This window comes from Selenomonas sp. FC4001 (assembly GCF_000701565.1).
Classification (GTDB): Bacteria; Bacillota; Negativicutes; order Selenomonadales; family Selenomonadaceae; genus Selenomonas_A; species Selenomonas_A ruminantium_B.
Window position 1 is genome coordinate 114388 of the sequence record NZ_JNJF01000011.1, and the last position, 42474, is coordinate 156861.

The window sequence follows — 42474 nt, forward strand, 5'->3', positions numbered from 1 at the left end:
AAATCAGCAGGAGAATGCCAGCGGTGAACAGGGGGGTGACCCTGCCACCCACAATGGGCAGGGCGGCCCTATAAGCACGCCCACCGTGCAGAATGTCAGCGATACGCTGGCAATTGTGGAGCAGGGATTGGCTGTACGCCGTCAGTCCCTTACGGCCTTGAAGGAAGAACTGAGCCAGCGTCAGCAGGCACTGGGGATTCCTGCCGTATCCCTGCCGGGCGGTACTACGCCGGCAATTTGGCCGGCTAGAGGTGTTGTGAGCTCGCCTTACGGCCTGCGCTGGAATGGCTCGGATTTCCATCCCGGTATCGACATTGCCAATGATATGGGCACGCCCATCATTGCTACGGCAGATGGTGTTGTGCGAGTAGCTGGCTGGAATGATGGCGGCTACGGCAACATGGTGGATATTGACCATGGCAATGGCATTATGACCCGTTACGGCCATGCTATGCAGGTAGCAGTTACTGCCGGTCAGTATGTACATCGCGGCCAGGTCATCGCCTATATGGGCAGTACCGGTTTTTCTACTGGCCCTCATGTTCATTATGAAGTGCGGATTAACGGGCAGGCCGTGAACCCTGCAGCTTACCTCCATTAAAAGTATTATGTATACTTACATGGGGAAGCAGAGGAGAAAAACAGCCTTTGTATTCTTGTATACCGTAAAAAAATACATAACATAACAAATGCATTATATTATCGAAAGTCCTATGCACATTGTTGCATAGGGCTTTTTTATTGCCTTCATTGGTATAACAAATCTGTAACAATGTAAATATACGGCTTTATAAAAAATACATAAATATGAATAAATATACAAAAATGTAGGCTTAGCACGGCTTTTTATTGGGGGTTATGCCAATCATAAATGCATAAAATTCGGCTTTTGAGTTATTGACACAGGTTTACAAAGTTTTTATAATGTAAATTACGTTGTAATAAAAATACATCAAGTATGGACAATGGTATAATATTTTGTATACATTCGCAAAGGAGCGACAGTTATGTGCAGAATTGGTTCGATTAAGAGCAAGGTGCCTATCCAGCCATCCAAGGCTTTGCATTTGATGCTGCCTCAGCAGGAAGGCCATGATAATTCGGGCTTTGCCATGGTTATGCAGGATCTTTATGGTATATTCTCCGATTATAAAGATAAGCCATTGCTTTCTCTGGCTTGCACGCAGCGCGGCGCACAGTTGGTCGAGGACTATATGGATGCGCATAACTTTGTGCCGCTGGCCGAGTGGATTCCGGTGCCGGACAAGCGTCCGGGGCTCGATATCAAGGCTATGCCTTACTATATCTTCCGCAACTATGATTATCCGGAAGAAGCCGGGCATATGACCAAGGAAGAAAAGGAAAATCTTCTGCTCGATACGCGTTTGGCTCTGCGCAAAATCCTCACGGAGAACAATGCCGGTTTTGTGTATTCTTTCTGGCCGGATGTGCTGACGCTGAAGGAAATCGGCGACCCTGCGGATATTGCTACCTATTTCCATCTTTGGGATGACAATGGCTGCCTCGTGGCTAAATCCATCGTGGCGCAGTGCCGTCAGAATACCAACTATGATATTGTACGCTATGCCGCACATCCGTTCTTCCTGCAGGGTTATACGCTCTGCGCTAACGGCGAAAATACCTTCTATACGAAGAACAAGGAATTTCAGTCTTCCCTGCACCGCGGCTATATCGGTTTTGAATCCGATTCCCAGTGCTTCCTAAATACCCTGCACTATGTGCACCATGAACTCAAATGGCCGCTGACCTATTATAAGCATGTCATTACGCCGCTGCCCTTTGAGGAATGCGAACAGCGTGAAGATAAGGATGTGCTGGTCGCTATTCGCCAGTCCCTGGCCAACTTGGAAATCAACGGGCCGAATACGGTTATCGGCGTGTTGCCGGACTGCCGCATGATTACCTGCTGTGATTCTAAGAAGCTGCGCCCGGTAGTGGTGGGGCGTGATGAAAACATGGTGGCGATTTCTTCGGAGGTCTGCGGTATCAATGAAATCATGCCGAACCGTGACCAGTCGCAGGATATTTATCCCAATGAACGTGAGATTGTCGTGATTGACAATGACCTGGAGGTACAGAGATGGAAGCAGTAAAAACACAGGATATCGGCGTCAATGACCTGCCGTGGAAAATCGAATATCACGCAGAGCGCTGTACCATGTGCGGCAGCTGCGTGGCTGGCTGCTCCTTCAAGGCCATTAAGGTAGAGGTGCAGAAACAGTCGCTGACGGTATCGGAAGGCAGCCAGCCAGAACCGAAACATACGCATATCGCCAGACCAATCATCAAGCAGGTGGCCAGCCTGACGGATTTCTGCCGTGGCTGTGGCATGTGTGAAAAGATTTGCCCGAATAATGCCATCCGTCCGGTGCGCAATGCAGATACCCGCAAGACCCTGCTCTCGAAGGATAACGGCCCCATCAAGCGGGGCGGCCGTACCAACCTCAACGCTCAGCGTACGCTGGACAGCATTGTGGTGGGCCGCATCTCCCAGATGACGGACCCGTCTTTGGACGCTGCCCGCCATACCTTCGATATCCGCGCTCCGTTTGGGCGGGTACTGCCGGCTAAAGACCTGCCCTTTGAAATCAAGGATGGCAAATTGGTGCAAAAAGCCAAGACGCCGCCTGTGGATTGGATTTATCCGTTGATTTTCTCCGATATGTCCATCGGTGCACTGTCCACCCGTGCTTGGGAAGCTGTGGCTCTGGCTGTCGGCTATCTCAATGAGAAATGCGGCCTGCCGGTGCGCATGAGCTCCGGTGAAGGCGGTATGCCGGTTAAACTTTTGGAATCGGATTATCTCAAATACTTCATTATCCAGATTGCGTCCGGTCATTTTGGCTGGAACCGCATCATCAAGGCGATGCCGCATATGGTTACAGACCCGGCAGGTATTCTCATTAAAATCGGTCAGGGGGCAAAACCCGGTGATGGCGGCCTCCTGCCCAGCGCGAAAGTGGCGGAACATGTACAGGCCATTCGTGGTGTGCCGAAGGCAACACTTGCTTCGCCGCCGAACCATCAGGGATTGTATTCTATTGAAGAATCGGTACAGAAAATGCACCTGTCCATGAATGCAGCGTTCGGTTTCCGTGTGCCGGTCGGTATCAAGTGCGCGGCTTCGGCTACTTCCGTATCCGTGTACAACAACCTCCTGCGTGACCCCTATAAGATTTGCGGCGGTTTCTTCCTCGACGGCATTCAGGGCGGTACCGGTGCAGCTAACGAGGTTTCCCTCGACCATACGGGCCATCCTGTCGTATCGAAGATTCGTGACTGCTATCTGGCCGCAGTCAAGCAGGGCCTGCAGGGGCAGATTCCTCTCTACGGCGGCGGCGGTATCGGCATGACCGGCAATGCGGCGGCGGATGCCTTCAAACTGATGTGCTTAGGCGCCAATGGCGTGTTCGTCGGCAAGGTACTCATTCAGCTCCTGGGCTGTGTCGGCAACGAGCAGGGCCGCTGCAACTCCTGTAATACGGGCAAATGCCCCATGGGCATCTGCACGCAGGACCCGCGCCTCGTGAAGCGTCTGGATATCGACAAGGGCGCGCAGAAGATTGTGGACTATGTATTGGCCTTCGACTCCGAGCTCAAAAAGCTCATGGCGCCTATCGGCAACAGCTCGCTGCCTATCGGTCGCAGCGATGCGCTGGTATCCACGGACAAGGCCGTGGCCGACCAGCTCGGCATTCAGTATGTATGTTAATAGGGGGATAGCGTAATGTTCAAGATTAATACCATGAAGGGACATGACCGTATGTCCACCCAGGACCTGCTGCTGGCTATTGAAGAAGCTGTACGGCAGGGCGAAACGGAATTTGAAGTAGCGGCTTCCGGCCAGCATGATATTGGTGGCCCTCTGTGGCATCCGGAAGGCAAGACGCTGCATTTCCATATCACCAATGCCGGTCAGCGCGCAGGCTCCATGTGTCTGCCGGGCACGGAAATCGTGGTGGAGGGGGCAACCTCTGCTGATGTGGGCTGGCTTAATGCTGGCGGTATCATCACCGTCAAGGGCGATGCCGGTGATACGGCCGGCCATTGCTCTTCAGGCGGTAAAATCTTTATCGGCGGCCGTAGCGGTACCCGTACGGGTTCGCTGATGAAGCATGACCCGCTCTATGAGGAACCGGAGCTTTGGATTCTCAAGAACACAGGTTCTTTCTCCTTTGAGTTTATGGGCGGCGGCCGTGCTGTGGTCTGCGGTTATGACAGTGCAGAATTTGCGTCTGTACTCGGCGAACGTGCCTGTGTCGGCATGGTCGGCGGTGTTGTTTATGTCCGCGGCAATGTCGATGACTTCCCGGCGGATATCAAATGCCTGCCACTTGATGATGAGGATATTGCTTTCCTGCAGGGCGGTATGGATGACTTCCTGAACCATATCGAACGCAGTGAACTCAAAGGCGAACTTACCAACTGGCAGGAATGGCAGAAGCTCACGCCGCTGACCTTTGCAGAAAAGGCAGCCAAGGGCAACAACAAGCCTTCCATGCAGGCCTTCCGCATGAATGAATGGGTTAAGGGCGGTATATTCTCCGACGTTGCCCATGATGATTTTGCGGTGCATAATACGCTATCTACGGGGCTTTACCGTCTGCGTGTACCGAGCTGGGATAATGCCAAATTTGCGGCACCCTGTGAATTCAACTGCCCAACGGGCATTCCAACCCAGCGCCGCTTTGACTTGATTCGTCAGGGCAAGCTCGATGAAGCTTTCCAGCTGGAACTCGATTATACGCCGTTTCCTGGTTCGGTCTGCGGTTCTGTATGTCCGAACCCGTGTATGGATGGCTGTACCCGTGGCGGTATTGATGAGCCGATTCAGATTGGCGCTTTGGGCTATCGTTCGGCTTTCCTGCCGGTGGCAAAACCTTCCGTACAGACGGGCAAGAAAATCGCCGTTATCGGCGGCGGTGTAGCCGGTTTGTCTGTTGCTTGGCAGCTCGCGCGTAAGGGTCATAGCGTAACGGTCTATGATGAAGCGGAACATATCGGCGGCAAGCTGGAACAGGTTATTCCGCGCGGCCGACTGTCCCATGAACTCCTGGAAGCCGAACTCAAACGCATTGAAAGCGTCGGCGTAAAATTCGTATCCTCCTGCAAGGTAGATAAAGATAAATTTGCCCAGTTGCGCGGCGAACATGATGCGGTGGTTGTGGCAACGGGCGGTACGAAATCCCGCTTCTTCCCCTGGGAGGGGGCGGAACGGCTGACTATGGGGCTTGAATACCTCAAGGCCATCAATCGTGGTGAGCATCCGAAAACCGGCAAGCATGTGGTCGTTATCGGTGCCGGTAATTCCGGTATGGATACCTGCCGTGGGGCTTATGAAATGGGCGCAGAAACGGTAGTGGCGGTGGACGTACAGAAACCGGCAGCGTTCAAAGAGGAAATCGACTATGTAGAAGGTTTGGGCGGCAAGCTCGTCTGGCCGTTCTTCACCAATAAGATTACGGCTGAAGGTGTCTATGCTAATGACGGTACCTTCATTCCTGCCGACCAGGTTATCGTGTCCATCGGTGAAGAGCCGGTGCTCGACTTCCTGCCCGAAGACGAAGGCATTGAATTCTTCCGCAAGAGCTGGCTCGTGCCGAAGGCTGACCAGTCCATTGCCAAGGGCGTATTCACAGCCGGTGATACCATCAAGCCGGGCAGACTTACGGACGCCATCGGCAGCGGCCGTAAAGCGGCTTACTACGTTGACCAGTATGTGATGGGGCAGGAGGTTAAGCCTTTCCCGCAGAAGCAGCAGATTCCGGCGGGGAGACTCTCCAAGGCTTACTTTGACAAATGCCATCACTGCTTGCTCGGCGACCCCGTGGATGACCATGCACGCTGCGTCAGCTGCGGTACCTGCCGTGACTGTAAGATGTGTCTGGAATCCTGCCCGGAAAAAGCCATCACCCGCATCGAAAAAGCGGACGGCAGCTGGGAATACGTATCCGACCCCGATAAGTGCATCGGCTGCGGGATCTGTGCCGGTGTCTGCCCTTGTGGTGTCTGGAGCATAGAGGATAATCCGGAACCGATTAAGATGTATTCTACAGGTGCAAAAGCCTAAAATAAGATATTGTTTCACGTGAAACAAAAAGAGGATTGCTCATGGCGGGCAATCCTCTTTGTTTTCGCTATGTTTATTTAGCGCAAAAGCCTGCGCTGGTCAGGCCGTCGATGGTTTCAACGGCTTTGCCGTTTTGATAGTGCAAATCCGATACGAGTACCTTGCGAATATAGTGTTTCTGTTTCTGGCCTTTATCAAAGGTGAAGTAGCTGCTGGCCGAATGAATGACGAGGGGATTTCCTTTCGCATCCTGACCTAAGTACATCATCACATGACCGGGTTTGAATAGAAGTGCACCGACAGGTGCTTCTTTTACCTTGGCGAAACGTTGGGCTGTGGTGAGGCCGTCGAATTTCAGGCTCTGGGACATGGCCAGTTCCTGCTGGTCGGCATCGCGCGGAAGTTCAATGCCCATGCTGCGGTAGATGTCAGCGACAAAGGAGGAACAATCCACGCTGTCGTCCATACCGCCCCAGCCATATTCGTCACCAAGGAATTTCATGCTCTGACGGATAAAGTTGTTTGGAGTGCAGGGGAGGAAACCCTTGTGGACGCTGTCATCATCCGTAATTTTTACCGTTGCTTCGCTCAAGACGCCATTTACTTCTACGGGAACATAGGCCAGCCAGGTGTCATGCGCCTGCAGTTTATTCGAGGCCAGCGGGATAACGCTGCCCATTTGGAACAGTACCGTACAGGTGCCGCCTACGGAGACAACCTTTTTATTGGCGGTTACGACAAGAAAATCCTTGGAATTTACATAACGCTGCCAATGTTTGCGGTCTGTGATGGCCAAAGCGCTAAGGCTTACCCAGCCTGTATAATGGCGAGCCTGACAAAAGGCAAAGGCACCATCTTTACTCTTGTGCAGGATAATCACGGGTTCTGCCGGGTCGAGTGCTGTTGTCTGTAGATTGTCGTAGTGGAGACAGTTCACATCATCAAAGTAATTGTCAGCTGTGGGCAGCAGACGCATATTCGTGCGTTCTGTAATCAAAGCATATTCTCCGGTAATATTGCCCGTTAAGCCTTCAAGATTACAGTTAGCCTTTACTTGTTTGAAGTGCGCTGTAGGAACTTGTTTGCCGTTCGCACCATAAGCCTCGCCAGGTGTTTCTTCACCGCGGTAATCCTGTTGGGCGGCTAGTATCATTTCTTTTACCGCTGCAGCAGACTGGTGGATATTATAGGCTGCTAAATCCACCAGAGTTTTGCTTTTTTCCCGCATTGTGCGATTGAGGGTACTGATTTCCTGCTGGGTGAGCAAGACTTTGTCCCCATTGATGGTATGTTTTGTCCAATATGACGGTGTGGCGCGCTGGTCGGTAATGGCAATGGTATCTGCAGCAAATGTCGGAAGTGGTGAAAACATCATGGCACAAAGTCCAAGGCAACATCCGCTCACAGCAGTCAGAATTTTTCTTTTCATAGAGAGACTTCCTTTCCTAGCTTATAAGTGTTTATCCTATATATTCGCCATGATGTGGATATTATCCTACTGAAGTTTTGTTTCACGTGAAACATATGCAGGCATTTAATGTTGTCTGCTTATCCTCTTTTTGGCTGAGAATATCGAGTGAGTGGGGCAGACCAGGCGGCAAAGATGGCAGCCAACGCATTTTTTTCCGTCCCAAATAGGTTGGCGTTTTTCATTTAAGTGAATGGCTTGATGGCCGCCATCTGCACAGGAGATAACGCAGCGGCCGCAACCTAGACAAGTGTCGTGATTAAATTGGGGGAAAATAATGGTATCTCGTTCCAGTATATCAGTAGTCTCGCTTATGGAGTCGAGTGCCAGACCAGTAACATCTTTTACGGAATTAAAGCCTTTGGCATGGAGATAGTAGTTCAGGCCGGTTTTAAAATCCTCGATTATACGGTAGCCATATTGCATGACCGCTGTCGTGACTTGCAGGGAACTTGCGCCCAACAGCAAAAATTCCAAGCCGTCCCGCCAGGTTTCGATACCGCCCATGCCGCTGATATGTAAATTTTTCAGGTGAGGATTTTTGGCCAGTTCCGCGATAAAGCGCAAAGCGATGGGCTTTACGGCGTTGCCGCTGTAGCCACCCACAGCGGATTGTCCATGCACAGCAGGGCTGGAAATATAGGTATGGGGATTGACGTTCATGATGCTCTTGATGGTGTTGATGGCCGCAATGCCGTCTGCACCTCCTCGCAGGGCGGCTTCTGCCGCAGGACTCATTGTTGCAACATTGGGGGTGAGTTTTGCCAGAACCGGAATGGTCGTGGCTTTTTTTGCTGCTGCCGTGAAGCGTTCGACCAGTTCCGGTACCTGACCAATATCCGACCCCAGTCCTTCCTCCATCATATTCGGGCAGGAAAAATTCAGTTCGATGGCATCGGCACCGTTTTCCTGACAGGTATGGGCAAGTTCTCCCCATTCCGCTTCATTTTGCCCCATGATTGAGGCTAAAATGAATTTTGAGGGATATTTTTCTTTGAGGTGGCGGAAGATGGCCATGTTTTCTGGGACACTGTGGTCAGAGAGCTGTTCGATATTCTTAAAGCCAATCATACTGCCGTCAGCGCCATTAATGGAGGCAAAGCGGGGAGAGGCTTCGTGAATGTCCAAAGTGCAGATGGTCTTGAAGGCAGCACCCGCCCAGCCGGCTTCAAAGGCACGGGCGCACATATCATAGGTGCTGGCCACAACGGATGAGGACAGCAGAAAGGGATTTTCAAGCGGAATGCCGCAGAGATCTGTTTGCAGGGACGACTCGTCGCTAGGCTGGGGAATATCCAGATAAGGGGCAACATCTTCATGGAGACGGGTGATAAGCTCTTGTATAGGAACTTCCCCCGGACGCAGGCAGGCCTGTTGGCAGGGCGCTGGACAGTCGGCGCAGGGATTGCTCTCCGCCAGTCCGGCTGCAGCATAATCCTCATTGTTGAACCAAATATGGCGGAGAATTTTGTCAGGCTCTACTCCGTGGGGACAGGCACTGTCGCAGGGGGCATTATGGCAGAGCATACATTTTAGCATATCGCTGCGTCGGGTTATGCTGTGCAGTTTCATGACGATAATCCTCCTATTGGCATGTATTCACATCGTTGACGTAGATATTCGCCACGCTGTCCCAAAATGCCTGCAAGGCTTTGGGGCGGTATTTTTTCTGTGGTGCCGCGATAAAGATTTCCCGTTCCATCAGCGGATGATTTATGAGGTAGTAATTGAGGTTGTCATTGGGAGCGGCCATGCGGATAAGTGTGTCTGTGAGAAAGGTAGCCCCCAGGCCTGCGGCCGCCATGTGATAGGCCGTCATCAGCTGATTGAGGTAAAGGCGCACCGGGGGTTCGATGCCCACAGCCCGGAGCAGTCCTTTGGCCCGGCGGTTCATATCGTTGCCCCGGCTGAGCAGCAGAAAAGCGGTGTGGGCATAATGTTTGAGGTCAGCAGCGGGCGCACCGGGGGAAAGATGCCGGCCTGCAATGATATCCTGCCGGGAGTAGGCAAGTTCGGTGGCCCCTCTATCCATGCTCTTGGGGACAGCCAACATGATGCGGTCGGTAAAGAAGGTCAGGGATTCAAACTCCTTCGTATCGCATTCGCCACTGTCGATGACGAGGTCAATGGTGCCGTTTTTTAAGCCGGCGAATAGTTCCGCACTGCTGGATTCAACAACGGAAAGTTTTATCAAGGGATGTTTTTCGCTGAATTGCCGGATGAGTGTTGGCAGAAAGCAGGCGGTTACGAAATTAGTGCCGCCAATCACCAGGTTGCCGGTTTCCAGCTCAGCTAAGTCGGTTATATAACGATGAAGATTTTTCTGTATCTGGAAAATCTTTTCGGCGGCTTCAATATAGGCCTGACCTGCATCTGTGAGGCGCAGGGGAGAACGGGAGCGGTCGAATATTGGCATCCCGATTTCATTTTCTACTTTCTTAACGGCAGCGGATAGGGCCGGTTGGGTCATAAACAGCTTTTTGGCTGCTCCGGAAAAACTCTTTTCTTCATAGACCGTATAAACATAGTCCATGCCAGTCATAAGGTCTCACATCCTTATATATAAAAATATTTTATATCTTTTATATAGTTATAAGTATTTGCTTATATTTTATCCCAGTGTTATGCTTTAAGCAAGATGAACGTACGCAAATCTTCTTGAAGAAATACGAGGAGTGAGCAATATGAAAACAATCGGCATTATGGGCGGTATGGGGCCAATGGCTACCGTGGATTTGATGAAGAAAATCATTTTGGCTACACCAGCGAAGAATGACCAGGAACATATTCCCATGTTGGTGGATAACAACTCACAGGTTCCCGACCGCACCAAGGCGATTATGGGACAGGGGGCATCGCCGGCGCCGGAAATGGTGAAAAGCGCTAAACGGCTGATGATGGCTGGAGCGGATTTCATCATCATTGCCTGCAATACGGCGCATTATTTCCTGCCGGAAATCCTGCCGCAGATTACCATTCCTGTGCTTTCCATCATCGATGTGGCTGCTGCTAGTGTCAAAGAAAAGGGCTATCAGTCCGTTGGGGTGTTGGCTACTAGTGGTACTGTCCGCACGGGACTTTATCAGAGGACTTTGGAGGCAAACGGGATTAAATGCATCATGCCGGCTGTAGAAAAACAGCATTTGATTGATGATATGATTTACGATGGGGTCAAGTCCACAAATAAGGCTTATGATACGACAGCGGTTAGGGAGCTGCTGAAGGAAATGCAGGCGCAGGGCGCTGAGGCCTTTATTCTTGGCTGTACGGAAGTGCCTGTGGCTGTAGATATGTATGGGCTGGAGGGCACATTTATTGACTCCACTGACGAGCTGGCCAAGGCGGCTGTTAAATTTGCCAAGATGGAAGCTACGGATGGAACCATGATTGCATAATGTCGTCTATATGTTGCACGTGAAACAATCCCCTGCAAGCAGAGTCCTTGCAGGGGATTGTTCGTGTGTAAAATGTTGTAAGGGGGGTTAGCGGGCAAGTTTTTCAATAAGGGGGATTGCACCTTTTGCCATACCCGTACCGTCGTGGCCGACGCCAGGTACTGTAATCAGCTGCCAGTTAAACTTTAAGTCCAAACTGGTGGCTTTTTCTTGTGCATTTTTATAGAAGTTATGTCCGCGTTCCAAACGATTTTGACCTTGTGCATCTGCTTCGGGGGTTTTGCGCAGAGCTCCTGAACGAAGTGTATCATTTTCACCTAAGAGAATGACAACTGGTTTAGTAAAGGCATTACGGAAATCTTTCTTCGTCAGGTTCAGTCCTTTTATGCCATAGGAGTAAGGAATGCTTTCATCGGGCATGGTGTACCAGCCGGAGTTCGCCGCAATGATGAGGTCAGCAGAGGTGCCTTTGTTCAAGAGTACATAACGGTGGACGAGCTGGGCACCAGCAGAGTGGCCATAGATGATGACGCGGCTTTTCTTGGCATGCGCCTGTTTTTTGGTTTCTTTGATGATGTTATCGATTACCGGGAAAATCCACTGTTTTTGCGGCTGCACGTTTCCACCCGTGTTGTCATTGTCGATAACGTTGCCGAAGTTGTAATACCGTACGCCGGGGAATTTACTCTCGGTGAATTCCGGGCAGGCGATGAGGAAATTATGCTTTTCCGCATATTCCTTCCAGCCTTGGCAGTATTCTTCCGCATTGCGCTTCAGACCGTGAAAGACGACGACGATGGGGCGGCCATCTTGCCAGGCGGCTGGCTTGTAGGTATATACCTTTAGCGAATCGCTAGTGGCGCCAGCCGTTTCCGCCATGGAAAAGGCACTTAGACCGGTGGGGAGTGGCTGTTTTTGTGCATGGACATCGTGAGATGGCAAAAGGATACACGTTAATAGCAGCAACAACCCCATAAGTAGAGAACGACCTTTCATTAAAAGCACTCCTTTCAAGGGTGATATAAATAATCATATCCGCCTAACGGTAAGAATCTGTCAGTTAAGCTTCTTCCTGACCGTAGTTTGTACGGATATATTCCCAGAATTTATCGACCAGAGGCGGATGTTTTTCCTCCCGCCGTCTTACCATAGCGATATGCTTGTAAAAGGGCTCTGTTAAAGTGCGGGATACAACATCAGCATGGTGGTTGAAATAGGTCAAACCGCTTTCCGAAATCAGACTGACGCCTAATCCGGATTGGACAAGGTCAATGCGCTGGCCGGGCGTATTGCAGTAGGTAACGATATTCGGGGTGAAACCCGCTTTCTGGCAGGCTGCCATAAAGACATCATAGGAAACATTTTCAGCCGTAGGGAAGATAAAATTTTCGGTCTGCAAGTCCTTCAGGTTTATTTGTGCTTGACTCACCAGCGGATGGGCTGGGGGGAGAATAACCATAAAGGGTTCATGCTGTAAGGAGAGCAGTTCAAATTCTGCAGTGGACAATTCGTTGGGGACAGCCATAATGGCAATGTCTACTTCGTGATTGCCCAGCATGTGGCAGAGTTTTTTGCTCAGACAATTGGTCAGGGAAAATTGCATTTGCGGGGAGATTTCGGTATTGAATTTAGAAAATATATCGGTAAGGGGGAGTTTTCCAAGACCCGTAATCACGCCGACGTGCAAAGTGCCTTGATTGTCACGGGCATAGTGCTGCATTTGCAGCTCAAGATGATTGATATCGGCTATTATCTTTTGGGCATAGCGGTAAAATTCTTCACCAGCCGGGGTCAATGTAATGGGATGTGAAATGCGGTCAAGAAGTTTAACCCCTAAATCCTCTTCGAGTTTGTTTATTTGCTGCGATAGAGCAGACTGGGAGACAAAGAGTTGTTTCGCTGCTTTTGTAAAGTGGTGTGATTCTGCTACCGCCATAAAATACTGTATTTGCCGCAAGAGCATGACGCATCACCTTTCTGCGTTTTTTCGGTTTCGCCATCATTATATACTGCTTTGTCATATTTTGTCCAATTAGATTGACTAATAAATTTAGAAGTATTGCGAATTTTACATTTAGTCTAGCAAATATTATGATAATGGTGTGGCCATGACATTTTGTTTTATCCAATAATGTTTTACAGGAGGTAGTTGGTATGGAGCTGGAAAAACAGCACTATTTGGACGAACTGGCTGAACTCGTCAATATCGACAGTGTTTCCTCTGAGCCAGAAGGTGCCGGTAAGATTGCTGCTTTTATGAAGGGAAAGTATGAATCGCTCGGCTGGCTGGTCGAAGAAGTCAGGTTGTCACCGACCATTGCACCTTGTCTGCGAATTGTAAACAGAGAGACTGACCATTATGATGTATTGGTGCTGGCGCATATGGATACGGTATTTCCACTGGGAACGGCTGCTAAGCGCCCCTTTAGAGTAGAGGGAAACCGCGCTTATGGTCCTGGGGTAATCGATTGTAAGGCGGGTATGTTGAGCGGTTTTTATGCACTGGCAAATCTACAGGCGCGAGGCGCTCTGCAAGAAGCATCTATTTGTGTGTTTCTCAATAGTGACCACGAAGGCATAAGTTCAAGGTATTCGGCAGCGTATTCTACGGAATTAGCCAGAAAAAGCCGCTACGTTCTTGTCCTGGAAGCTGGTCGTGCCAATGGAAACCTGGTTCATAAACGCAAAGGAATTGCCAGGTACCATATCAATATCAAAGGGGTAGCTGCGCATGCAGGTGTGGATTATCAAGCAGGTAGAAATGCCGTTGAGGAATTAGCTCATTGGATTATTGCCCTGCAGTCGGCCACCAATCTTACCAAGGAGACTACGGTAAATGTAGGCAAGGTCTGGGGGGGGACTGGCATAAGTGCCGTACCGGGAGAAGCCGGTGCTGCAATTGATGTACGTTATTATGACAAGGCCGAAATAGAGCGTGTGTCTGGGGTTATGAATGCATTACATAATCAGCCGCATGTAGAGGGAACGGCAGCTACCGTGGAAGGTGGCATAACAAGACCGCCGATGCTTCCTACGGAAAAAACCATGGAGCTTTGCCGACGCATTGATGAAATAGGGCAGGAAATCGGGGTCGATTTTGGCTGGACTGCCAGCGGTGGCGGTTCTGATGGCAGTTTTTCCGCAGCTGAAGGAATCCCCACAATTGATGGTTTAGGGCCAGTGGGCGGTGGCGCCCATAGTGAGGGTGAGTATCTGGAAATCGATAGTATTATTCCCCGCTACGAATTGCTGTGCCGGATTATACAGCATATTGTCGGTTTACGGTAAAAGAGGAGGAGAGTTTATGTTAGCGTTGGCCTTGGCTCTGATAACTACTGTGATTGTGGCCTATATGATTCTAAAGAAGAAAAATGCCCAGACGGTGCTTTTTGCTGGCGGCATATTTCTGATGGCCATGACAATACTAATGGGGTATCCTTTGCTGGATGGCAAGAAAACAACAGGAATGGTCTGGTTTGATATCTTTAAGTTTATCGAGGATACTTTTAGCTCCCGCGCAGCTGGGATAGGTTTGCTCATTATGGCTGTGGGCGGCTTTGCTAAGTATATGGAGCATATCGGGGCAAGTCGTGTTTTGGTTCATTTATCTGCTAAACCGTTAAGTATGATGAAATCTCCGTATTTGCTTTTAGCGGTCAGCTATGTGGTAGGGCAGCTGCTGAATATCGTTATCCCCAGCGCGGCAGGCTTGTGTGTATTGCTGATGGCAACGCTTTATCCTGTACTGACCAGTTTGGGGGTCAGCCGTTTATCAGCGGCGGCGGTCATTGCCACAGCACCTTGTCTGGATTTAGGACCGGCATCTGGTACTGCTGTGTTTGCGGCGAAAACGGCCGGTTTGGACGTGGCGGATTATTTTGTTGGCGAGCAGATTCCCATAGCGGTGGTTACAATTTTCGCGATTGCCGTAGCGCATTTTTTGGTACAGCGCTGGTTTGACCGGAGGGATGGTGTAGAGGCGAAGTCGATGACGTTTGTGGCCGCTGAAAAGGACGATTCTCTGCCGCCTGCTATTTATGCGATTTTACCGCTGGTTCCCATAGCACTTGTGCTTGTTTTCAGCAAGCTGTGTATATCTACCATCAAGATGCCGGTGGTTACGGCGATGATTATCAGCATCGCGCTGGCCATGTTGTTTGAATTAGTCCGTACAAGGGACGTAAAGACTGTATTTGACAGCATTAAAGTTTTCTTTGATGGGATGGGAAAGATTTTTGCTACGGTCATTACCCTAATTGTTGCAGGTGAGACATTTGCCTATGGCTTGACGAAAATTGGGGCCGTGGATATGATTATCAGCGGTGCCCAGAGTTCTGGTTTCGGCGCAGCCGGAATAACCTTGGTGATGGTTCTGATTGTTACGGTATCTGCTGTCATTATGGGGTCAGGCAATGCTCCCTTTTATTCGTTCGGGGCATTGGTACCGGACATTGCTGCAAAAATGGCCATTTTGCCTGCCGCAATGATAACGCCCATGCAGATGGCGTCCAGTATTGCGCGCAGCGCTTCGCCAATTACTGCAGCGGTGGTTGCTGTAGCTGGGGTGGCTGATGTATCGCCGGTTGACGTAGTAAAAAGAACTGCAATTCCGATGTTGGTGGCCTTGGTTACCTCTTTTGTGATGTCTGTACTGGTGTAATTAATATTTTAGGATAAAGAGGAGTGCAGGTTATGAAAAAAACAGTTTTAGCCATGTTGTCAGCCAGTCTGGTAGTGGGAACGGCTGCGGGGGCCAGCGCTGCCGCAAATCCTTTTTCTGATGTGCCCGCAGAGCATTGGGCGTACGAGGCCATAGCGACACTGGCTGCTGACGGGGTTATCGAAGGTTATGGTGATGGCCGCTATCAAGGGGCACGCAATATCACCCGCTATGAAATGGCGCAGATGGTGGCTAAGGCCATGGCAAAAGAAACGGGCAATCCAGCTGACAAAGGCCTTGTGGATAAGCTGGCAGCTGAGTTTGCTGAGGAATTAAATAATTTTGGTGTGCGTGTGGCCAAGTTAGAGAGAAATGCTGATATGGTAAAGTGGTCTGGCGAAGTTCGATATACTTACACCAGTGAACGGACCGAGGACACCACGGGAAAAACGAAGGATTCCACCAAGGAGGCGCTTTTATTGCGTCTTGAACCTAAAGCACAGGTCAATAAGAATTGGAATGTGCATGCACGGCTAGATTCGAGCATTGATACAAAAAAAGATGACACGGGTGATGTGGAATTAAAGCGTTTGTGGGCGCAGGGAAATTATAAGAATTTCAATGTGAAGATAGGGCGTATTCCGGATGCGACAAGTTATGACAAGAATTTAATGTTCTTTACCCAATTATCCGGTGTAGAGGTTAATTTTGGGAATAAGGTTAAGGTGCAGGCTCGTGCAGGACGCATAAATAAGGCTAATCTGCGTTATGAACAAGCACTGAATCGAGCCACCAAGCGCAAAGCTTCTGAAGATGTAGCATCTATACAAAGTTTGGCCGTAACGGTTAATCCGGGAAAGCTTTCATTGACCGGTGCTTATTATCACCTTAAGAGTGGTATGTTTAAAGACACGTTTTACAGCAGAGGAGCCAATGAGGAAAATGCTCATATCTGGGAAGCAGCGGCAACTTACCGCTTTGACAAGAATGTTTCTCTGACCGGTGCTTATATGCAGAATACAGCCGCAGATTACTATAATCGTTCCGGACTGCTGCATCTTGCCTATAAGGGCGCCAATAAATTGCATCAAGGCTCATGGGGGGCTTATCTATCGTATCGTCATCAAGGCGCTAATACATCCATGTATCCATCTTGTGATGGCGCCTTCTATAATACGAAGGGCGTAGAAGTTAGCGCACAGTATACCATTTTCCCCAATGTGCAGGCTAAGGCAATTTATTTTCGGGGCAAGCAGCTCGAAAATGACCGCAAGGCAGAAAAACTGTTCGCCCGCGTAGAGTATTGGTTCTAATCCTATCGTTTCCTTCATGTTGCACGTGAAACAAGGCCCTGCAAGCGTTTTTGCTTGCAGGGCCTTTGTGTCAGCTGATTTGCCATGTAACATGACTGCCTTTTTCGTTTTTATTGACGATGAGTTGGTTGTCGATTTCCTGTTTGAGCTCCGTTACATGGGAGATAATGCCGATGAGTTTATTGCCGGCAGAGAGGCGCTTGAGGACTTTGATGGCTTGACTGCGGGAGTGGTCATCAAGGGAACCAAAACCTTCATCGATAAACATGATATCGAGGTTGATGGCGGTGGTGTTGGCTTGAATCTGGTCAGACAGGCCTAGCGCCAGTGACAGGGCGGCCATAAAGGACTCGCCGCCAGAGAGCGTTTTGATATCGCGCTCCTGACCGGTGACGGTGGAATAAACCCGGAGGTCGAGGCCGCGATTCTTGCCCTGTCCCGCATCTTCCACAGGCATCAGGCGCAATTCGAATTGTCCGGCGGACATCTCAGCAAAGCGGTAATTGGCGGCCAGAAGGATTTGCTGTAAATAATGGCGCTGGACGAAGGTTTCAATATCCATGCGGCTGCCCGTCATTTTACCGGAGAGGCGGCTGTAGAGATTTTCGATGCGCGCCGCCGCGGCAATTTTATTGTTGCGATTGCCCATGAGTTCGCGTAAGGATGCAGTGGCTTCTTCATTGCGTTGTCGCAGCTGCTGCAGGTGTTTTAGCTTGTCACCAAGCTCCTGCCATTGAACATTAAGCGTATCCTGTGTGGCGGCAAGAGCGGTTAAGTCAGGACGTTGCTGGCCGTTGATATTTTTTAGCTGTGTCTCTTTCTGTCCCTGAACTTTTAAGGCGGTATTTTTATACTGCTGATAACGAGTTTTTTTATCCTCACCATCCTGAGCTGTGTATTCGGCAGTTAGGGCTTGCCATTGCGCTTCCGTCATATTTTTGGTTGTGCAGTGCTTTTGATAGGCTTCATAGGCTGTTTCCTTGGCCGTATTTTGCTGGGGAATTTTTTGGCTGCAGTCTTTGATGATGGTTTCGGCTTCCTGTCGGGACTTCTGGGCTGCTGCCAGTTCGCCTTCGGCTTTTTTCGCTTTTTCTTGTGCCTGTTGGAGTTGTTTTTGACCGGCCTCTAACGCTGCTTCGGCAGCGGCAGGAGAATTATAGGTCTGTTGTCCTTTTAAGGTGGTCAGCTGGCTGGAAAGGCTCTGCCACTTGGTTTCGAGTTCCCTGTGCCTTGTGTCGGCCTTTTGGGCGGTCTGTTCCAGTTCTGCGAGCTTATTGCTGCTGGTGGCTAGATTCTCTTTGAGCGCGTTGGCTTCCTGTACTTCCAGCGAATATTTTTGCAGTTTCTGCTGGATGACGGCGGCCCATTTATGCAATTCCTGAGCGATAGCAGACAGGCTGGTGTCGGCGGGAATTTTGGCTTCCTGCAGACTGGCCGTGAATTTTTCCTTGGCAGACTGGTATTGTTCCGTGAGATTTTTGCAGTTTGTCAGGGCTTCACTGGCTTTTTGCGCGGCCTTGCTCTGCTGAATGTTGAGCTGATTGACCTGCTTCTGTAAGTCTTCCAATGCCTGCCGCTCAAGCGGTTGTTCACTGGCAGACAGGACATAGGGATGGGGGTGTGTGGTGGAACCGCAGACCGGGCAGGGCATATTGGGCTCTAAGTCGGCCGCTAAAAGGCCAGCCTGAGCATTCAGGAAAATCCGATGGGCGTGTTCATAGGCATCACGTTTTTGCTGGTAGTTATCTTCTGCCTGCTTGAAGGAATTTTGCGCCTGTGTTGCTGCGTCATGAGCGGCTGAGCGCTTTTTGTCCAGTTCTGCCAGTTCCAGCTGTTGTTTTTGCCAGGCTTCTACTTTCCCCTGTTTCTCTGCCCATTTCTGTTTTTCACCTGCGGCTGAGGATAATTCCTGAAAGCGCTTGTTCCATTGCTTGATGTCCTCGTTAAAATCGGCGAAGCTTTTTTGTGCCTTCTCTTTTTCTATTTGGGCAGCAGCAGCTTGCGCTTGGGCAGCGGCACAGGCTTTTTCGGATGCGGCTATGGCGGCAAAATTTTCTTTGGCGGCCGTAACTTTTGTCTGCAGTGCGGAGAAGGCGGATAATTCCTGTGTGTATGCCTTCTTGGCTGCCTGACTTTGGCTCGTGGCTGTTTCTTCAGCTGTTTTGAGTTCGGGAAGGCGGGCTGTTTCGCGTTCCTTTTGGGCCATGGTATCCTGCAGGAGTTTTGCCTGACTGGCGTAGAGGTCATGGGCTGACTTTATCTGATAGGCATCCATGATTGCCTGAGCGAGTTGGGCATTTTTTTCCTGATCGCTCTGCTGGGCTGCGAGTTCCTTTTCTTGTTCCGTAATCTTATCCAATTCAGCATAAGCGCCTGCGAGAAGTTTTCCTGCAGTATACTGGGATATGCTCTGTTCTCTTTGCGCCGATAGCGTCGTAAAGTTCTGCTTGAGTTCCTTTTCCTGTTGGGCAAGGCTTTCACAGAGAGAGGGCAATTCTTCCAGCAGTTTTTCGATGGTGACGATATTCGGCTTTTCGGACTTGATAATGGCTGCTTTTAGTTCGGCTATAGAATGGTCAGAGGCTATATTTTCCGGCAGCTGTATATCTTCGGCTTTCAGTTTGCAGCGCAGCAGGAGTTTATCCATTTCACTCTGGGCTGCCTTGTTCCGCTCCTTTAAGTTATCCGTAATCTGTTGAAAAATAGCGGTGTTGAACAGCTTGCGGAAAATCTCCTTTTTTGTGCCTGAGTCTGTGCGCAGGAGTTCCATAAATTCCCCTTGGGCAATCATGCCGACCTGCATGAACTGCTCCTTGGTCAGGCCGATGATTTCCTGCAGCTTATTGTTGATTTCGTTATTCTTGCCGCTGAAATCCCGGCCATCAGGCATGGTCAGCGCAATGGTTTCATTGACAGGGATATCCCCGCCCTGGCCACGTTGGCGTTTGCGCAGATGGGCAGGGGAGCGGTGGACGGTATAGATTTCTTCAGCGCCGCCTTTGGCTTCACTGAAGGTCAGCTCCACAAATGGTGTGACATCTCTGCCGACAAACTGGCTTTGCAGGTCGTTGCCGTTTTTTTTGTTGGTATTGGAGCTGTTTTCGCCATAAAGGGCGTAGACCAGGGCATCAAAAATCGTGGTCTTGCCTGCACCGGTATCTCCGGTAACGAGAAAAAGACTTTGTACGGGACGTGTAAAGTCAATGATGGTTCGCTCCCCATAGGAGCCAAAGGCCTGCAGGGTCAGTTTTATGGGTTTCATGCCTGTTTCTCCTTTCCGTTCGACTGCTGTATGTCGTTGATGATTTCTGTAAGCAGTTTTTCTTCTTCTGGGTCAATATCTTCCAAAAAATTTTTACAGAGGTCGAAGGGGGAAAGGATATCTTGAGCCGTAATCTTTTGCTGATAGTTGACCTGCCGCTGACTTTCCCGTTGGATTTCTAACAGGTTGGGGAAGGCTTCGCGCAGTCTGTCCTGCATGTCGAAGACATCCAAGTCCTCTTTATCCGTGAGGGTGATGCTGACATAATCATCAGAAGGCAGGGCCAGTATATTTCGGAGCGTATCTTTCAGTTTGCGGACAGGGTGCAGTGGTTCCAGGGGGAGTACGGTGGTCTTAACATTGTTTTTTTCCGCCAGTTCCACCTCAATGATTCCCTTAGTTTGGCCAGCCTCGCTGATGGAGCAGGCCAAAGGTGTGCCGCAATAACGGTAACAATCCTTGCCGTTGAGTTTTTGAGGCTTATGGATATGGCCAAGGGCGGCGTAGTCGAACTGCTCCAGTATATCGCCGTTGATGGAGTCGATATTGCCCACGGTGATGATTTCGGAATCACTACGAGTGACATCATCAGCACTGCCTCCGATGGAAAGATAGAATTGATGGCTGACCAGCACATTGCGCTGCGTCTGGTCAATTGTTTCACGTGCAACAAGAGCATGGAGGGCGGCGTCATAGGATAGATTATTTCCGTTCTCATCCGTACCTGTGATGCGTTTGACCATGGAGGGCTTGACGAAGGGCAGCAGGTAGAAGTTTACCGGGCCGTACTCATCGCTAAGGGTGACTTTGGGGATGTATTCATCTTCTTCCATGGGGGGCAGGCCGATGAGATGGATTTTATGACTGGCCAGCACCTGGCGGAATACATTGACCCGCTGGGCGCTGTCATGGTTTCCGGAAATCAGCATGATTTCCGCATGGGGCACCGCCTGATGCAGTTGGGTGATAAACTCGTCAAACAGGCCTACAGCCTCTGCTGAGGGTATGGCCTTATCATATATATCCCCTGCGATAACAACGGCCTCTGGCTGGCGTTCACGGGTTTTGGTGACGATTTGTGCCAATATATGCTGCTGGTCCTCGGTCAGGTCATGGTTGATCAGCTTCAGGCCGATATGCAGGTCGGATAGATGAAAGAATTTCATGGCTGCGCCTCCTGTAGGATAATTGCTCTCTCTATTATACCGCGAAAATTGCGCACGAAAAAGCCAGCCCAAGGGGACTGGCCTGACTTTTTCTAATGTGATGTTGTGTTATGGAAAGGAAGAGAGAATATACAACAGTTATATACTCTCAAGTCTTCGATAAATAGTATTATGTCATAGAAATAGGGAAGTGTAAAATACGGTTTTTTGATAAATGTATAAGTTTTTCCTATATGTTTTGTGTCCTGACAAGAGAAGGTTTGCCTGTGGTAAAAGTGGAACAACGGGGTTATAATAAAAAGAACAGAATGATGAGGTGAAGAATGATGACCCTTATACAGATGCGTTATTTTTATGAAGTCTGCCAATGGCAGAATATCACCAAAGCAGCGGAGCATCTGCATGTTTCCCAGCCTACCATCAGTGTAGCCATGCAGACTCTGGAGGCAGAGACGGGCTTGAATCTCTTCCATCGTGAAGGAAGAAAGATACTCATTACCAATGAGGGAAGCAAATTACTTGGCAAAGTCAAACACATTTTGGACCAGATAGACCAGTTAGATGATGAAATTCAGGACATGGCACACAATCGCAATCATATTCGCATGGCGATGCCCTTGCAGCTCGGGACACAATTCCTGCCCCGGATTCTGGGTGAGTTCCGTCAGCAGCATCCGGAAATCCGCCTGGATATCATTGAATCCGGCGGTATCTCTGCCTTGAACATGGTGGAGGAGGAGAAGCTCGATATCGCCTTTACCAACTATGAAGCCGGTTTTAGCCAAAAACTCAATTATGAAAAGCTCTTTGCCTGCGAATGCTGTCTCGTAACCCGTCCGGAAAATCCCTTGGCGGCAAAATCATATATTACATTGGAGGATGTCCAGGAAGAACCGCTGGTCTTATTGGATAGCAGTTTCTTTGTCTATCGCATGGTACATGATATGTATGCCAAGGAGAACGGCAAGCCGCAGATCGTGCATTATTCGCCGTATCTGCATACCATCAAGAATCTGGTGCGGGCTGGGATTGGCAGTACCTTCCTAACACGTCAGGCTGTTCTACAGCGGGATGATTTGGTTGTTATTCCCATGAAAGAACCCTTCTATATCAATTCCGGCATCGTCACCAAGAAGGGCCGGCAGGTCTATGATGACGAGCGGCTGCTCATTAAGTATCTAAAGGAAATCACCGGCAACTGTGCACGGTGACACAATCCTGGTCCCCAGCAGATTTCTTTGCCGGGGGCCTTCTTATAAAAAGAATTTACTGAAAATACCATAAAGATTTATAAATATAGCACAAATAAAAAACGATAAAAACATTGACAAAGCAATTTGGTAATGTTATATTATAAATGTGCTCGAACACAGAATGGTAAATCACAATGGTAGACAACAAAGAAGCGAGGTTAGTACACAATGACAATGGGTTCCTCTAATGCACAGGAGAAGAAAATCTCCAGCGCATTCATTTATTTCTTTGGTTCGTTTGGTGGTATTCTTTTTGGCTATGATATCGGCGTTATGACCGGCGCACTTCCCTTTCTGCAGAATGACTGGGGCCTGGCAGGAAACGCCAGCATTATCGGCTGGATTACTTCTTCTGTAATGTTCGGCGCCATCTTTGGCGGCGCTTTAGCAGGTCAGCTTTCTGATAAGCTGGGCCGCCGCAAAATGATTCTTTTATCAGCACTTATTTTTGTCGTAGGTTCGATTTTATCCGGTTTGGCACCGCAGGACGGTTCCCTATATCTGATTGCGGTTCGTGTGCTTTTGGGCTTGGCTGTTGGTGCAGCATCTGCACTCGTGCCGGCTTATATGTCGGAAATGTCTCCGGCTCGTCTGCGCGGGCGGCTCTCCGGTATCAACCAGACCATGATTGTATCCGGTATGCTCCTGTCTTATGTAGTTGACTTCTTATTAAAAGATATGCCGGAAACGCTGGCTTGGAGACTCATGCTGAGTCTGGCCGCCGTACCTGCCATCATTTTGTTCTTGGGCGTACTTCGCCTGCCGGAATCTCCGCGTTTCCTCGTCCGTCATGGCAAAATTGAGGAAGCTCGTCAGGTGCTTGGCTTTATCCGTGAAAAACATGAAGTGGATGCAGAACTCCGCGATATTCAGGAAACGGCTCAGGAAGAATCGGCAGCAGCTGCCAATACTTCCTTTAGTACACTTCTCTCTGATAAATATCGCTATCTGGTTACCGCTGGCGTTGGTGTGGCTGCCTTCCAGCAGTTCCAGGGCGCTAATGCAATTTTCTATTACATTCCGCTGATTGTGGAACAGGCTACGGGTCAGGCCGCCAGCTCCCAGCTGATGTGGCCGATTATTCAGGGCATTCTGCTGGTTCTTGGTTCGCTGGTATTCCTGGCTGTGGCTGACCGTTTCAACCGCCGCACGCTGCTGACTTTGGGCGGCACGGTTATGGGCCTGTCCTTCATCCTGCCGGCTGTTATCAACAGCATTGTGCCGGATACGGACCCCATGATGATTGTTGGTTTTCTGTGTGTGTATGTTGCGTTTTACTCCTTTACCTGGGCACCCCTTACCTGGGTAATTGTTGGTGAAATATTCCCCTTGGCAATTCGCGGCCGTGCTTCCGGTATGGCTTCCTCCTTCAACTGGATTGGCTCCTTCCTGGTCGGTCTGTTATTCCCCATTATGACCGCCAGCATTTCGCAGGCCGCCGTATTTGCCATCTTTGGCTGCATCTGCCTCTTAGGCGTAGCCTTTATCCGGAACTGTGTACCGGAAACGCGTGGTGCAACGCTGGAAGAAATTGAAGCAGCGGGAATTGCACACGAAAAAAAAGATGAAGCCTGCCCGGCGACAAATATGGGCTAAATATACGACCTCGTTCATATCTGATGTGGACGAGGCGGTATATTAAGATATAACCGTCATCATTTAGGAGGTTATTGGTTATGGACTTGGTAAAAAATGCGGCTAGCATTGAAAGCGGTGCTACGGCACTAGGGGTGGAGCTGGGTTCCACACGCATCAAGGCCGTGCTCGTGAACGAGAACTGTGAAACGTTGGCAACTTCCAGTTTTGAATGGGAAAACCAACTGGTGGACGGCATCTGGACTTACGAAATGTCCGAAGCCTGGAAGGGAATTCAGACCTGCTTTAAGGAGCTGGCAGCGGATGTCAAGAGTCGCTATCATGTGTCCCTGACACAGATTGGTTCCATCGGCATCAGTGCCATGATGCACGGCTACCTGCCCTTTGACAAGGACGGCAAGCAGCTGGCGCCCTTCCGCACCTGGCGGAACAATATCACGGGTGAAGCGGCAGATAAGCTGACGGAGAAACTTTCCTTCAATATTCCGCAGCGCTGGAGCATTGCCCATCTGTACCAGGCCATTCTGAATGGTGAGGAACACGTAAAGGATATTGACTTCTTAACGACTTTGGCAGGCTACATTCATTGGCAGCTCTGCGGTGAGAAGGTTTTGGGCGTCGGCGATGCCTCGGGCATGTTCCCGATTGATGAGGCAACGGGCGATTATGATGCTGGCATGGTCAAGATTTTCGATGGCCTGCCGGAAGTGGCAGCGTTCCCCTGGAAGCTGACGGCAATACTGCCGAAATCCCTACGGGCTGGCGTGGAGGCCGGTCATCTGACGGAAGCCGGGGCAAGATTGCTCGACCCCACTGGCACATTGCAGGCCGGTGCCCTCATGGCACCGCCGGAAGGGGATGCCGGCACGGGTATGGTATCCACCAACAGCGTGCGCAAACGCACGGGCAATATTTCTGTAGGTACTTCCGCATTCTCCATGAATGTGTTGGATGAACCCTTGAAGCAGGTGCATCGCGATATCGACATCGTAACAACCCCTGACGGTGCCAATGTTGCCATGGTACATGTTAACAACTGTTCTTCTGATATCAATGCCTGGGTGAATATGTTCGGCGAATTTGCCAAGGCCATTGGCCACGAACAGACGCCGGCAAAACTCTACAGCACCTTGTTCAACACTGTACAGGGCGCCGACAAGGATGCAGGCGGTCTGGTGAATTACAGCTGCCTTTCCGGTGAGAATATCACCAACGTGGAAGCCGGCCGGCCGTTGTTTGTCAGAACCCCGCACAGCCATATGAGCCTGGGCAACTTCATGCTGGCGCAGCTCTACGGTGCCTTTGCGCCGCTGAAAATCGGCATGGATGTGCTGATTAAGGATGAAGGTGTAAAGACTGATGTGATGGTGGCTCAGGGCGGTCTGTTCAAGACGCCGGTCATTGCACAGCAGGTGCTGTCCGACAGTCTGGGGATTCCCATTACCGTAATGGAAACTGCCAGCGAAGGCGGTCCTTGGGGCATGGCAGTGCTGGCAGTCTACGCCAAGACAAATGCAGGTCAGGAAAGCCTGCCGGATTTCCTGGATACCAAGGTTTTCAAGAATCCTCAAAGCACCACGCTGACACCTAATGCAGAAGGTGTTGAGGGCTGCAAGAAGTTTATTGCGGCTTATCAGGAAGGTCTGCCGCTGGAACAGCAGGCCGGTAAAGTCGTCGCGGATAAATAAGTCAATAATGTAGAAGGGAAGTAATTTCAATGTTGGAAGTAAAAAATTATGAATTTTGGTTTGTTGCAGGCAGCCAGCATCTCTATGGTGAAGAACAGCTCAAAAATGTAGAACGTGACACGCAGGACATTGTGGACAAACTCAATGCCAGCGGCAAACTGCCGTATAAGGTCGTCTGCAAAGGCGTTATGACCACGGCTGATGGCATCACGCAGTTCATGAAGGATGTCAACTATCATGATGAAGTAGCTGGTATCATCACCTGGATGCATACCTTCTCTCCAGCCAAAAACTGGATTCGCGGCACGAAACTCCTGCAGAAACCGCTCCTGCATCTGGCTACCCAGTATCTCAACGAAATTCCCTACGCTACGATTGACTTTGACTACATGAACCTCAACCAGAGTGCTCATGGCGACCGTGAATACGGCTATCTTAACTCCCGTCTGAACATCAACAACAAGATTGTTTATGGCTACTGGGGTGACGAGGAAGTTCAGAAGGAAATTGCTGACTGGCAGGATGTAGCTGTAGCTTACAACGAAAGCTTCCATATCCGCGTCTGCCGTTTCGGTGATACCATGCGTGACGTAGCTGTTACCGAAGGTGATAAAGTAGAAGCTCAGATTCAGCTCGGCTGGACGGTTGACTACTGGCCGGTCGGTGAACTCGTGGATGAGGTAGATGCTGTTTCGGAAGCTGACATCGACGCAGAATACAAGAAACTGGCTGAAATGTACACGCTCAATCCGCAGGACAACCCGCAGGAAAAATTTGAGGCATCTGTACGCTATCAGCTCCGCGAATACATTGCCATCAAGAAATTCCTCGATGATAGAGGCTACAATGCTTTCTGCACCAACTTCCAGGACCTCAAGGGCCTCAAACAGCTGCCGGGCCTGGCTGCCCAGATGCTGATGCGTGACGGCTATGGCTTCGCTGCTGAAGGTGACTGGAAGCATGCTGCTCTGACCCGCCTGCTGAAAATCATGGCCCACAATGACCGTACCGTATTTATGGAAGACTATACCCTTGACCTGCGCAAAGGCCATGAAGCAATCCTCGGTGCGCATATGCTCGAAGTTGACCCGACGATTGCCAGCGACAAACCGAAAGTTGAAGTTCATCCGCTCGATATCGGCGGCAAGGATGACCCGGCCCGTCTGGTATTCACCGGCGCTGATGGCGAAGCAGTCGATGTAACGGTCGCTGACTTCCGCGATGGTTTCCGTATGATCAGCTATCCTGTTGACTGCCGCAAAGCAGAGGCTGAAACCCCGCATCTGCCGGTGGCAAAACAGCTTTGGACGCCGAAATGCGGCCTCAAGAAAGGTTCCACCGAATGGATTAAAGCTGGCGGCGGCCATCACACGGTACTGTCCTTCCGCCTCACGGAAGAACAGATTCATGACTTGGGCGTAATGCTGGGCGTAAATCTCGTTGAAATCTGCTAAGTCCTATAAAAAGCCCCTATTGTAATAGAGTCGTTCATCTTGTATGATAAGTACAGATGAACGACTCGTTTTTTTTATGAAGTTGGTGAAACTATGAAAAGAGTAAACTGTGTATTGGTAATTTCTTTGTTGGTGGTGCAATTTATGCTGCTGGGGGGCACTATTGCTCAGGCAGGTGCGTCAAACAGCAGTCCCATGGAAAAAGCCATCGCTTGGGCCATGAAGACAGCGGCCGATAATCGTCATGGCTATAGTCAGGGAAAGGAAAACGCCACGGCTAGCCGTCCTTATACAGGTTCCCGCGAAGGCCCGGACTATGACTGCTCATCCTTCATCTATCACGCTCTGGAGCACGCGGGCTTTCCGATTATTGAGGCCTGGCATAAAAATCCTGATTATAGGAGGCTTTATCATGGCAAGCAGTATACGGGTGATGCGGATACCATCTGGCCTGATTTGCAGAGAATCGGCGGTTTTACCCGCTATTCCTGGCAGGCTGTGAAAAACAATCTGAAGCGTGGCGATATTCTCTGTGATCCGGCACATCATGTGGCTTTGTATGTTGGCGATGGCTGGACCGTGGAAGCCAAAGGTGTGCAAAACGGGCAGGGCGGCGATTGGCGCACCGGCGACCAGGGCGGCGAAATCGACTGCTATAGTGCCTATGGGCGCGGGTGGACAGAGGTTTACCGCTATACAGGAAAATAATCAGGCTCCAATCCACTCTTTGAAGCGTTCTGGCTGGCTGTTTATTACCAGTTCCTCCGGGAACTGGTATTTTTGTATGAGTTCCTGTGCGCAGGCATGATTGCCAACGTCCAAATCAATATGGGCGTCGCTGCCCATAATTACCATAGTGCCGTGTTTCTGGCAGGCTGCGAGCAGCTCTCCGGCAAGCTCTCTTGAACCCTGGCGGCTGCCGCCGGGTGTGTAGGAGCTGTTGTTGCATTCGAGCAGCACGTGATTTTCCTTGGCGGCTTTGGCCAATGCATCAAAATCCACAGGATATTTGGGATTGTCCGGGTGGCCGATGATTTTGACCCGGGGATTTTTCATGGCACCAATCAGGGCGGCGGTGTTCTGCTCTTTCGTGCCGGGCTTTATGCAAGGGTCGTGGAGGCTGGCAATGGCATAGTCCATGCGGTCGAGCAAATCCTGACGCAAGTCTGTGCTGCCGGAATAGTCGATGATGTTGAGTTCAGCCCCCATGACTAAATCGATGCCGTAGGCATCACGGCGGATGACCTTGAAGTTGCAGAAATAATATTCATGAAAGGAGCCGGGCATGGAGGGCGCGTGGTCGGAAATGCCGATAAGTTTGAGTCCCTTTTCCTTGGCGGCGGTAATCATTTCCCGCAGGGTGCTGTAAGCGTGAACACTGGCGATGGTATGGGTATGGACATCGAGCAAATCTAACATAAAAAAACCTCCAATTAAAATATTCCTTATCATCATAGCGCAGTTAGGGATATTTTACCATAGCAAAACCTAGCTTATCGCGTATGATTGTAGTATATTATAGGGAGAAAGTTGCGGGGAGGTTTTTTTTTGGCAAATGAGCGGGCGATAAAGGCCATGAGTGAATTTTTGGAAGCCGTAGGCGTGGATATAAAGGCCCGGGGCATGGAAAAGACGCCGGCCCGGGTGGCACAGATGTATGAGTTTCTGTTTAACGGAATGGGCAAGGAGACGGAACCGCTTTGGGGAGAAACATTTGATGCAGGTTCGGATGGCATTGTGGCGGTGCGACATGTGCCGTTCTACTCCATGTGCGAGCATCATCTGGTTCCCTTTTTCGGGGAGGCCAGCATTGCTTATTTGCCGGAAAATGGACGGGTAGCAGGCTTCAGCAAGTTCTCCAAACTGGTGGAGCAGCTTTCCCATCAGCCCCAACTGCAGGAAAGACTTACCGCGCAGATTGCAGCGGCCGTGCAGAAGGATTTGGGGGCCAGAGGCGTATTGGTCATCATCGAAGCCCAGCAGCTCTGCATGACCATGCGGGGGGATTTGGCACATGGCACCCGCACGGTAACCTCGGAATGCAATGGCGTATTTAAGGAAGATACCGCCCTTTATCAACAGGCATGGATGATTTTGGGAGGAGAAAAGGCATAATGGTACAACGGAAATACACGTTTGCGGATGGCAAGACGTTGACTTTAGGCGAAAAAACATTGGTCATGGGCATACTCAACATCACGCCGGATTCCTTTTCCGATGGCGGCAAGTTCAATACGCGGGACAAGGCACTGCGCCATTTGGAAGAAATGGTGGCCGACGGTGCCGATATCATCGATGTGGGCGCTGAATCCAGCCGTCCGGGCTTTACGCCGATGCCGGCCAGCGAGGAAATGGAACGGCTCATGCCTTTGTTGGAAGAAATCCTCAAAAACTCCCCAGTGCCCATATCGGTGGATACATTCAAAGCGGAAACCGCGCGGGCGGCGGCTAACGCCGGGGCGCATATCCTCAATGATATCTGGGGCCTGCAGTATGCGGCTGAACCGGGAGAAATGGCCAAGGTGGCGGCCGAATGCGGCCTGCCAGTAATCGTGATGCATAATCAGAATGGCACGGAATACAGCGGCGATATTATCGACGCTATGCAGAGCTTCTTCCAAGAATCTTTGCGCATTGGCCGGGGCGCGGGCATGCAGGACGAACAATTCATCTTTGACCCGGGCATAGGCTTTGGCAAGACGGCTGAGCAGAATGTGGAGGTTCTGCGACGGCAGGAGGAACTCTTAACGGTGGCTGGACAGGAATATCCATTGCTGCTGGCTGCCAGCCGCAAGAGTTTTATTGGCAAGACGTTGAATCTGCCTGTAGAGGAGCGTATGGAGGCCACCGGGGCTGCCTGCGTGGTTGGTATTATGAAGGGCGCGTCCATCGTGCGGGTGCATGATGTGAAGCCGATTGTACGGATGTGCCGGATGACAGATGTGATTTTAAGGAGCAAGGAAAATGGATAAGATTAAACTGACAGGCTTGAATTTCTATGGTTATCACGGCTGCTTGCCTAGTGAACGGCAGATGGGGCAGGAATTTATCGTGGATATTTCCATGTATTTGGATTTGAAGGAAGCAGGCAAATCCGATAAATTGACGGCCACGGTGAATTATGCCGAAGTTTACGACGTAGTGAAGAAAATCGTGGAAGGCGAACCGCGCAAGCTCATTGAAGTGGTTGGCGAAGAAATCGCCCAGACAGTTTTGAAGGATTTCCGTTTGGTGGAAAAAGTGCGAGTAACAGTACATAAGCCCCACGCACCCCTGCCGGGAAGATTCACGGACGCTTCAATTAGTGTCGTGCGTTCGCGGAGCTGATATGAAAATTTATCTGAGTTTGGGGGCAAATTTGGGCAATCGCGGGGAGACCTTGCGGGAAGCCCTGCGGCAAATTGCCTGCCTGCCCCAAACAGCCTTAAAAGCGGTGGCTCCTTTCTATGAAACTGCCCCTTGGGGCAATCTGGAGCAGCCAGCATTTATCAATACGGCGGCGATGGTGGAAACGGAACTGTCGCCGCTGAACTTTTTGCATAAGACCCAGCAGGTTGAATTGGCTTTGGGGCGGGTACGCCATGAACATTGGGGGGCGCGCACCATTGATATTGATTTGCTTTGGGCAGAAGGTGTTGCTTCGAACACAGAGGAATTGAAACTGCCCCATCCCTATCTGATGGAGCGGGCCTTTGTATTGCTGCCCCTGCGGGATATTGCGCCGGATTTACTGGTGCAAAGGCGCGCGGTGGCAGATTGGTGCAGGGAAGAAAAGATTCAGCAGCAGGAAATCCATCCTGCCGCAGAGCTTTGTGAGCCGTATCCCTTGTCGATGATTGCCTGCGTGGATGAACAGATGGGCATTGGGCGGCAGGGAAAACTCTTGGTGCATCATGCGGAGGATATGCAGCATTTTCGGCAGGAAACGCTCGGGCATGTCGTGATTATGGGGCGGAAAACGCTCGAATCGCTGCCGGAAGGAAAGCCTTTGCCGGGGCGGATAAATATCGTGTTATCCCGGAGTCTGGTGCGGGATGATGTGCTTATCTGCCGTAATCTTGCGGAGCTATGGACGCTGTTGGGCAGGTTGCAAGTGGAACAGCCTCGCAGAAAGTTTATCTGCATGGGGGGCGGGGAGATTTACTCGCTGCTGCTGCCTTATGCGAAGGAGATTATGCTGACGGAAGTTACGGGGAAGTTCGCGGCAGATACTTTCTTTCCGGCTCACGAAGAGTTTTTCGAGGCGGCAAGGGAGGCTCGGAGCGGGCTTTCCTTTGTGAGGTTATTGCGGGCGGGAGCTGAATATAGGAGTTGGTAATTTCAATGGAGATTTTTCATAATGACTGGGCTGACCTTTTGCGGGACGAAATGGCCAAGCCATATTACCGCGAACTGCGGCAGTTTTTGATTAGCGAATACCGCACCCGTCAGATTTTTCCGGATATGTATTCGATTTTTAATGCCTTGCATTATACCAGTTACGCCGATACGAAGGTGGTTATCTTAGGTCAGGACCCTTATCATGGGGATGGGCAGGCGCATGGGCTTTCTTTTTCGGTAATGCCGGGCGTGGAGCCGCCGCCGTCGCTTATCAATATCTTTAAGGAACTCTCTACGGACTTGGGCTGCACTGTGCCCAATAACGGCTGCTTGAAGCCCTGGGCGGAGCAGGGTGTTTTGCTTTTGAACACGGTACTGACGGTCCGCGCCCATCAGGCGGCTTCCCATCAGGGGAAAGGATGGGAGCAGTTTACCGATAAGATTATCGAACTGCTGAATGCCCGCGAAAAGCCCATGGCCTTTATCCTCTGGGGCTCGCCTGCCCGGCGCAAGAAGGCCATGATTACCAATCCGAAACACTTTATCGTGGAATCCCCGCATCCAAGTCCTCTGTCGGCTTTCCGTGGCTTCTTTGGCAGCCGTCCTTTCTCGCGGGTCAATGACTTTTTGCAGAGCACAGGACAGGAACCTATCAACTGGCAGCTGCCTAATATTTGATATGTGGAATTAGTTCCATATTTTTCTTGCTTTTTTGACCAAAATCTCCTAAGATATTATTAGAAAACTCGATACTTGGGGAAGTTGGGGTATTATATGGAACAAAAAGTAACCATAAAAGATGTGGCAGAACTGGCGGGCGTATCCAAGAGTACAGTGTCCCGCTATTTGAATAACGGTTATATCAGTGTAGAAAAACAGGTGCGGGTGCGCAAGGCTATTGAGGAGACGGGCTTTCAGTCGAATTTTTTTGCCAAGCGGCTCAAAACCCGCGAGAGCAAATTGATTGGCATTGTGCTGCCCCGCATGGATTCCGTTACCGTGGGGAAACTTTTGGCGGGGATTACCCGGGTGCTGGAACCGGAGGGCTATCAGAGCATTTTGCTGGTAAGTCAGCTGTCCGGCGAAAAGGAATTGGAGAACATGCAGAAGCTCCAGCAACAGGGCGTGGATGCCATTTTGGTGGATTCGGTTGGCATTACACCGGAGCATGTGCGGCGGGCCAAGGAATGGTCTTTGCCAATTCTTTATACCGGCCAGCAGCAGGCGGAGGTGCATTGCCTCAAAATCGATGACGCTGCTGCCGGGCACCGCATGGGTGTTTACCTGCGGCAGATGGGGCATAAGCACGCGGTCTTTGCCGGGGTCACGGAAAGTGATGAAGCTGTGGGCATTGAGCGTAAGGCAGGCTTTGTGGCAGGTTTTTGCGAGGGCCGGACGGATGCCAAAGTGGACTTTGTCGAAACGGGCTTTGATTTCCTGTCCGCCTATAACCAGGCAGAGGAAATACGCAAATTAGCCCCCAGCGTTGTTGTGGGGGCTACGGATAATATCAGTCTGGGTATTCTGCGTTACTTCCATGAGCGGGGCGTCCATGTGCCGGAGGATATCTCCGTGGTGGGCTTTGGCGGTTATGATGTGGGCGCCGTTGTCTATCCGGCTTTGACTACCGTGGCCTTTGATTACGAACTCATGGGCATGAAGGCGGCCAGCTATATTCTGAACCTGTTACGGGGCAAGGGCCGGGAGGAGACAAATCTCGATATGCCATTGTTCTTCGTGGAGCGTGAGAGCGTGCGTGACCTTAACGCTGCTGTGGATGAACCTTCACTGAATGCCATGCCCGGTATGGCCTGAACGATAAAACTATAATTTACATGCCGTCCTTACCTAAGGGCGGTTTTTATTTTCCCGGATTTGCAGGCAGTGTTCCTGCAATCTTTTTTTGCGCTTGTTCATTGTCTGGGGGCTGATATGCAGGATGCGGGCGGCAGTTCTCTGTGGGAGTCCCTGGGCATAGATAAGCTGCAGGAGTTCTTTTTCCTGCGGATTCAGTTGGTGCAGCAGATTGGCCAGTTCCTCACGGGCAAGCAGGCTGCGTTCCGGGGTGGGGGCAGAGCTTTCCTGCAGGGCGAAAAAATCATGCTCATCTTCTCCTGCCGGGGCGGTGGGATGGGCGGTCCGCTCGTTGTATTTGCAGGTTTGTTTGAAGGCTTTGTATAGGGCGGCGTGAAGACGGCTTTGCAGGAATGCAGCAAAGTGAATACCCAGGGACGGGTTGAAATCATGGATTGCTTCCATAAATGCCAGCTGCAGAATGCTCAGAGCATCATCGGCCAGAAGTTTTCCTGTGGGCGTGTATTGATAGCGGCGGCGCATATGGTCGATAAGACCGTCATAAGCATCTAATAATTGGGCACAGGCAGACTGATTTCCTGCTTGTGCATGGTGGATGAGTTCATTTTCTTCCTGTAGGCTGTACATGGCTGCTTCCTCCTTTGCTTTACTGCTCTCAGTTTAGAGGCTGCAAGTAATTTGGGCGAAGCAGGAATTATACGGAAATCGGGGGATTTATTTGGTGTATTTCCGTCCGATTTGCTATACTAAGGGGGAAGCAGGGGGGATTTTCATGCGATTGGAAGAAATCATCAACCAGCATCGGCAAAATCTGAATGATACCGATATGGTTATCTATAAATATATTGTTCAGCATCGCGCGCAGGCACGTCATATTTCCATTCACGAACTGGCGAAGAACTGTGCGGTATCGTCCACAACTATCGTGCGCTTTGCCCAGAAACTGGGCTTCGACGGCTTTGGCGACTTGAAGGCCGTGCTCAAGTTGGAGGAAGGGGATAAGTCCGTTTACAAGGATGATGTGCTGCAGGATTTGCAGGAATTCTATTCCCAGACTGCCAGCAAGGTGTTCAAGCGGAATTTTGACAGCGCCAGCCGTCTGATACATGAGGCCAACCGGGTCTTTATCTTTGCGTCGGGTTATGTGCAGAGCAATGTGGCTCAGGAGCTGAAGCGCTTGTTCTTTTACGATAATGTGTTGATTTATGAAATCAGCGGGCGGGAGGAGTTTGCGTCGATTTCCCGCAATCTTACGGCAGATGACCTCTTTATCTTCGTTTCTCTGTCCGGGGAAACGCCGCTGGTGGTGGACTTTGCCCGGCATCTGCAGCTGCTGGATGTGCCCTTTATCTCTATAACCAAGCTGCATGATAACACGCTGGCCAGCTTGTCCACGGTGAACCTCTATGTATCTCCAGCCCGGTTCCAGCTCTATGATACGGATGATGAGCATACGGCATTTCAGTCCATGATGCCGTACTTCATGCTGGTGGAAGTTTGGTATGTGAAGTATCGGATGTATTTGCAGCGCAGGGGCAAGTAGGCCCCGAATGGCGGTGTACCAAAGTACGCCGAATGTAACAAAATACAGGCACAGGCTAATGTGCCGAAAGCCCGTGAAACTATTGATTTCGCGGGCTTTTTACGTTAATCTTTAGCTAGCGAAGCAATAATAATCTAGAATGAATTGGGGGGCATTATAATGACAATCAGTAAAGACCGCATGATGCAGGGCATGCAGCGGTTTGGTGGTGCCATGTACACACCGGTTATCCTGTTTGCATTTTTTGGTCTGACGGTGGCTTTATCCATCATTTGCAAAAATGAAGGCTTGTTGGGGAGCATAGCCGCACAGGGGACCGTATGGTATGATTTTTGGTTCGTGGTGGAGCAGGGCGCCTGGACGGTGTTCGCGCAGATGCCAATTCTCTTCGCCATTGCCGTGCCTATCGGCTTTGCTAAGAAAGAACCGGCCCGTTGCGCCATGGAAGGTTTCGTTATCTACATGCTGTTCAACTATTTCATTGCCGGATTCCTGACGTTGCATGGGTCGTACTTCGGTGTGGATTACAGTCAGGCAGCAGGCGCAGGAACTGGGCTGGCCATGATTGCCAACATCAAGACGTTGGACATGGGCATGCTCGGCGCCATCTTCATTGCCTGCATGACGGCTTATCTGCACAATCGCTTCTATGATACGGATATTCCCGACTGGCTGGGAATTTTCAAAGGCCCGGCATTTGTGGTAGCCGTTGGCTTTGCGGTAATGATTCCGCTGGCATTTATCTTCTGCCTGGTATGGCCGGCTGTACAGCATGCCATCATGCAGTTCCAGGATTTCCTTAAGACCAGTGGATTGGTGGGAGTCTGGGCTTATACGTTCTCGGAACGCATTCTGCTTCCTGCAGGTTTACATCACTTTATTTATCTGCCGTTTATCTTTGGTCCTGCTGTCTGCGATGGCGGTATTCAGGCTTACTGGCTGCAGCATTTGAATGATTTTGCCAACAGTGCGCACAGCCTCAAGGAAATGTTCCCGGAGGGTGGCTTTGCCCTGCATGGTAGCTCTAAGGTTTTTGGTCTGCCCGGTGCAGCTCTGGCTATCTATATGTGTGCTAAGCCGGAAAAACGCAAAAAGACGGCAGCACTGCTTATTCCGGCAACGCTGACCGCTGTGCTTTGCGGTATTACGGAACCGCTGGAATTCACCTTCCTCTTTGTCGCACCGCTGCTCTATCTGGTGCATGCAGTTCTCTCCGCTTGCCTGTCTTCGGCACTCTATGCCATGGGGCTGGCCGGTAACTTTGGCGGCGGCCTGATTGATGCCTTTGTACAGAACTGGATTCCGCTGTTCCAGTATCATTCTGCTACATATCTTATGCAGATTGCGATTGGCCTCTGCTTTACGGCCATTTACTTTGTGGTATTCCGCACGCTGATTTTGAAATTTGACTATGCAACGCCGGGCCGTACCGCTGATGATGTGGAAGACAAGCTCTTCTCCAAGGCTGAGTATCAGGCCAAGAAGGAAATGGAAGAGATGGGGCTGGCCGATAATGCGCTGGCCATCAAAGCCAAAGTATTCCTGGATTCTCTGGGCGGCCCTGACAATATCCGTGAAGTGACCAACTGTGCTACCCGCTTGCGGGTAACGGTAGCAGACCCGGATAAAGTGGCTGCTGTCGGCAAGTTTACCAAAGCCGGTGCCTTTGGCCTCGTGAAAAACGGCAAGGCCATTCAGGTTATCGTGGGACTTTCCGTACCCCAGGTACGCAGCTACTTTGATGCGCTGCTCAAAGGGGAGAAGATTGACAGTGTTGCACCTGTGCAGGCTGCAGCCAAACCGGAGACTGCTTTGGATAACGACCTGGCTATGAAACTTAGTGCCTGTGTATCCGGTAAGCTGATTGATATGAGTGAAGTAAATGACGATATGTTCTCTCAGAAGATGATGGGAGATGGCATTGCCATTGAGCCGGAGGGCGACACGGTGGTAGCTCCGGCTGATGCAGAGGTCACTATGATTATGGAGGAAAGCCTTCATGCCATCGGCCTGCGTCTGGCTAATGGTGCTGAAATCCTAATTCATATCGGCATTGATACGGTGAAGTTAAATGGTCGGGGCTTTAAGGCTCTGGTCAAGGCTGGCGATAAGGTAAAAGCTGGTACGCCGCTGATTCATTTTGACCAGCAGGTGATTAAGGAGGCCGGCTATCAGACTACGGTTATCATGGCTGTTACCAACAGCAACGATTATCCGCAGATGCAGAAACATGAAGATGCGGATGTTGAATGCAATGAAACGCCTGTACTTGTTTTTTGAGTGAAGCCTTTCCTTCAGGGGAAGGCGATAGCCCAAACTGACGGATTAGGAAATGTTCTTAGATAAAGGATACAGTAACATGAATAAGCTAAAATGGTGGCAGAAAACAAATGTATATCAGGTCTACCCTAAGAGTTTTCTCGATACCACAGGCAGTGGCACGGGGGATATCAAAGGTATTACAGCCAAATTGGACTATCTGAAAACCTTGGGCGTTGGGGCAATATGGCTGACGCCGGTATACCCTTCGCCCATGGTGGACAATGGCTATGATATTGCTGATTTTACGGCCATTGACCCATCGTATGGCACGATGGCGGATATGGAGGAATTGATTGCCGAAGGCAAGAAGCGGAATATCCGCATGGTGATGGATTTGGTTTATAACCATTCCTCTGACAAGCATCCGTGGTTTATCGACGCGGCAAGCTCGCGGGAGAGTGAACATAGTGACTGGTATATCTGGCGGGATGCCAAACCGGATGGCTCGGCACCCACGAACTGGCGCTCTATTTTCGGCGGCAGTGCCTGGACCTGGTGTGAAGCCCGCCAGCAGTATTATCTGCATACTTTTGCTGAGGCGCAGCCGGATTTGAACTGGGAAAATCCCGCTGTGCGGCAGGCGCTCTATGATGCAGCTAATTTCTGGCTGGACAAGGGCGTGGGCGGTTTCCGCATTGACGCCATTGTCTATATCAAAAAGCCTGCCGTGTTTGCAGATGGCAAGCCGGATAGTGATGACGGCATGGTTAATATCCATTCCATGATTGCCAACACGCCGGGGATTCTGGATTATCTCCATGAGTTCAAGGAAAAGGTCTTTAAGGGCCACGATATTTTCACGGTGGCCGAGGCCAATGGTGTCGCTCCGGAGGATTTGGATAAATGGGTGGGCGAAAAAGGCGCCTTCGATATGCTCTTTGAGTTCTCCCATGTCAATCTGGAATTCCCTGATGGGGAGCTATGGAGTCATGCTACGGGCTATACGCCCAAGGTTATCACGGGATTAAAACAGGCGCTTACGGCAAGTCAGCAGGCTACGGCTAAGAACGGCTGGTACCCTGCCTTCTTTGAAAATCACGACCAGCCGCGCTGCACGGCGCATTATTTCCCCGCAGATGCGGATAAGAAATTGGCGGCCAAGGCCATAGCTACCGTGCTGATGACCATGAGAGGAACCCCCTTTATCTATGAAGGGCAGGAACTGGGGCTGGATAACGTAGCCTGGAACAACATCAACGCTTACAATGATATCTCATCCAAGGGGCAGTATTTCCTGGCTTTGGAGGAGGGGCGGAGTCCGGCAGAGGCGATGGAACTGGTACATCGCTACAGCCGGGATAATGCCCGCACGCCCATGCAGTGGACGAAGGAGAAAAATGCCGGCTTTAGCACAGGCAAGCCCTGGCTGCCCGTTCATGAAGATTATGCCCGACAGTGTGTGGAAAGTGAAGCGCAAGAAGCGGATTCTGTGCTGAGCTATTACCGCCAGCTGGCGGCGCTGCGCCAGACGGGGGAAGCTGCAGGCGTGCTGCAGCAGGGCACGTATATGGAGCTCTTGCGGGAAGAATCAGCCATCCTGGCCTTTAAGCGGCACTTTGGCTGCCGGGAAGTCTATACATTGGTGAACTTTACCGGCAGGGAGCAGGCTTATGTCCTGCCGGAATTGCAAGAGGCGCAGCTGCTGCTGGAAAGTGTTCCCGGCAGCCGTAAGGGGATGCTTCGACCTTACGAAGCAGTTTTATACATCAAGGAAACAGGTGAAGGTTTATGAAGATAGGCGCAAGCGATTACGATGGAACCTTATTCCGTCAGCGAACCATTGCGGCAGAAGATGTGGAGGGCGTAAAGAAATGGCGGGCGGCAGGCCACAAGTTTGGTGTGGTCAGCGGCCGGGATTACGGCATGCTGATGCCCCAGCTGAAATTTTATGGCATTGAATCCGACTATGCCGTATGCAATAACGGCGCCATTATCTTCCGGGCCGATGGTACGCCCCTGTGGCAGGGGAGCATTCCTCTCAAGGTGCTGGCGGAAATGGTCAAGGAACCATCCGTTGACCGTTCCTTCCATTTTGCCTTTTCGGCGGAGGACAGAACCTATCTCTACCATGACCGGGAAGGTTCCTGGATAATGAGGGAGGCTTTGGAGTGGGATTTCCCCATCGTGAAGATTGAAGAACGGCAGATTTTGAGTCTGCCGCAGATTCATCAGTTCTGTCTGGGATACCACGAGGCCAGTGAAGCGGATGCAACCAGTGCGGTCATCAATGCGAAGTACGGTGCTTACGTGCAGGCCTATCCCAACGGCTGCAGCGTGGATATTGTGCCAGCTGGTGTCAGCAAGAGCCAGGGGATTAACAAACTGCTGGAATTGATGAACTGGCAGGACGCAGAGGTTTATGCCATCGGCGATGAAAGCAATGATTTGCCGATGTTGGAAGCCTTTGACGGATTTACTGTGGACACGGCGCGGGATGCAATAAAGGCCCGGGCCCGGGAGGTCTATGCTGGTGTAGGTGCCATGCTGGCCGCTAATCTGTAATATTGACCAGTCAGATTTTTGCGAGTCTGGCTGGTTTTTTTATGATATCTTGCAGGAAAATTCTGTTTTTAGGGCGTATATTTACGGTGAAAAGTGTCATTTCGCGCAGGGAAGGAAGTGTCTGTTATGGCGAAGTTAAAATATATTTTTCTGGTGGTGCTGGTCATTGCCGTAGCAGGAGTGGGCGGCTATTACGCAGCCATCCAGTACGATCAGACCCGGGCTATTGTTCAGGCGGAGCAGGACCGGAAAGATGCAGCAAAACAGGCAGAGATTGATGCTAAGGAAGCCAAGGAAGCGAAGCTGAAGGAAAAGGCGCGGCGTAAACAGGCGCTGATTGATAAACGCACTGGGCGGACAGAGGAACCGGACCAGGTTATCCGTGGCCTGACGGCAGATATGCTGAAGGGCAAAGAAATGGACGGATCCACCTATTATCGTTATGAAGACCCCGTAGAGGATGGAATTTTCATTCAGCCGTATATTGTTCAGGATGGCGGCGGGACGGCGGTTATTCACGTAATCCTGCGTCATCGGGGGAAAAAGCCGATGAATTTTAAAGGGGTCGGTCTGCAGACCAGTGAAGAAGATATTTTCCAAGTCAAGGCCGGTGGCAATGTGGTGACTTCCAATACCAACAGCGGCATTATGGAATGGTGTGATCAGGTAGCGGATGCGGAAACCCTGAAGGGCATGCGCGAAGTGGGCGACCAGCTGGCCGGGAAAATTCTGATGCTCGGGGTGCCGGGCGGCTCAAATGATGACCGGATGCTATCGGCCACGGAAGCCCAGCGCATCAAGAATATGTTGGAACTCTGTGATATCCTGAACGGCAAGAAAAAGACATCCTGATAATGTTTGACCAGAAGGAAGTGTTTGTATGGAAGCGGCGTTGTTTCCGCCTATGGCAGCGCATATATTGCTGATTTTTGTGGGCGCCATTAGCATGGTAGCACTGGTGGGCATTGCCTATAATTATTCTCTTACTAGAAGTACCCGGGAAAAAATTGCCCGTGTAGAGGAATTGGAACGAGATGTAAAGATTTTGCAACGCGATATAAAGGTCTTGCAGGACAGGCTGCCGAAAGCTGCAATGCCGGATAATACGGATACAAAACCGGCGATGGATAAGGCAGCGGGCGGTGCTATGGCAGGGAATGTTAAGCAGGAAGTCTGGCAGGGATTTGTGGATGATTACAATAATCTGGCCAACAGTATGAACATCCCCAAGGCGGCAGAAGCCTGTGAAAACTTCGTACGCAATAATAAGGTGCAGCTGCTCGTCTGCGTAGAATCGCAGAAAGCGGAGGATGGGAAAACGCTGGTATACACTGCGGTGGACAATGTGGAGAGCAGCAGGTACTGGGCCTGGAATGTGACGGGCAAGCCGGATGATTTTGCGGTGGTGCCGAATCCGCTGATTGAGTATAACGAGGAACTGCATCACAAAGGCGGCATGAAGGAAACCTTTGCCTCTAATTATGAAACCGGCAGCTTTAAGCAGGTACAGGTGAAGCTGCCTGCGCATTTCACACTGCGGCAGGGGAAATGGGTGATTGTGCAGCCTGGGGTTATACGGGTGAATTAAAAGAAACAGCGTATATTGTTTACATCGTGGTGCTAAGACGCCAGGTGGCTGATAAAACTTTTCCCCTGCTTGTGCAGGCTTGCCTAACGCGACGGAAAAGCATTATCAGCCACCGGGCTTTTGCGTACATTGCCTCCCCTTCCCTCCGTCTTGTATCTCGAACTTTTTGCCAACTTTTTCATATTTTTTTCAAAAAGGTGTTGACAGGAGCCTCTGACTCGTGTAATATAATACAAGTCGCTGACAGACACGGCAACAAAACAGCTCAGCAAGCCTTGATTGGCAGGCCGCTGTGAGGAACCGAAAAGCTTCAAAAAACTTCAAAAAAGTTCTTGACAAGCTAAGCTGAATGCGATAAGATAAATGAGTCGCTTGAAGCGAGAGCTGATAACGACAAAACAGATTGTTCTTTGAAAACTAAACAATGCAAATAATCATGCAACATGATTAAAGCCAGATGTTTGAGAAACGTTTAGTTTCTTATTAAAACATCGATTGGTATGAACAACATAGCAATCGGCAATTTCTTTAATAGATAATTGAGAGCTTGATTAAGTTCTTCATAAATTTTATGGAGAGTTTGATCCTGGCTCAGGACGAACGCTGGCGGCGTGCTTAACACATGCAAGTCGAACGAGACGGATTAAAAGCTTGCTTTTGAGATGTCGAGTGGCAAACGGGTGAGTAACGCGTAGACAACCTGCCGCAAAGATGGGGACAACAGTCCGAAAGGACTGCTAATACCGAATGTTGTCAAGCTTCCGCATGGGAGCTTGATTAAAGATGGCCTCTACTTGTAAGCTATCGCTTTGCGATGGGTCTGCGTCTGATTAGCTAGTTGGTGGGGTAACGGCCTACCAAGGCGACGATCAGTAGCCGGTCTGAGAGGATGAACGGCCACATTGGAACTGAGACACGGTCCAGACTCCTACGGGAGGCAGCAGTGGGGAATCTTCCGCAATGGGCGAAAGCCTGACGGAGCAACGCCGCGTGAGTGAAGAAGGGTTTCGGCTCGTAAAGCTCTGTTGACGGGGACGA

The 42474-nt window shown here is 50.5% G+C and carries 34 protein-coding genes and 1 rRNA gene (1 of these 35 only partly in view); 26 read left to right on the forward strand and 9 right to left on the reverse strand.

Annotation, left to right across the window (positions count from 1 at the left end):
• The 4 genes from T320_RS05645 to T320_RS05660 form a co-directional block, all read left to right on the forward strand.
• Positions 1 to 601 carry the 3' portion of a M23 family metallopeptidase gene (locus T320_RS05645; protein WP_037353827.1) on the forward strand. It extends 359 nt beyond the left edge of the window, so the window shows 601 of its 960 coding nt (coding positions 360-960); its start codon lies off the left edge, out of view; its stop codon occupies positions 599 to 601.
• 406 nt (positions 602 to 1007) lie between these two features.
• On the forward strand, positions 1008 to 2114 hold the full coding sequence (locus T320_RS05650; protein WP_026759591.1) for a class II glutamine amidotransferase domain-containing protein: 1107 nt from the start codon (positions 1008 to 1010) through the stop codon (positions 2112 to 2114).
• Positions 2102 to 3733 (forward strand): glutamate synthase-related protein, encoded by a 1632-nt coding sequence (locus tag T320_RS05655; protein ID WP_037353830.1) that lies wholly within the window; start codon positions 2102 to 2104, stop codon positions 3731 to 3733. The genes T320_RS05650 and T320_RS05655 overlap by 13 nt, the downstream gene beginning before the upstream one ends.
• Positions 3734 to 3748: 15 nt before the next feature.
• On the forward strand, positions 3749 to 6091 hold the full coding sequence (locus tag T320_RS05660; protein WP_037353833.1) for an FAD-dependent oxidoreductase: 2343 nt from the start codon (positions 3749 to 3751) through the stop codon (positions 6089 to 6091).
• 73 nt (positions 6092 to 6164) lie between these two features.
• On the opposite strand, the gene T320_RS05665 is transcribed toward T320_RS05660, so the two are convergent.
• The 3 genes from T320_RS05665 to T320_RS05675 form a co-directional block, all read right to left on the reverse strand.
• Entirely contained in the window at positions 6165 to 7520 is a 1356-nt protein-coding gene (locus T320_RS05665) for an SH3 domain-containing protein (protein ID WP_051608613.1), read from the reverse strand.
• 105 nt (positions 7521 to 7625) lie between these two features.
• Positions 7626 to 9131: an NAD-dependent dihydropyrimidine dehydrogenase subunit PreA gene (gene preA, locus T320_RS05670; protein ID WP_051608614.1), complete on the reverse strand. Its 1506-nt coding sequence runs from the start codon at positions 9129 to 9131 to the stop codon at positions 7626 to 7628.
• Between the two features lie 13 nt (positions 9132 to 9144).
• On the reverse strand, positions 9145 to 10101 hold the full coding sequence (locus tag T320_RS05675) for a LysR family transcriptional regulator (protein WP_037353835.1): 957 nt from the start codon (positions 10099 to 10101) through the stop codon (positions 9145 to 9147).
• Between the two features lie 142 nt (positions 10102 to 10243).
• Between T320_RS05675 and T320_RS05680 the strand changes: the two genes are divergently transcribed.
• Positions 10244 to 10954 (forward strand): cysteate racemase, encoded by a 711-nt coding sequence (locus T320_RS05680; RefSeq protein ID WP_037353838.1) that lies wholly within the window; start codon positions 10244 to 10246, stop codon positions 10952 to 10954.
• 87 nt (positions 10955 to 11041) lie between these two features.
• Here T320_RS05680 and T320_RS05685 read toward each other — a convergent pair whose 3' ends face one another.
• Positions 11042 to 11833 (reverse strand): alpha/beta hydrolase family protein, encoded by a 792-nt coding sequence (locus tag T320_RS05685; RefSeq protein ID WP_231465852.1) that lies wholly within the window; start codon positions 11831 to 11833, stop codon positions 11042 to 11044.
• Positions 11834 to 12014: 181 nt separating this feature from the next.
• Entirely contained in the window at positions 12015 to 12917 is a 903-nt protein-coding gene (locus T320_RS05690) for a LysR family transcriptional regulator (RefSeq protein WP_037353841.1), read from the reverse strand.
• Positions 12918 to 13108: 191 nt separating this feature from the next.
• On the opposite strand from T320_RS05690, the gene T320_RS05695 reads away from it, so the two are divergent.
• From T320_RS05695 to T320_RS05705, 3 genes are read left to right on the forward strand one after another with little or no spacing between them, the layout of a single operon-like run.
• Positions 13109 to 14242, forward strand: coding sequence for a M20 family metallopeptidase (locus T320_RS05695; protein ID WP_037353843.1), 1134 nt, complete (start codon positions 13109 to 13111; stop codon positions 14240 to 14242).
• Between the two features lie 16 nt (positions 14243 to 14258).
• The gene (dcuC, locus tag T320_RS05700) at positions 14259 to 15614 is read left to right on the forward strand and encodes a C4-dicarboxylate transporter DcuC (protein ID WP_037353844.1); all 1356 of its coding nucleotides are present in this window, start codon (positions 14259 to 14261) and stop codon (positions 15612 to 15614) included.
• 32 nt (positions 15615 to 15646) lie between these two features.
• Positions 15647 to 16927: an S-layer homology domain-containing protein gene (locus T320_RS05705; RefSeq protein ID WP_037353846.1), complete on the forward strand. Its 1281-nt coding sequence runs from the start codon at positions 15647 to 15649 to the stop codon at positions 16925 to 16927.
• Between the two features lie 70 nt (positions 16928 to 16997).
• Here the strand turns inward: T320_RS05705 and T320_RS05710 are convergent, their stop codons facing one another.
• The gene (locus T320_RS05710; RefSeq protein ID WP_037353848.1) at positions 16998 to 20189 is read right to left on the reverse strand and encodes an AAA family ATPase; all 3192 of its coding nucleotides are present in this window, start codon (positions 20187 to 20189) and stop codon (positions 16998 to 17000) included.
• Entirely contained in the window at positions 20186 to 21355 is a 1170-nt protein-coding gene (locus T320_RS05715; protein WP_037353851.1) for an exonuclease SbcCD subunit D, read from the reverse strand. The genes T320_RS05710 and T320_RS05715 overlap by 4 nt, the downstream gene beginning before the upstream one ends.
• A gap of 326 nt (positions 21356 to 21681) precedes the next feature.
• On the opposite strand from T320_RS05715, the gene T320_RS05720 reads away from it, so the two are divergent.
• From T320_RS05720 to T320_RS05740, 5 genes are all read left to right on the forward strand, one after another.
• A complete protein-coding gene (locus T320_RS05720) occupies positions 21682 to 22566 on the forward strand; it encodes a LysR family transcriptional regulator (protein ID WP_037353903.1) in 885 nt (294 codons plus the stop codon).
• 210 nt (positions 22567 to 22776) lie between these two features.
• Complete coding sequence (locus T320_RS05725) at positions 22777 to 24204, forward strand: sugar porter family MFS transporter (RefSeq protein WP_026759576.1); 1428 nt, start codon at positions 22777 to 22779, stop codon at positions 24202 to 24204.
• An 80-nt stretch (positions 24205 to 24284) separates the two neighbouring features.
• The gene (locus tag T320_RS05730; protein WP_037353854.1) at positions 24285 to 25892 is read left to right on the forward strand and encodes a xylulokinase; all 1608 of its coding nucleotides are present in this window, start codon (positions 24285 to 24287) and stop codon (positions 25890 to 25892) included.
• A 29-nt stretch (positions 25893 to 25921) separates the two neighbouring features.
• Entirely contained in the window at positions 25922 to 27346 is a 1425-nt protein-coding gene (gene araA, locus T320_RS05735) for an L-arabinose isomerase (RefSeq protein WP_026759574.1), read from the forward strand.
• Between the two features lie 114 nt (positions 27347 to 27460).
• Complete coding sequence (locus T320_RS05740; RefSeq protein WP_197019382.1) at positions 27461 to 28054, forward strand: endolysin-like domain-containing protein; 594 nt, start codon at positions 27461 to 27463, stop codon at positions 28052 to 28054.
• Here T320_RS05740 and T320_RS05745 read toward each other — a convergent pair whose 3' ends face one another.
• Positions 28055 to 28765, reverse strand: a complete 711-nt coding sequence (locus T320_RS05745) for a phosphatase (protein WP_037353858.1) — start codon at positions 28763 to 28765, stop codon at positions 28055 to 28057. It abuts the gene before it with no gap.
• 129 nt (positions 28766 to 28894) lie between these two features.
• On the opposite strand from T320_RS05745, the gene folE reads away from it, so the two are divergent.
• The 6 genes from folE to T320_RS05775 all read left to right on the forward strand — a co-directional run bounded on the left by folE (position 28895) and on the right by T320_RS05775 (position 33481).
• The gene (folE, locus tag T320_RS05750; protein ID WP_026759564.1) at positions 28895 to 29461 is read left to right on the forward strand and encodes a GTP cyclohydrolase I; all 567 of its coding nucleotides are present in this window, start codon (positions 28895 to 28897) and stop codon (positions 29459 to 29461) included.
• Positions 29461 to 30318, forward strand: coding sequence for a dihydropteroate synthase (gene folP / locus T320_RS05755; protein WP_037353860.1), 858 nt, complete (start codon positions 29461 to 29463; stop codon positions 30316 to 30318). The genes folE and folP overlap by 1 nt, the downstream gene beginning before the upstream one ends.
• The gene (folB, locus tag T320_RS05760; RefSeq protein ID WP_037353862.1) at positions 30311 to 30673 is read left to right on the forward strand and encodes a dihydroneopterin aldolase; all 363 of its coding nucleotides are present in this window, start codon (positions 30311 to 30313) and stop codon (positions 30671 to 30673) included. The genes folP and folB overlap by 8 nt, the downstream gene beginning before the upstream one ends.
• A gap of 1 nt (position 30674) precedes the next feature.
• Complete coding sequence (gene folK, locus T320_RS05765) at positions 30675 to 31664, forward strand: 2-amino-4-hydroxy-6-hydroxymethyldihydropteridine diphosphokinase (RefSeq protein ID WP_037353864.1); 990 nt, start codon at positions 30675 to 30677, stop codon at positions 31662 to 31664.
• 5 nt (positions 31665 to 31669) lie between these two features.
• Entirely contained in the window at positions 31670 to 32344 is a 675-nt protein-coding gene (locus T320_RS05770) for a uracil-DNA glycosylase (RefSeq protein ID WP_026759560.1), read from the forward strand.
• A 96-nt stretch (positions 32345 to 32440) separates the two neighbouring features.
• Positions 32441 to 33481, forward strand: a complete 1041-nt coding sequence (locus T320_RS05775; RefSeq protein ID WP_051598452.1) for a LacI family DNA-binding transcriptional regulator — start codon at positions 32441 to 32443, stop codon at positions 33479 to 33481.
• A gap of 33 nt (positions 33482 to 33514) precedes the next feature.
• On the opposite strand, the gene T320_RS05780 is transcribed toward T320_RS05775, so the two are convergent.
• The gene (locus T320_RS05780) at positions 33515 to 34108 is read right to left on the reverse strand and encodes a sigma-70 family RNA polymerase sigma factor (protein WP_037353867.1); all 594 of its coding nucleotides are present in this window, start codon (positions 34106 to 34108) and stop codon (positions 33515 to 33517) included.
• A 145-nt stretch (positions 34109 to 34253) separates the two neighbouring features.
• On the opposite strand from T320_RS05780, the gene T320_RS05785 reads away from it, so the two are divergent.
• From T320_RS05785 to T320_RS05815, 7 genes are all read left to right on the forward strand, one after another.
• The gene (locus tag T320_RS05785; protein WP_037353869.1) at positions 34254 to 35024 is read left to right on the forward strand and encodes a MurR/RpiR family transcriptional regulator; all 771 of its coding nucleotides are present in this window, start codon (positions 34254 to 34256) and stop codon (positions 35022 to 35024) included.
• Between the two features lie 159 nt (positions 35025 to 35183).
• Positions 35184 to 37304: an alpha-glucoside-specific PTS transporter subunit IIBC gene (locus T320_RS05790; protein WP_037353871.1), complete on the forward strand. Its 2121-nt coding sequence runs from the start codon at positions 35184 to 35186 to the stop codon at positions 37302 to 37304.
• 79 nt (positions 37305 to 37383) lie between these two features.
• A complete protein-coding gene (locus T320_RS05795) occupies positions 37384 to 39078 on the forward strand; it encodes an alpha-glucosidase (RefSeq protein ID WP_037353872.1) in 1695 nt (564 codons plus the stop codon).
• A complete protein-coding gene (locus T320_RS05800; RefSeq protein ID WP_026759555.1) occupies positions 39075 to 39848 on the forward strand; it encodes an HAD-IIB family hydrolase in 774 nt (257 codons plus the stop codon). Before T320_RS05795 ends, T320_RS05800 begins: the two co-directional genes overlap by 4 nt.
• A 126-nt stretch (positions 39849 to 39974) precedes the next feature.
• On the forward strand, positions 39975 to 40700 hold the full coding sequence (locus T320_RS05805) for a hypothetical protein (protein WP_037353873.1): 726 nt from the start codon (positions 39975 to 39977) through the stop codon (positions 40698 to 40700).
• A gap of 28 nt (positions 40701 to 40728) precedes the next feature.
• Positions 40729 to 41436 (forward strand): hypothetical protein, encoded by a 708-nt coding sequence (locus T320_RS13905; RefSeq protein WP_051608615.1) that lies wholly within the window; start codon positions 40729 to 40731, stop codon positions 41434 to 41436.
• A gap of 568 nt (positions 41437 to 42004) precedes the next feature.
• A 16S ribosomal RNA gene (locus T320_RS05815) occupies positions 42005 to 42474 on the forward strand; the annotation flags it as partial.

What these genes read in the sequence shown, in the direction of transcription:
- T320_RS05715 (WP_037353851.1), bottom strand. Translation starts at nt 21,355, where the DNA reads ATGAAATTCTTTCATCTATCCGACCTGCATATCGGCCTGAAGCTGATC.
- folP (WP_037353860.1), top strand. Translation starts at nt 29,461, where the DNA reads ATGGTACAACGGAAATACACGTTTGCGGATGGCAAGACGTTGACTTTA.
- T320_RS05690 (WP_037353841.1), bottom strand. Translation starts at nt 12,917, where the DNA reads ATGCTCTTGCGGCAAATACAGTATTTTATGGCGGTAGCAGAATCACAC.
- T320_RS05730 (WP_037353854.1), top strand. Translation starts at nt 24,285, where the DNA reads ATGGACTTGGTAAAAAATGCGGCTAGCATTGAAAGCGGTGCTACGGCA.
- T320_RS05800 (WP_026759555.1), top strand. Translation starts at nt 39,075, where the DNA reads ATGAAGATAGGCGCAAGCGATTACGATGGAACCTTATTCCGTCAGCGA.
- T320_RS05720 (WP_037353903.1), top strand. Translation starts at nt 21,682, where the DNA reads ATGACCCTTATACAGATGCGTTATTTTTATGAAGTCTGCCAATGGCAG.
- T320_RS05660 (WP_037353833.1), top strand. Translation starts at nt 3,749, where the DNA reads ATGTTCAAGATTAATACCATGAAGGGACATGACCGTATGTCCACCCAG.
- dcuC (WP_037353844.1), top strand. Translation starts at nt 14,259, where the DNA reads ATGTTAGCGTTGGCCTTGGCTCTGATAACTACTGTGATTGTGGCCTAT.
- T320_RS05680 (WP_037353838.1), top strand. Translation starts at nt 10,244, where the DNA reads ATGAAAACAATCGGCATTATGGGCGGTATGGGGCCAATGGCTACCGTG.
- T320_RS05745 (WP_037353858.1), bottom strand. Translation starts at nt 28,765, where the DNA reads ATGTTAGATTTGCTCGATGTCCATACCCATACCATCGCCAGTGTTCAC.
- T320_RS05805 (WP_037353873.1), top strand. Translation starts at nt 39,975, where the DNA reads ATGGCGAAGTTAAAATATATTTTTCTGGTGGTGCTGGTCATTGCCGTA.
- T320_RS05725 (WP_026759576.1), top strand. Translation starts at nt 22,777, where the DNA reads ATGACAATGGGTTCCTCTAATGCACAGGAGAAGAAAATCTCCAGCGCA.
- T320_RS05685 (WP_231465852.1), bottom strand. Translation starts at nt 11,833, where the DNA reads ATGGCGGAAACGGCTGGCGCCACTAGCGATTCGCTAAAGGTATATACC.
- T320_RS05710 (WP_037353848.1), bottom strand. Translation starts at nt 20,189, where the DNA reads ATGAAACCCATAAAACTGACCCTGCAGGCCTTTGGCTCCTATGGGGAG.
- T320_RS05790 (WP_037353871.1), top strand. Translation starts at nt 35,184, where the DNA reads ATGACAATCAGTAAAGACCGCATGATGCAGGGCATGCAGCGGTTTGGT.
- T320_RS05770 (WP_026759560.1), top strand. Translation starts at nt 31,670, where the DNA reads ATGGAGATTTTTCATAATGACTGGGCTGACCTTTTGCGGGACGAAATG.
- T320_RS05705 (WP_037353846.1), top strand. Translation starts at nt 15,647, where the DNA reads ATGAAAAAAACAGTTTTAGCCATGTTGTCAGCCAGTCTGGTAGTGGGA.
- T320_RS05695 (WP_037353843.1), top strand. Translation starts at nt 13,109, where the DNA reads ATGGAGCTGGAAAAACAGCACTATTTGGACGAACTGGCTGAACTCGTC.
- T320_RS13905 (WP_051608615.1), top strand. Translation starts at nt 40,729, where the DNA reads ATGGAAGCGGCGTTGTTTCCGCCTATGGCAGCGCATATATTGCTGATT.
- T320_RS05795 (WP_037353872.1), top strand. Translation starts at nt 37,384, where the DNA reads ATGAATAAGCTAAAATGGTGGCAGAAAACAAATGTATATCAGGTCTAC.
- preA (WP_051608614.1), bottom strand. Translation starts at nt 9,131, where the DNA reads ATGAAACTGCACAGCATAACCCGACGCAGCGATATGCTAAAATGTATG.
- T320_RS05655 (WP_037353830.1), top strand. Translation starts at nt 2,102, where the DNA reads ATGGAAGCAGTAAAAACACAGGATATCGGCGTCAATGACCTGCCGTGG.
- folK (WP_037353864.1), top strand. Translation starts at nt 30,675, where the DNA reads ATGAAAATTTATCTGAGTTTGGGGGCAAATTTGGGCAATCGCGGGGAG.
- T320_RS05775 (WP_051598452.1), top strand. Translation starts at nt 32,441, where the DNA reads ATGGAACAAAAAGTAACCATAAAAGATGTGGCAGAACTGGCGGGCGTA.
- T320_RS05785 (WP_037353869.1), top strand. Translation starts at nt 34,254, where the DNA reads ATGCGATTGGAAGAAATCATCAACCAGCATCGGCAAAATCTGAATGAT.
- araA (WP_026759574.1), top strand. Translation starts at nt 25,922, where the DNA reads ATGTTGGAAGTAAAAAATTATGAATTTTGGTTTGTTGCAGGCAGCCAG.
- folB (WP_037353862.1), top strand. Translation starts at nt 30,311, where the DNA reads ATGGATAAGATTAAACTGACAGGCTTGAATTTCTATGGTTATCACGGC.
- T320_RS05665 (WP_051608613.1), bottom strand. Translation starts at nt 7,520, where the DNA reads ATGAAAAGAAAAATTCTGACTGCTGTGAGCGGATGTTGCCTTGGACTT.
- T320_RS05780 (WP_037353867.1), bottom strand. Translation starts at nt 34,108, where the DNA reads ATGTACAGCCTACAGGAAGAAAATGAACTCATCCACCATGCACAAGCA.
- T320_RS05650 (WP_026759591.1), top strand. Translation starts at nt 1,008, where the DNA reads ATGTGCAGAATTGGTTCGATTAAGAGCAAGGTGCCTATCCAGCCATCC.
- T320_RS05675 (WP_037353835.1), bottom strand. Translation starts at nt 10,101, where the DNA reads ATGACTGGCATGGACTATGTTTATACGGTCTATGAAGAAAAGAGTTTT.